The organism is Prauserella sp. PE36 (assembly GCF_003311655.1).
GTDB lineage: Bacteria > Actinomycetota > Actinomycetes > Mycobacteriales > Pseudonocardiaceae > Prauserella_A > Prauserella_A endophytica.
On the sequence record NZ_QEQT01000035.1, the window covers coordinates 1 to 55,650 of the forward strand.

Below are 55,650 nucleotides of genomic sequence, written 5' to 3' on the forward strand. Positions count from 1 at the left end.
ACGCGATCGGCAAGGCGGCCCCGGTGGGCCTGTTCGTGGAGACGTTCGGCACCGAGAAGGTGGCGCCGGAGAAGATCCAGGCGGCGATCGGCGAGGTGTTCGACCTGCGTCCCGCCGCGATCATCCGCGACCTCGACCTGCTGCGGCCGATCTACGCGCAGACGGCGTCCTACGGGCACTTCGGCCGCACGGACGTGGACCTGCCGTGGGAGCGCACGGATCGTGCGCCCGCGCTGAAGGACGCCGCCAAGGCGTAGTCCCGCTCGCCGGACCCGGCAGTCCTGTTCTACCTACCCGAGGAGTGTGCCCCGCTCATGCGCATCGCCGTGACCGGTTCCATCGCCACCGATCATCTGATGGTGTTCCCAGGCCGGTTCGCCGACCAGTTCGTGGCGGACCAGCTGGAGAAGGTGTCCCTGTCGTTCCTCGTTGACCAGCTCGACATCCGGCGTGGCGGTGTCGCGGCGAACATCTGCTTCGGGCTCGGCAGCCTGGGCATGTCGCCGGTGCTGGTCGGCGCGGTGGGCACCGACTTCGACGACTACCGGTCGTGGCTGGAGCGCCACGGCGTGGACACCAAGTCGGTGCACGTGTCGCAGACCCGGCACACGTCGCGCTTCCTGTGCACCACCGACGAGACGCAGGCGCAGATCGCCTCGTTCTACGCCGGGGCGATGGAGGAGGCCCGCGAGATCGAGCTGCAGGCGGTGGCCGACCGGCTCGGCGGGCTCGACCTCGTGGTGGTGGCGCCGAACGACCCGGTCGCGATGGTCCGCCACACCGAGGAGTGCCGGCAGCGCGGGTTCGCGTTCGCCGCCGACCCGTCGCAGCAGCTGGCGCGGATGGACGGGCCGGACGTGCGCTCGCTCGTGGAGGGCGCGTCGTACCTGTTCACCAACGAGTACGAGACGTCGCTGCTGCTGCGGGTGACGGGCTGGTCGGAGCAGGACGTGCGCGACCGCGTGGGGCTGTGGGTGCAGACCCACGGCCCGGACGGGGTGCGCATCGAGGGCAAGGGCGTCGAACCGGTGACCGTGGCCGCACACGAGGTGACCGACGAGGCCGACCCGACCGGCGTGGGCGACGCGTTCCGGTCGGGCTTCCTCTGGGGTCTGCACGCGAAGCTGAACGTCGAGCGGGCGGCTCAGGCCGGGTGCACCCTGGCGGCGATCGTGCTGGAGACCGTGGGCACCCAGGAGTACACATTGGACCGCGGGGACTTCTCCAAACGGATCGCCAAGACCTACGGCAGCGAGGCCGCGGCCGAGATCGAGTCGAAACTGCGGGTGTGAGCATGGAGAGTGCGTTTCTCGCCGCGCTGGAGCAGCGGGTGCTGGTCGCCGACGGCGGCATGGGCACCGCGTTGCAGGAGCACGACCTCACGCTGGACGACTTCGCCCAGCTGGAGGGCTGCAACGAGATCCTCAACGAGACCCGGCCCGACGTGGTGAGCTCGGTGTACCGGGGCTTCCTGGATGCGGGCTCCGACGCGATCGAGACGAACACGTTCGGCACCAACCTCGCCAACCTCGGCGAGTACGGGATCGCCGACCGCATCCGGGAGCTCGCCGAGAAGGGCACGACTCTGGCCCGGCGGGCCGCCGACGAGTATCACTCAGCGGACAAACCGCGCTTCGTGCTCGGCTCGGTGGGGCCGGGCACGAAGCTGCCCACCCTCGGACACGCGCCGTACGCGGCGCTGTGCGACGCCTATGTCGAGAACGTGCTGGGCCTGCTCGACGGCGGGGTCGACGCGGTGCTCGTGGAGACCTCGCAGGACCTGCTGCAGACCAAGGCGGCGATCATCGCGGCCAAGCGCGCGATGGCGCAGGCAGGCAGGCGTGTGCCGATCATCGCGCAGGTGACGGTGGAGACCACGGGCACGATGCTCGTGGGCTCGGAGATCGGCGCCGCGCTCACGGCGCTGGAGCCGCTCGGCATCGACCTGATCGGCATGAACTGCGCCACCGGCCCCGCCGAGATGAGCGAGCACCTGCGCGTGCTCGCCCAGCACGCGAGCGTGCCGATCTCGGTGATGCCCAACGCCGGGCTGCCGGAGCTCGGCCCGAACGGCGCGGTGTATCCGCTGCAGCCGGAGGAGCTGGCCGAGGCGCTTTCCGGGTTCGTCACCGAGTTCGGCGCCCGGCTCGTCGGCGGCTGCTGTGGCACGACCGGAGCGCACATCTCCGCGGTCGCCGAGGCGGTGGCGGACCTTACGCCGAGGCGGCGCACGCCCGAGGTGGTGCCCTCGGTGTCGTCGGTGTACCAGTCGGTGCCGTTCCAGCAGGACGCATCGATCCTCAACATCGGCGAGCGCACCAACGCGAACGGCTCCAAGGCCTTTCGCGAGGCGATGCTCGAGGAGCGCTACGACGACTGCGTGGAGATCGCCAAGGCGCAGACCCGCGAGGGCGCGCACCTGCTCGACCTGTGCGTCGACTACGTCGGCCGGGACGGCACCAGGGACATGCGCGAGCTGGCCTCGCGCCTGGCCACGGCGTCCACGCTGCCGATCATGGTCGACTCCACCGAGGCCGAGGTGGTGCAGGCCGGCCTCGAGCACCTCGGCGGCCGGTGCGCGATCAACTCCGTGAACTACGAGGACGGCGCAGGCGATGGCAGCCGGTTCCATCGGGTCATGGAGATGGCGGTGGAGCATGGGGCGACCGTGGTGGTCACGTGCATCGACGAGGAGGGCCAGGCCCGCACCGCGGACTGGAAGCTGCGGGTCGCCGAGCGCGCGATCGAGGACCTGACGGTGAACTGGGGTCTCGAGAAGTCCGCGATCATCATCGACTGCCTGGTCTTTCCCATCACCACCGGGCAGGAGGAGGTCCGCAAGGACGCCATCGAGACGATCAACGCGATCCGCGAGCTCAAGCGGCGCCATCCGGACGTGCAGACCACCCTCGGTCTGTCCAATGTGTCCTTCGGGTTGAACCCGGCGGCGCGGCAGGTGCTGAACTCGGTGTTCCTCAACGAGTGCCGGGACGCCGGGCTCGACTCGGCGATCGTGAACTCGTCGAAGATCCTGCCGATGACCAAGATCGAGGACGAGCCGAGGCGGGTCGCGCTCGACCTGGTCTACGACCGCCGGTCCGAGGGCTACGACCCGCTGCAGAAACTGATGGCGCTGTTCGAGGGCAAGACGGCGTCGTCGAGCAAGGCCTCACGCGCGCAGGAGCTGGCGAAGCTGCCGCTGTTCGAGCGGCTGGAGCGGCGCATCGTGGACGGCGACCGCAACGGGCTGGAGACCGACCTCGACGCGGCGATGGAGCAGAAGCCGCCGCTGGCGATCATCAACGAGAACCTGCTCGCCGGCATGAAGGTGGTCGGCGACCTGTTCGGCTCCGGGCAGATGCAGCTGCCGTTCGTGCTCCAGTCGGCCGAGGTGATGAAGGCCGCCGTCGCCTACCTCGAACCGCACATGGAGAAAGACGACTCCGGCGGCAAGGGCAGGCTGCTGCTCGCGACCGTCAAAGGGGACGTGCACGACATCGGCAAGAACCTGGTGGACATCATCGTGTCCAACAACGGCTACGACGTCGTGAACATCGGCATCAAGCAGCCGATCAACGCGATCCTGGCGGCCGCGGAGGAGCACAACGTCGACGCGATCGGCATGTCCGGCCTGCTGGTCAAGTCCACGGTGATCATGAAGGACAACCTGCGGGAGATGAACTCGAGGGGCGTCGCGCAGAAGTACCCCGTGCTGCTCGGCGGTGCCGCGCTGACGAGGACGTTCGTGGAGAACGACCTCGACGAGGTCTACGAGGGTGACGTCCGCTACGCCAAGGATGCCTTCGAGGGGCTGCACCTCATGGACCGCCTGATGTCGATCAAGCGAGGGGAGGCCCCCGAGGAGGACGCCGAGGCCGAGGCGAGAAAGGCCGAGCGCAAGGCCCGTCACGAGCGGTCCCTGCGCATCGCCGAGAAACGCAAGGCCGCCCAGGGCGGTGAGCCGTCGGCCGACGACACGACCCGGTCCGATGTGGACGCCGACGCGCCCGTGCCGGTACCCCCCTTCTGGGGCTCCAAGGTGGTCAAGGGCGTCGCCGTCAACGACTACCTCTCGCTGCTGGACGAGCGCGCCACGTTCTTCGGCCAGTGGGGCCTGCGCGGTGCGAAGAAGGGGGAGGGGCCCTCCTACGAGGAGCTGGTGGAGACCGAGGGCAGGCCACGGCTGCGGGCGTGGGTGGACGAGCTGTCCACCGCGGGCATCCTCCAGCACGCCGCGCTCGTCTACGGCTACTTCCCGTGCTACTCAGAGGGAAACGACCTCGTGGTGCTCGACAAGGACGAGCCGGACGCGCCGGAGCGGCTGCGGTTCACGTTCCCCCGGCAGCGCCGCGACAGGAGACTCTGCCTCGCCGACTTCTTCCGCTCCCGGAAGAAGGCCGAGGAGACCGGGCAGGTCGACGTGCTGCCGTTGCAGCTGGTGACGATGGGCCAGCCGATCGCGGACTACGCGGGCGACCTGTTCGCGAGGAACGCCTACCGGGACTACCTGGAGATCCACGGGCTGGGCGTGCAGCTGACGGAGGCGCTCGCCGAGTACTGGCACCGGAGGATCCGGCAGGAGCTGCTGTTCTCCTCGGGTTCGTCGGTCGCGGCGGAGGATCCGGCCGACGTGCGGGAGTTCTTCAAGCTGGGATACCGTGGCGCCCGGTTCTCGCTCGGCTACGGTGCCTGCCCGGACCTCGAGGACCGGGCCAAGATCGTGGAACTGCTCGAAGCGGAGCGGATCGGGGTCGAGCTGTCCGAGGAGTTCCAGCTGCATCCCGAGCAGTCCACCGACGCGATCGTTGCCCACCACGCGCAAGCGAAGTACTTCAACACCTAGGAAAGGATCTCATGAACGCGAAGTTGCAGAAGGTCAACGGCCTCGAGTTCGCCGTCGCCGACCTGACGCTGGCCGAGGCGGGCAGGCACCAGATCCGGCTGGCCGAGCACGAGATGCCGGGCCTGATGGCGACTCGCAGGGAGTACGCGGACTCGAAGCCGCTGAAGGGTGCGCGCGTCGCGGGCTCGCTGCACATGACGGTGCAGACGGCCGTGCTGATCGAGACCCTGAAGGAGCTCGGCGCCGACGTCCGCTGGGTGTCCTGCAACATCTTCTCCACTCAGGACGAGGCGGCCGCCGCGGTCGTGGTGGGCCCGAACGGCACGCCGGAGAAGCCCGAGGGCGTGCCGGTGTTCGCGTGGAAGGGCGAGACGCTGGAGGAGTACTGGTGGTGCACCGACCAGCTCTTCCAGTTCGGTGACCAGGGCCCGAACATGATCCTCGACGACGGCGGCGACGCCACGCTGCTCGTGCACAAGGGTGTCGAGTTCGAGGCGGCGGGCGCCGTGCCAGAGGCCGCCGAGGACGACCCGCACGAGTACCGGGTGATCCTGTCCACGCTGAAGGCGTCGCTGGCCGCCGACTCGAAGCGGTTCACCAGGATCGCCGAGGGCATCAAGGGCGTCACCGAGGAGACCACCACCGGCGTGCACCGGCTCTACGAGTTCGCCAAGACCGGGGAGCTGCTGTTCCCGGCGATCAACGTCAACGACTCGGTGACGAAGTCGAAGTTCGACAACAAGTACGGCTGCCGGCACTCCCTTGTGGACGGCATCAACCGCGCCACCGACACGCTCATCGGCGGCAAGGTCGCGGTGGTCTGCGGCTATGGCGACGTCGGAAAGGGCTCGGCCGAGTCGCTGCGCGGGCAGGGCGCGCGCGTGATCATCACCGAGATCGACCCGATCTGCGCGCTGCAGGCCGCGATGGACGGCTTCCAGGTGACCACGCTCGAGGACGTGGTGGAGACCGCCGACATCTTCGTGACCACCACCGGCAACTTCAACATCATCACCGCCGAGCACATGGCGAAGATGAAGCACCAGGCCATCGTCGGCAACATCGGCCACTTCGACAACGAGATCGACATGGCGGGCCTGGAGAAGACGCCGGGCGTCACCAAGGTCGAGATCAAGCCGCAGGTGCACGAGTACCGGTTCCCCGACGGGCATTCGATCATCGTGCTGTCGGAGGGCAGGCTGCTGAACCTCGGCAACGCGACCGGGCACCCGAGCTTCGTGATGTCCAACAGCTTCACCAACCAGGTGATGGCGCAGATCGAGCTCTTCACGAAGCCCGGCGAGTACGGCAAGCAGGTGTACGTGCTGCCGAAGCACCTCGACGAGAAGGTCGCCCGGCTGCACCTCGACGCCCTCGGCGTGAAGCTGACCAAGCTGACCAAGGAGCAGGCGGCCTACATCGGCGTCGACGTGGAGGGCCCCTACAAGCCGGACCACTACCGCTACTGAGCCCGCAGCCACCGGCCCCCAAGGCCACCTTTGTCGCGTTGAACGCAACAAAGGTGGCCTTGGGGGCAGAGCCAGACGACGGAGGTGCCTCGTGCGAAGGGTTGCCGACCGGCTGAAGAGTGCGCACTGCCCGACGTTCTCGGTGGAGTTCTTCCCGCCAAGGGACGAGCCCGACGAGGCGGTGCTGTGGCGGGCGATCCGGGAGCTTGAGCCGCTGGACCCCGCCTACATGTCGATCACCTACGGCGCCGGCGGGTCCAGCCGCGACGGCACCATCCGCAACATCGCCAGGGTCGCCACCGACACCACGCTGGTGCCGATGGCGCACCTGACCGCGGTGAACCACTCCGTCGCCGAGCTGCGCAACGTGATCGGGCACTTCGCGGCGGTGGGTGTGCACAACATCCTGGCGCTGCGCGGCGATCCGCCCGGCGACCCGATGGGGGAGTGGGTGCCGCACCCGCAGGGCCTGCACTACGCCGAGGAGCTGGTGCGGCTCGTCCGGGAGCTGGGCGACTTCTGCGTCGGCGTCTCGGCGTTCCCGTACGGGCACCCGCGCTCCGCCGACCTCGACACCGACACCCACTACCTCGTCCGGAAGCTGCGCGCGGGGGCCGATTTCGCCATCGCGCAGCTGTTCTTCGAGGCCGAGGACTTCCTGCGGCTGCGCGACCGCGTCGCCGCCGCGGGCTGCGAGGCGCTGATGCTGCCCGGCATCATGCCGCTGACCACGCCGCGCACCCTGCGCAAGACGATCGAGCTCTCCGGCGCCACCCCGCCTGCCTGGCTCGTCGACCGGCTCGCCCCGCTGGAGGACGACCCGAAGGCGTTCCGCGCCGAGGGCCTCGACGTGGTCACCGAGCTGTGCTCCCGGCTGCTCGCGGAGGGCGTTCCGGAGCTGCACTTCTACACGTTCAACCGCTCGAAAGCCACCCGTGAGCTGGTCGAGCGGCTCGGTCTGCGCTCACCCGCGCCGCCCCTCGCGGTCGCCGCGCGGCCCTGAGCGGTGGTGGCCGCTCAACGGCGTGCGGCCGCCACCTCCGTCCCTCGTGCCGTGACCGTCCGGTCTTGACCCCTCCTGCCAGCGCGCATAACGTCTGAAAGCGGTTTCGCGCTGAAACGTTTCAAGGAGGAGGCGTTCGTTGAGGCATCGATATCTCCGGCGCGGTACGGCGGTGCTCGCCGTGGTGGCGGGACTGGCTACGGCCGGACCCGCCGTCGTGGCGAGCACAGCCGCACCCCGTGGTCACGCTCCCGGCACCCCCGTCGACCTGACCGTGGGGGACCGCGACCGTCCCCTCAACGTGGAAGGCGCTCCGCTGTTCGGCTGGCGGCCCGTCGACCGCGACCCCGGTGAGATCCAGACCGCCTACCAGATCGTGGTCCGCAAGGACGGCGAGCGCGTGTGGGACAGCGGCCGCGTGGCCTCCGGCAGCCAGGAGTACGTGGCCTACGCCGGTCCCGAGCTCGCTCCGGCCACCGGCTACACCTGGACCGTCCGCACGTGGGACCGCACCGGCAAGCCCTCGCCGTGGGCTCGCCAGGCGGCGTTCGACACCGGCCTGCGAGACGGCGACTGGCAGGCGAGCTGGATTCGCCGCACTACGGCCGAGGCCGACGACTACACGCTCGCGCGCAAGGAGTTCACCCTTGGCCGTTCGCCGGTCGTGCGCGCCCGGGTCTACATCGCGGCCAGCCATCAGTACGCCCTGCACGTCAACGGCACGGTCGTCGACAGGGGCGGCGCGTTCGCCTACCCCGACGCCGGCTACTACCGCGCCGTCGACGTCACCAGGCAGCTCCGTGCGGGCGGCAAGGCGGTCGTCGGTGTGCAGTACCACTGGTACGGGCGGGGCCAGGGCCGTCCGGCGGGTGAGCCGGGCATGCTGCTGCGCCTGGAGGTCGACCACGCAGACGGCACGACGCGGACGGTGGTGTCCGACGGCAGCTGGCAGGTCACGCGCGGACCGTGGCTGCCCGCGCCGAAGCGCAACGGCGACGGCGGCGACTACGTCGAGGAGTTCGACGCCACCGCCGAGCCCCTCGGCTGGGACCGGCCCGGCTTCGACGCCTCTGCGTGGCAGTCGCCCCAGGTGCTCGGCACGCACCCCGCTGGCGTCTTCACGTCGCTGCAGGCGCAGGAGACCGATCTGGAGTTCGAGACCGTCGAGCCGGTGAGCGTCACCCGCCTGGAGTCGGGCACGCTCGTGGCCGATTTCGGCAAGGTCATCCCCGCCGCGCCCATCGTGCGCTTCCGCGACGGTGAGCAGGGCAGGCACGTCGCGATGCACGCCGGCTACGTGCTCAACCCCGACGGCACGGTCTCGCGCGACAGCGACGACAACCAGAACACCAACCTCGCCTACGGCCACACGCAGCGCGACGGCGACCAGACGTTCCGGTCGTTCACGTACATGGGCTTCCGCTATCTCGAGGTGGAGGACCCGTCCGCCGAGATCAGCGCTGTCGTGCAGCACACGGCCGTGGACGACGACCGGCGGGCCTGGCTGCGCAGCTCCGACCCCGGCGTGGACGCCGCGTTCGACCTGATGCGGCGCTCGGCGCTGTACGGTTCGCAGGAGCAGTTCCTCGACACGCCGACCAGGGAGAAGGGGCAGTTCCTCGGCGACACGGCCGACATCTCGCTGGCCACGATGTCCGGGTACGGCGAGCGCACGCTCACGCGGCAGGCGATCCGCCAGTTCATCGAGTCGCAGGCGCGGTACTGGCCCGACGGCCGGCTCAACGCCGTCTACCCGAACGGCGACGGCAAGCGCGACATCCCCGACTACACCGAGATGTTCCCCGGCTGGATCTGGGACTACTACGTGCGAACCGGAGACAAGCGGATCCTGGCCGAGGCGTACCCCGTGATGCGGGCCGTGGCCGACTACGTGCGCCGGTACATCGACCCGGCGACCGGCCTGGTCACGCAGCTCGAGGGCGGCTCGGGCGAGTACCGCTACGGCATCATCGACTGGCCCGCGACCATGCGCTACGGCCACGACATGAGCACCGCGGCGAGAACCGTGATCAACGTGCTCGGCGTCGACGTCCTCAACGCGACGGCTCGCGCGGCTGAGGAGCTCGGCGAGCCAGGTGAGACCCTGCGTGCCGATGCGGCGACCCTCACCGAGGCGATCAACGCCAAGCTCCGCCGCGCCGACGGCGTCTACCACGACGGCCTGCGCGGGGACGGCTCGGCGAGCACGCACGCCTCGCAGATCGCGAACGCCTACGCGTTGTCGTTCGGCGTCGTGCCGGAGGAAGACCGCGCCGCGGTGAGCGAGTACGTGGCGAACCTCGGGATGCGCATGGGGCCGATGACGGCGCACCGGCTGCTGCAGGCGCTCGCGGGCAGGCCGGACGACGTGGTCGAGCGCCTGACCGATGCCGACTCGCCCGGCTGGGCCAACATCCTGGCGCGCGGCGGCACGTTCACCTGGGAGTCGTGGGACGCGCCGGAGACGGGGCAGAGCCACTCCCACCCGTGGGGAGCGACGTCACTGGTGGAGATCCAGCGGACGATCCTCGGCGTGACGCCCACGGCCCCAGCCGGCTCGGAGGTCACCATCCGGCCGCCGAAGTCCGGTGTGGACAGTGCGGCCGGTGAGATGCCCGTGCAGCGGGGCATGGTCGGCGTCGACTGGCGGCGGATCGGCGACGGCGTGTCCCTGAAGGTGGACCTGCCGGTCAACGTGGTCGCGCGAGTGCACGTGCCCGCCGGCGAGGCCGGCGACGTGCGCGTCCACGGCCAGGCCCGCTTCGTCGAGCTGCGAGACGGCTACGCCGTATACGAGGTCGGCTCGGGCAAGGTCACCTTCTTCTCGGCGTGACGCTCTCCCAAGGGCACTTTGGTGGCGGTCAACGCGACTGAAGTGCCCTTGGGTGCGTTCTCAGTCGCTGAGACGGGGGCGGATGGAGTCGAGCGTGTCGGCGATGGGCTCGCCGCCGCCGTGCCGGTTGACTGGGCTCATGACAGCTGGACCGCTCTTCGCTCTGACGCTGCTCGCCGTGCTCGGCACCGGCCTCGTCGCGGGTGTCTTCTTCGCCTTCTCTTCGTTCGTGATGCGGGCACTCGCGCTGTTGCCACCCGCCCAGGGGGCCGCGGCGATGCAGTCGGTGAACCGGACCGTGCTCAACCCGGTGTTCCTGGGGGTGTTCGCCGGTACCGCGCTACTGTCGGTGGCCGTCGTGGTCCTTTCCATCGCGCGCGGATTCGCCGACGGCGGGCCCTGGCTGCTCGCGGGCGGCGTTTCTTATGTCGCCGGTACCTTCGTTCTCACGCGCGTGGTGCACATTCCCCGCAACGACGCCCTGATGCGGGTGGACGCGGACAGCGCCGAGGGGGCCGAGTTCTGGGCCCGCTACGTGCCCGCGTGGACCCGGTGGAACCACGTCCGAATGCTCGCCTCACTCGTGGCCTGTGCGTTCTTCGTCGTCGCACTGGTGAACGGCTGAGTTCGTGATCCCGTTTTCCGCTGACCCATTGAGGTGAACCCGCTTGCCGCGGCCGCCGACCGTTGCGACCGGTGACAACGCGGTGCGAGACTGCACGACAAGGCTCGGCGGGAACTGCTCCGATCCTGACTGGGTGGTAGTGGAAATCGCTGGGGGAGGCAGGGCCGGAAGGCCCTAGCGCGGCACGGGCAAACCCAAGACGGTGGAGTCGACCAGGGCCCCCAAGGGCCAGTGAGGAGTCGGCCATGTACCAGACCACGGTGGGTGCTGTGATGACCCGCGAGGTCATCGCGGTCGGTCCGGATGCCGACTTCACGACGCTCGTGGAGCTGCTGGTCAGCCATGACATCGGTGCCGTTCCCGTGGTGAGCGAGGAGGGGGTGCTCCTCGGCGTGGTCTCCGAGAGCGACCTGGTGCTGAAGCACGAGCAGCTCGGCGAGGGGGACGGCAAGCCGCCCTCGCTCGTGCTCAGGCGAGCCCGGCAGCGATGGCAGAAGTCGTGGGCGACGCGGGCGTTCGACCTGATGATCACGCCCGTGTACGCGCTGGACGTCCGGGACTCGCTCGGCGCGGCCGCGCGCGAGTTCGGCCGGTCGGGGGTGCGCAGGCTGTACGTGCTCGAGGGCCGCACGCTCGCGGGTGTCCTCACGCGCGGAGACCTGCTCAAGGCGTTCGTCAGGGACGACGAGGACATCCGGCGGGAGATCCGGCACGAGGTGCTCGGCCGTGCGCTGGCGGTGGCCGACGGCGCGGTGGACGTGAACGTCGACCGGGGCGTGGTGACCATGTTGGGCGAGGTGGAACGCAGGACTGACGGCGAGCTCGCCCAGCGGCTCGCCGAGCACGTGCTCGGCGTGGTCCACGTGCACAACCTGCTGGACTACCGCCTCGACGGGGCACCGGGGCTCGCCCGGCGCTGAGGCGGCGCGGGCGCCGCCGTCCCGTCGCGCTGCGCCGGAATGGGCGCCGTGTCCGTGAGCCGGTGCCCGGACAGGCGGGCCACGCGGACCAGGATTCCGTTGTCGAACGCGTAGCGCATGGCGAGCGCGTGGTGGAGGCGAGGGCGGTCGTGGTGACCCAGCGGGCGGGCGAGACCGACACCCGTGATCGCCCACGGGGCATGCTCGCCACCGAACGAGATCGTCACGGGTCTGCCCGTCGCGGAGCGCGTGAGCGACGGATCGGAGCCGGTGGGCACCAGCACGTCGCCGCTCTCCAGCACGAAGCAGGCCAGTGGCTGGGGCCGCCCACCGTCGATCGCGATCAAGGCGGTGTGGCTGCGGCCATGGGAACAAACGAGCGCGAGGCAGTCGGAGTGTGTCAGCTCGAGCGTGTCCACATCCGCTCCTTCGGCTTCGCGGGACTGCCGCAACGGCGGTCGCACCGGCGATCGCCCGGCTTGTCCGTGGTTCGCGCGGAAAACCCTCGACAGAGGCTTCACCGCGGCGCCCGCGGGCTTCACAATTCCTTAGTACGCCAGGCGAAAAATTTCGTCCAGGCTTCGAGTCCGATTCGGAACACGGTGTGCGACAACGGGTGACAGACGCGGAGGTGGCAAATGACGATCACGGAGAGCCGCAGTGGTGTGTTGCCGGTTCGCACCGAGTTCAAGTTCGCCTGGCGCGGCTACGAGCGTGGGCGCGTCGAAGGATATGTGCGGGCGGTGGAAGAGGAAATCCGGTTGCTGACCGCGGATCGCGACTCCGCGGCCGACACCGCCGAGAAGCTGGCCGTCGAGCTGGACGCGGTCCGCCGCGAGAACAACGAGCTGCGTGAGCGGCTCGAGCGCGCCAGCCGCAGCCCCATCGAGTCGGACGGGCTCTCGGAACGCCTGCTGCGCATGGTGGAGCTCGCGCACGAGGAGGCCGACGAGATCGTCGAGAACGCGCGGGGGCTCGCCGAGCAGAGCTGGGCCGCCGCGCACGAGGCCGCCGAGCGGCTGCGGTCGCGCTACGACCGGATGCTCGCCGAGCTGGACGAGCGCCGCCGGCAGATGGAGACCGAGCACCGCGAGCTGATGGCCAAGGCGCAGGCAGACGTCGAGGCGATGACGAAGCAGGCGGAGCGGCGGCGTCGTGAGCTCGACGAGCAGGCGGCTCGCAGGCGGCAGGAGGCGGAGCGTGAGTTCACCGTCGCGATGGCCGAACGGCGCGAGGAGACCATGCGGCTCATCGAGGAACGGGAGGTGGCGGCGCGGGCGAAGGCCGAGCGGCTGCTCGCCGACGCGACCGCGAGGACCCGCGAATGCGAGAAGTTGCGCAGCCGGATCGCGGCCGAGTTGCGGACCGCTCGTGAGGTGCTGACGGAGGCGACTCCGTTCACCGAGCCGCTGGACGAGGAGGACGAGGTGCTCCGGGCGGCCGCACCCATTCCGGTGTCGGCGCCGCGCCCCCCGTCGCCCACGCCGAGGCCACCCTCGGACCTGCCGGCGCAACGAGCCCAGGCGCCGCTGGTGAAGCCGGTCCAACTGCAGTGAAGGCCACCTTCACTGCGTTGAACGCAGGCATGGTGGCCTTCACTGCGGTCGGGGTCAGCGGGCGGCGGCCCCGTGTTCCGAACGTACAAGACCGGCGGTGGAGGGCGCGGTGATGCTCGGGGCATGCGTTTCGACACCAAGATCGCCGTGCTGCTGAGGGACGACCTGGCGCGCTGGCAGGGCCTCAACGTGTGCGCGTTCCTCACCAGCGCCATCGCCGCGGCCGACCCCGGGCTGATCAGTGAGCCCTACGCCGACGCCGACGGCACGCCGTACCTGCCGATGTTCCGCCAGCCGGTCCTCGTGTTCGCCGGTTCCAAGGAGGTCCTCACCAGCGCACACGCGCGTGCGCTCGTTCGCGGCATGGAACTGGCGATCTTCACCTCGGACATGTTCGCGTCGGGTGACGACCGCGACAACCGCGCCGCGGTGCGCGCGGTGCCGAGGGCGGACCTGGACCTGGTGGGACTGGCCGTGCACGGCCCCCGCAACGCCGTCGACAAGATCCTCAAGGGCGCCCGCATGCACCCGTGACCAACCGCACCCAAGGCCACCTTTGGTGCGTTGAGCGCAACAAAGGTGGCCTTGGGGAGCGCTCCTCCTTCCCGGTGGTCGCGGGGCCGTTCTCTTGCAAACGATGATCATCACCAGTAGCACTGATAGGTGCTGGTTACCCGACTGCCGACGAGCCTGGAGGCCGACACATGTCGCTGAACGTGCCCACCGAGCTGCTGGACCGCGCCGAACGAGGCGAAGTGAACGACGCCGAGTTCGTCGCCTGCGTGCGTGAGTCGCTGCCCTACGCGTGGCAGGTGGTCTCGGGCGTGGTCGCCGACCTCGAGACGGGCAGGGAGCCCTTCGCCGACAACACCACGCCGCCGCCGAGCGAGGCCGAGCGCGGGCAGCTGCTGCGCGCGCTGGCCTCCGACGCCATCCGCGGCGGGCTGGAGCGGCATTTCGGTGTCAAGCTCGCGTTCCAGAACTGCCACCGGGTCGCCGCGTTCCGCACCGCCGCCGTGGACAGCGACACCTACCGCGACTTCATCTCCGTGCGCGGCCAGCTGCTCAACCAGAGCCCCGAGCTGCGCGACTGCTAACCCGCCGGGTGGCTCCCGCGCAGCGCGGGCAGCACCTCCGCGCCGAGGCGCGCGATGGTGCGCAGCGTGCGCTCGCGGGAGCCGGAACCCTCGACCATCAGGATCACGTGCTCGATGCCGGTGCGTTCGGCGCTCGCGCGCAGCCGCGAGACGCAGTCGGCGGGGCTGCCCACCGGGTGCAGCGAGCACAGCAGGTCCGTGTAGGCGTCCGGGTCCCGCGGCGCACTGGGCCGGCCGTCCACCCGGACGTAACCGGCGAGGCCCTCGGCCAGCCAGCCCGGCATCGCCTCCTTGAGCTCCCGTTCCGCTCGCGCGCGGTCGTCCGCGATGTGACACAGCATCGCCGAGACGTGCCGGGCCCCGGCCGGGTCCCGTCCCGCTTCGGCCGCGGCCTTCTCGTACCAGGTCACGAGGTCGGCCTTCTCGTCGTCACCGATGTGCATGCCCAGCAGCATCGGCAGCCCGCGTGCCGCGGCCAACTCCACCGTCGGCCGGGAGGTGCAGGCCACCGTCACCGGCGGGCGGGCCGCCGGCCTCGGCACCATCGCCACCTCCCGGAACGCGAACCGCTCGCCGGCCGCGTTCACTCGCTCCTCGGTGAGCGCGCGCAGCAGCAGGTCCAGGCTTTCCTCGAAGCCGTGCTCGTAGCGGTCGAGCCCGGTGCCGAAGACCTCCAGGTCCACCCATGGCCCGCCGCGGCCGACGCCGAGGTGAAAACGGCCTCCCGTCAGCCGGTCCAGCAGCGTGACCTGCTCGGCCAGCGCCACCGGGTGTGCGGTGGAGAGCACGCTCACGGCGGTGCCGAGCGTGATGCGGCTGGTGCCGCCGAGCGCGTGGGCGGCGAACGTCACGGCGGAGGGGCACACGCCGTAGGACATGAAGTGGTGCTCGGCGATCCACGCGTCGTCGAAGCCCGCCGCCTCGGCCGCGCGCACCGCCTCTGCCGTGCGCAGCAGGGCCCCCGCGTCGTCCTGCCCGGGGAACCGGCCTGCCAGGAGGAAAATGCCGAACCTCACCGCGCAGACGTTACCCAGGGTCCGAATTGGACGGCGTCCGACGTGGCCGATCCGCCTGCGGTGGCGGCTGAGCAGTTGGTAACGTCGGTTTTGTGGGGAATCTCCGTACACGCATCGTGTCTTGGGTCACGCGTAGATACCTGGCCAGGGCACAGAAGAAGGGTCTCGACCTCTCGAAGCTCGCGATCCTGCCCGACGCTGCGCTGATGCCGCTCAAGCGCGACGGGCTCGACCCCGTGCCTGAGCTCGACCGCGCCAGGGAGCAGACCCCGGTGACCAAGCTGCCGGTGCCGTTCGGCCTGAACCTTTGGCTGGTCAGTGGCTACGAGGAGGCCAAGGCGGTGCTGGGCGACGCGAAGTCGTTCAGCAACGACTTCGAGCACCTCGTTGGCAAGGCGGAGGGCGCCGACGAGAACCCCGGCGGCCTCGGTTTCGCCGACCCGCCCGTGCACACCCGGCTGCGCCGCCTGCTGACGCCGGAGTTCACGATGCGGCGGCTGTCCCGGCTCAAGCCCGGCATCGAGGAGATCGTCAACGAGCGGCTCGACCTGATGGCGAAGGCCGACGGGCCGGTGGACCTGGTGGAGGAGTTCGCGCTGCCGATCCCGTCGCTGGTGATCTGCGAGCTGCTCGGCGTGCCCTACGAGGAACGCGACGCGTTCCAGCACCTCGCCGTGGCGCGGTTCGATCTCTTCGGCGGCGCCGGCGCCTCACTCGGCGCCATTTCGGAGTCGCTGGAGTACCTGCTCGGCGTGGTCCGTGAGCAGCGGAAGAACCCCGGCGACGGGCTGCTCGGGATGATCATCAAGGAGCACGGCGACGAGGTGGACGACCGGGAGCTCGCCGGGCTCGCCGACGGTGTGCTGACCGGCGGGTTCGAGACCACGGCCAGCATGCTCTCGCTGGGCGCGCTGGTGCTGCTGCAGGATCCCGGGTCGTTCGCCAGGGTCCGCGACGACGACGAGTCCGTGAGCCCGTTCGTCGAGGAGCTGCTGCGCTACCTGACCGTGGTGCAGGTGGCGTTCCCCCGGTTCGCGCGCGAGGACGTGGAGGTCGGCGGCCAGACGATCAAGCAGGGCGACATGGTGGTGGTGTCGCTGTCCGGAGCGAACCGCGACGACGTGCTCGGCCAGGCCATGGGCGGCTTCGACGGCACGCGGGTGCCCGCGAAGCACCTGGCGTTCGGCTACGGCGCCCACCGCTGCATCGGGGCGGAGCTCGCGCGCATGGAGCTGCGGTCGGCCTACCCCGCGCTGGTGCGGCGCTTCCCGCAGATGCGGCTGGCCGTGAACCCCGACGAGCTGACCTTCCGCAAGGTGTCGATCGTCTACGGCGTGGAGAACCTGCCGGTCACGCTGCGCTGAGGGGGCTCAGCCCCCGGCCATCGCGCCGACGACCAGCAGCGGCTCGCCGCCCTCGGTGACGGCGGGCGGCAGCGGGGTGTCCTGTGGCTCGTGGGAGAGGTCCTCCTCGCACGCGAAGAAGCGCACGAACGCGCGGCGCTGGTGGGTGACGTGGTCGCGGATCGTGCCGCGCAGCATGGGGTAGCGCTCTTCGAGCGCGTCGAGGACCGTGCCCACGGTCGCGGGCCCCGCGATCTCCAGCCGCACCTCGCCCTCGACGCGTGCGAGGTTGCGCAGGTGGGTGGGCAGCACGACACGGATCATGGCAGCGTCTGCACCTCCACCGAGAGCACGGCGGGCAGGTCGCGCACAATGGGCGCCCAGCTGTCGCCGCCGTCGGCCGATGCGTAGACCTGGCCGCCCGTGGTGCCGAAGTAGATCCCGCAGTCGTCGAGCCGGTCGACGGCCATCGCGTCGCGCAGGACGTTGACGTAGCAGTTCTCCTGTGGCAGCCCCTTGGTCAGCGGCTCCCACTCACCGCCGCCGGTGCGGCTGCGGTACACGCGGAGCCTGCCGTCGAGGGGGAAGTGTTCCGAGTCGCTCTTGATCGGCACCACGTACACGGTCTCGGGCTCGTGCGCGTGGACGTCGATGGGGAAGCCGAAGTCAGTGGGCAGGCCCTCGCCGATGTCGTACCAGTGCTCGCCGCCGTCGTCGCTGCGCATGACGTCCCAGTGCTTCTGCATGAACAGCACGTCGGGGCGGGACGGGTGGATCGCGAGGCGGTGCACGCAGTGGCCCACCTCGGCGTCGTCGTCGGGGATGCCCTCCGAGCGCAGGCCCTTGTTGATGGGCCGCCACGTCTTGCCCGCGTCGTCGGTGCGGAACGCGCCCGCGGCGGAGATGGCCACGTAGAGCCGGTCGGCGTCGCGGGGGTCCTGCACGATCGTGTGCAGGCACATGCCGCCCGCGCCCGGCTGCCAAGACGGCCCCGACTCGTGGGTGCGCAGTCCGGGCAGCTCCTGCCACGTCTGCCCGCCGTCGCCGGAGCGGAACAGCGCCGCGTCCTCGACCCCGGCGTAAACGGCGTCCGGGTCCGTCAGCGACGGCTCCAGGTGCCAGACGCGCGTGAACTCCCACGGGCGCTGCGTGCCGTCGTACCACTGGTGGGTGCCGGTCTCGCCCTCGTACGTGAACTGGTTGCCCACCGGGTTCCATGTGGTGCCGCCGTCGTCGGAACGCTGGATCACCTGGCCGAACCAGCCGCCCGACTGCGCCGCGTAGACGCGATCGGGGTCGGCGGGCGAGCCCTTGAGGTGGTAGATCTCCCAGCCTCCGAACAGCGGGCCGCGCACGTCCCAGTTCTTCCGCGTGCCGTCCGAGGTCAGCACGAACGCACCCTTGCGCGTGCCCACCAGAACCCGTACCGATGCCATCTCGCCCCTCCGGTTCCACTCGCGACGGGTCGCACGTTAGCGGCAGGGCTTGTGAAAAACAAGTACGGTTCGGAGAATGGTGGCACTGGTCCGGATGGAAGCGTTGTCCGGCCATGACGCGATCGCTACGTTGACGGGATCGCCCCTGTTCCCGCCAACCCCGGGAGCACGTGTGCCGAGCGGGAGCTTCTGACGAGGATGTCTGCCAGACCCGAGCAGTCGGACGCCCACCGGCCCAGGTCCGTGTCCGACACGCTGGCCGCATTGCGGCTCGACGACCTGCTCGCCGGCGTCCAGCACCGGCTCGCCGAGATGCGCGAGACCGGCGACCGGTTGCAGGCGTTGCTGGAGTCCGTGCTCGCCGTGGGCGCCGGGCTCGAACTGGACTCAACGCTGCGGCGGATCGTGCAGGTCGCGGTGGGGCTGGTCGGAGCCAGGTCCGGCGCGCTGGCCGTGCTCGGCGACCACCGGACGTTCGTGCACGAGGGCGTCGACGCCGCCACCAGGGCTCGGCTGGGTGAGTTGCCGGGCGGGCCGGGAGTGCTCGGCGTGCCGGTCCGCGTGCGCGACGAGGTCTTCGGCAACCTCTACCTCGCTGACAAGCAGGGCGGCGGAGAGTTCACCGCCGACGACGAGATCGTGCTCCGCTCGTTGGCCGCGGCGGCAGGTGTCGCCGTGGAGAACGCGCGGCTCTTCGAGTACTCGCGTATGCGCGAGCGGTGGTTCGAGGCGACCGGGACGATCAACGCGACCATTCTCGTCGATGCGACCACCGACGAGACGCTGCGGCTCATCGCCGAGCTCGCCGGCGAGGTCTCCGGCGCCGCGTTGACGCTGATCCTGCTGGGCCGGGAAGGCGGCCCGCTCTCGGTCGTGGCCGCCGCGGGGGAGCGGGCCGACGCGCTCGCCGGCGGCACCGTGTCCGGTGCCGACCCCGTGGTGGGCGACGTGCTGCGCACCGGTGAGCCGAAGCTCGTCGCCGACCTCGGCGCGGTGCCCCGGGCCGAACCCACGTTGCTCGGCACTACGTTCGGACCCGTCGTGGTCACGGCGCTGCGCAAGGCGGGCGGCTCCGGCGGCGTGCTGCTCGCGGCGCGGGCGAAGGGCGCCCCACGGTTCGGCTCCGACCTGGTGCCCGTGCTGTCGTCGTTCGCGGCGCAGGCCACCGTCGCGCTGGAGTTCGCGGACAAGCAGCAGGACGAGCGCAGGCTCGCCCTGCTCGCCGACCGGGACCGCATCGCCCGCGACCTGCACGACCACGTGATCCAGCGGCTGTTCGCCACCGGCATGACGCTGCAGGGCACGCTGCGCAGGGTCGCCGACGCGCATTCGCGGGAGCGGATCACCTCGGCCCTGGAGCAGCTCGACAGGACCGTGCGCGAGATCCGCACGTCGATCTTCGACCTGCACTCCTCCGGCGAGCGGGAGGATGCGGCGAGTCTCCGCCGCAGGCTGCTCGACATCGCGGCGGACCTCACCCAGGACACACGCGTCTCGCCCTCGATCCGGCTCGGCGGTGCGGTGGACACGCTCGTGCCGCCTGAGCTGAGCAGCCAGGTCGAGGCCGCGCTGCGCGTGGGGCTCGCCAACGCGCTGCGCGGCGGCTCGGCGAACTGGATCACCGTTGACGTGCGGGTCGGCGAGGACGTGGTGGTGGAGGTCGCCGACGACGGCGCCGGAAGCGCCGACGCCTCCGCCGACCTCGCCGACCTGCGCGCCCGCGCCCGCGCGCGGGGCGGCGACCTGGTGCTCGCCGCGCGGGACGGCGGCGGCACCCGCTTCACCTGGACCGCGCCGCTGCGCTGAGTTTCCGGTCTTCGCCGGGCCCTCCCGGCGGTGGTGGGTTCCCCGCGACCGGAGGGTCCGGGCGGACGGGAACAACGATCGATCGGTGCGCGTCCGGACGACCAGCGTCCAGCCTCCGTGAGCGCGGTGGACAGCGATCCCGGGGTCACCGACATCGCGTAGCGTTCACCGCGCTGGCTATCGGTGACACGTGAAGGGACATGCTCGATGCGGTTGAACGACGTCGCGTCCGCGCGCACTCTGCTGTTCGTGCCGGGGCACCGGCCGGACCGGTTCGCGAAGGCGGCGGCAGCAGGCGCCGACGGTGTGGTGCTCGACCTCGAGGACGCCGTGGGCGCGGACGACAAGGACACCGCGCGTGAGCACGTCCGTGCCTGGCTTGCCGAGGGCAACACGGCGGTCGTTCGCGTCAACGGCGCCGACACCGAGTTCCACGACGCCGACCTCGCCGCGCTCGCGGGGCTCGCGACCGTGGTGATGCTGCCGAAGGCCGAGCACGCGCGCGACGTCACCGCCGCCGCGGCGGTGCTCGGCTCGGGCACCGGTGTGGTGCCGCTCATCGAGACCGCCGACGGGGTGCTGCGGGCCCGCGAGATCTGCGCCGCGCCCGCCGCGGTGCGGCCCGCGTTCGGCAGCATCGATCTCGCCGCGCAGCTCGGCGTCGACCCCGACTCACACGTCGCGCTCGCCACCGCACGCTCCACGCTCGTGCTGGCGGCGGCGGGTGCGGGCTGCGCGCCGCCGCTGGACGGCGTCACGGCCAAGCTCGACGACGAGGCGAGGCTGGTCGCCGACACCGAGCACGCCGTCGAGCTGGGCTTCACCGGCAAGCTGTGCGTGCACCCTCGGCAGCTGGCGCCGGTGCACGCCGCGCTGGCACCCTCCGAGGAGGAGCTGCGCTGGGCCCGCGAGGTGCTGGCCGTCGCCGAGCAGGGCTCGGTCGGGGTGCACGAGGGCACGATGGTCGACCGGCCGGTGGTGCTGCGGGCGGAGCGGCTGCTGAGCAGGGCCGGGCTGTCCGGCGCCGGTGCCGCGTGAGCGGCCTGCCCGCTCAGCTCGCGACGCGGTAGTGGTAGGCGCAGGCTTCGGTGAAGCCGGCGCGCTCGTAGAGCCGCACGGCGGCGCCGTTGTCCCGCTCCACCTGGAGGTACAGGTCGCTCGCTCCCTGGCGGGCCGCCCAGCGGGCCAGGCCCGCGAGCACCGCGCGGGCCGCGCCCTTGCCCCGGGCCTCGGGCAGCGTGGCCATGCCGAACAGCCCGGCCCAGCCGGTGTCGGCGGTCGCGCGCCCGACGGCGATCACCTCGGCGCCGTCGGTCACGGCGGCGTAGGCGCTCGGCTGCCGCAGCCGGGCGAGCAGGTCCCACTCGGGGCGCGGGTCACCGCCGTCGCCGTGCACGGCGTGCCAGGCGGCGAACCAGGCGGGCGTCGGCGTGTTCTCGATGTGCACGCGGAGCGGGCCGTCGGCGCCGTCCAGCACACGCGCGATCGGCGCGGTCCGCAGCGACATCGGGCTCTCGCGGCGGTAACCGCGCTCGGCCAGCACCGCGTCGAGCCCGTCGGGGCATGCGCCGGGGCTGATCTGAAACCGCGTGGTGACACCGCGTTCGCCGTAGAACCGCTCGGCCCGGGCGATCCGGCGCGCGAGGTCGTCCGCCCCGGGATGGCCGTGAGGCAGCACCGAGCCCGCCCACCACGACGCCCCTGGGGTGTGGCGCAGCCACCACTCGCCTGCACGTTCTAACTGCTCGGCGGGCAGCGCGCGGGCCGCCCTTTCCTGCAGCTCTCGGACCGCGGTCACCGTGCGCTCCCGATCTTCCTGGCCTCCGCCGTGGTGACCGGTTCCGGTGGCTCGACGCCGTGCAGCACGTGGGCGAGCACCTCGGCGCCGCGCACCACGCGCGGGCCGGGGCGGTTGAAGTGGGCAGGCCCGTCGAGCACCCACACCGCGCCGGTTCGCACTGCGGGCAGGTCCGCCCAGCCCGGCTGCCCGGTGAGCAGGTCCAGCTCGGCGAGGGTGCGTTCGGGCGCGAACCCGCATGGCAGCAACAGCAGCACGTCCGGCCGCGCGTCGAGCACCGTCCGCCACGACATCGGCTTCGTGTGCTCGCCGGGCCGGGCCAGCAGCGCCGTGCCGCCCGCCGCCTCGATCTGCTCGGGCACCCAGTGGCCCGCGGGCCACAGCGGGTCCAGCCACTCGATCGCCACCACCCTCGGCCGGGGCCGCCCGGAGACGCGCGCCCGCACCGCGGCGAGCCGTTCCCTCAGCGCCGCGATCCGCCGCTCGGCGACGTCGGCACAGCCCAGCGCCTCGCCCACGACGCGCAGCGAGTCCAGCACCTCGGGCAGCGTGCGCGGCTCCAGGCTGAACACGCGCGGCCCGGACTCCAGCACCCGCACGGCGGCCGAGACCTGTGCGTAGGAGACGGCGCAGACGTCACACAGGTCCTGGGTCAGCACCACGTCCGGCGCGAGCCTGCCGAGCAGTTCGATGTCCACTGTGTACAGTGCGGAGCCCTGGTGGGCACCGCCGACCGCGGCGGAGATCTCCCTGCTGCCGAGGTCGGCGCCGATCTCGTCGCCGGTGACCACCGGCACCGACGCCACCTCGGCGGGCCAGTCGCATTCGTGCGTGCGCCCGACGAGGTCCTCCAGCCTGCCCAGCTCGGCGACGATGTCGGTGGCGGCGGGCAGCAGCGACACGATCCGCATGGCTCCAGGCTAGAGTCCGGGCCCGGACTCGTAGTAGGCCTTCTGCGCGGGGTGGTAGTCGTCGAAGTCCGGCAGCGCTGAGCCGTCGCGGGCGGCGACGAGCCGATCGAGGTAGAACTCCCAGCCGGGGCCGATGTCGCCGACGCCGTCGACGGAGTCGAGCTGCTGGGTGAACCGCAGCGTCGTGATGCCCTCGTGCTCGGTGAGCCGCAGCTCCAGCCGCCAGCCGCCGGACTCGTCGGTCAGCGTGACGGTCAGGTGGCGGGGCGGCTCGCAGGCGTCGATGCGCACGTCGCTCCACGGCGCGCCGTCCTCGGCGGACAGCTGCACCTGGATTGCGTTGCCCGGCGCCGCGTCGCCCCGCCACGGTCCGAACCACCGTGCCGTGCGGTCGGATTCGGTGACGCTGGCCCACACGTCGTCGATGGGCGCGCGGAACGTGCGCGTGAGGACCAGTTCGTAACCCTCGTCGGTGCGAAGGAGCCTGCCGGTGGGTGTCGGGCTCATGCGGTGTCCTCCTTGGACAGTTCGGCCGTGTACGGACGCTCCCGTCGTTGCCGCCGTTCTCGCCGGGTGCGGTGGACCTCGGTCTCGAGCGCGTCGAAGCGCCGTTGCCAGCGGCTGCCGTTGTCGAACTGGGTGAGCCACTCGGCGAGCTCGGTCAGCGGTGCCACGTCGAGCGTGTAGCGCCGCTGCCTGCCCGTGGTCTCGGCGTGCACCAGGCCGCTGTCCCTGAGCACGCGCAGGTGGCGGCTGATCGCCGGACGGCTGATGTCGAACCGCGCCACGATCTCGCCGACCGTCAGGTCGCCGTCGCGCAGCATCAGCAGGATCTCCCGGCGCACCGGGTCCGCGATCGCGCCTGCCACCTCCACGGGAAAAGCGTAACCGATGGGTTACGTGTTTGGCCACCCTCCGCCGTGGCGCTGCCGGGCCCACTCCCGCAGCGTGGCCGCCCTGATCTTGGTGCCGTTCGTGCCCGACGTCGTGGGCATGCGCTCGATCAGCTCGATCGCCGAGGGGACCTTGAACCTCGCCAGCGACCGCGCGCACCACGCACGCAGCTCCTCCTCGCTCACGGCACCCGGCGTGGTCGGCACCACGAACGCGACCGCGCGCTGCGCGCCGTCCGCGCCGCGGACACCGACGACCTTCGTCACGTCCACCGCGTCGTGCTCGGCGAGCCGCCGCTCGATCTCCGCCGGGTCGACGAGAAAACCGTGCAGCCGCAGCACATCGCCCATCCGGCAGACGTAGGTGAACGCCCCGTCGTCGGCGAGCTCGGCGAGGTCGCCGGTGCGGAACCAGCCGTCGGCGGTGAACGCGCGCGCGGCCGCGTCGTCGTCGCCGAGGTAGGCGTCGACGACGTTGGGCCCGCGCAGCTGCAGCTCACCCTGTCGCCCCGGGGGCAGCGGGCGTCCCGTGCCGGGGTCGGCGATCCTGGCCTCGATGCGCGGCGAGACGAGCCGTCCGCCGCCACGCCAGCGCCGGGGCGCGGGCTCGTCCCTCGGCCAGAACGCGGTGAGCGCGAACGCCTCGGACGAGCCGTAGACACCGGTGGTCACGGTGCCGAACTCGCGCAGCGCCCATTCGGCCAGCTCCCGCGACCGGCCGAGGAAGTCGGCGATCCCGAGCCACCGCCACGACGGCAGCCGGCGCGGTTCGGCCTGCCACGCCGCCGCGAGCCTGCCGACCAGGTCATCGCCGCCCACCAGGTGCGTCGACTGCCAGCGTGCCATGTCGCCCAGCACGGCGTGCTCGTCGAACACCGGCTCCAGCAGGCATGCGGCTCCGCCCGCGATCGCCGCCATGGCCGTGTTGAAACCGAACACGCCCGAAAGCGGCAGCACGCACACCACCACGTCTCCGTCGCGGATGCCGATGCCCTCGGCGTCGGCCAGCGCGTGGTCCACCACGGCGGACTCCTTGTGCGCGGCCAGCTTGGGCCTGCCCGTGGAGCCGGAGGTGGTGAACGCGACGGCCAGCTCGTCGGCGCCCACCGGCTCCGGCTGTTCGGCGGGCCCGCACGGGACCCACGCGCCCGCGCCGACGTCGTACGGCGTGAGGTCGGCCGGTGCCGTGCCGTGCGGCCCGGCGACGACGGCCACGGCGGGCGCCGGAGCGCCGGCCCCGCCCACCGCCTCGCGCAGCCGCCCTACGAGGTCGAGTCCGTGGAACCCGCAGGCCAGCGCCACCACCGACGGTCGCGCGCGCTCCAGCACGTGGCGTACCTCGTCGACGTTGTACCGGGTGTTCACGCCGATCACGTGCGCGCCGAGCGACGCGGCGGCGAACTGCCAGCACAGCGCGTCCGACCAGTTCGGCAGCCACACGGCCACACAGCCGCCCCGGCCGACGCCCGCCTCACGGAGGCCGGCGCTCAGCGTGAGCGTGCGCTGCCACAGCTCCCTGCGCGTCACCCGCACCGGCTGTTCAGGGTGGGCGTCGATCGCCACCACCGCGCCGGGGTCGCGCGCGACGAGATCCGACAGCAGCTCCAGCAATCTCATCGGGTGCCTCCCAGCCCGCTCAGCCAGCCGTGCAGCGTCGCGGCGAAGTCCTCGAGCTCCTCCATCGGGTAGTGGCCGATGCCGTCGAGGATCGTGCAGCGCGCGCCGGGAACGGCGGCCGCGGTCGCCCGCACGGCGGCGAGGTCGAGCCACAGGTCGTCGGCGCCCGCCACGACGTGCACGGGGCAGCGGACGCGGGCGAGCCCCGCGCGCACGTCGTGCGTGCCCCACCCGAGGAGGTCCGAGGTGGAGACGGCGGGGTCCTCCCTGCGGTGCATCGTCGCGATCAGCCCGGCCCGCTCGGCTGTGACCTTCCTTCCCACGACGGCGAGCGTGCCGAGGTGGGTGCGGTCGGCGCGGCTCGGCGCGGCGACGTCCTCCAGCTCCCTGCGCAGTCCGGCGAGGCCGATGTGTCCCGGCCCGGCCTCGGCGGCCATGGCGACCACGCCGGCGAGCCGCTCGCCCATGCGCACGGCGAGGTCCAGCGCGATCTTGCCGCCGATCGAGCATCCGACCACGAACGGCCGCCGTAGCCCGAGCGCGCCGATGAGCGTCTCGCACCACGCCGCGTAGTCGCCGAGGTCGGTCACCGGGCCGCCGGGCGCGGGCTCGGAACGGCCGTGCCCCGGCAGGTCGGGTACGACGACGCGGTAGCCGAGCGCGGCGAGCGCGGCCGTGGTGTGCCTCCACTGGACGCCGCTCTGGCCCGCGGTGTGCAGGCACAGCACGGGTCGTCCCGTACCCGACTGCTCTACATAGGACAGTGTGCCGCCGATGTCGGTGTACGCGGCCTCGATCATGCCGCACCACCTTCGGCCGCCAGTTCGCGCGCGTGCTCGACGAGCAGCGCGAGCACCTTCGTCAGCCGCAGGTACTCGTAGCCGCTGCCCCGCACGTCGAACAGCCCGGTCATGGCGTGGCGCACGAAGTCGCCGTCGGGCCCCGTGAGCAGCTCCGTCCAGGCCGGTTCACTCGCGCCGAGCGTGAACGTCGCGCCGTGCGGTGTCCTTCTGGCCGCCTGGATCACCGCGCCGCAGTACACGCGCAGGTGCACCTCGTCCTCACCGCAGCGAAGGCCGATCGTGCCGTCCCAGGTCTCGGTGGCGGCGGCGAACCGGTCGTCCCCGGCGAGCCGGGCGGCCAGCGCCTCGGCCCAGGCCGGGGTGCAGAAGGCGCGCCCGACCGGGTCGGGGCCCTCGCCCCGTGCGGGCACGAGCACGGTCGCGCTGCCCTCGCGCACCGTGCGCCCGTGCTCGTCCACGAGCACGCCGTGCCGGGTGACGACGCCGTTCTCGCCGCCCCGCGTGCGGCGGCAGCGTGTGACGGTCTGCTCGAAGTGCAGTGTGCTGCCGGCCCTGATGGGGGCACGGTAGTGCCAGCTCGCGTCGAGGAGCAGGCCGCCGGACTGCTCGAACAGCGCGGTGAGCGCGTCGGGTCCGAAGTGGCCGAGGTCGGAGGGGTCGTCGGCGGAGAGCTGCCGGGGCTCGCCCGAACATCGCTGCCCCACCTCGAAGTCCTCGAAGTACCGGTGGGTGGTCATGGCGCTCCAATGCGGCCAGTGCCTCAATGATACGAACGATCGTTCTTACGAAAACACTATGTTCTCGATTCGTCAACCCTGTGACCTGGTACTTGACCCACTACCGGCCGTGCCCATAGCCTGCGGACATGAACAGTCGTTCTCCAGGTCTCGTTCGCGACGGCAGCCGGGCCAACGAGGTCGCCATCCTGCGCGCCGCGCTGGAGGCGTTCGGCGCCAAGGGCTTCCACGGCGCCTCGATGCGGGACGTGGCCAGGGGCGCCGGCACGAGCCTGTCCAACCTCTACAACTACTTTCCGGCCAAGTCGCAGCTGCTGGCCGAGCTGTTGCGGCTGGCCAACGACGAACTACTGGCCCGGATCACCGAGGCCGTGAGCGGAGCCGGCGAGCGGGCGGCCGACCGGCTGCGCGCCGCGATCGCCGCACACGTCGCGTTCGTCGTGGACCACCAGGTCGAGTCGCTCGTCGCGCTGAGCGAGGTGCGCTACCTCGCCGGGGTGGCGCGCGAGGGCGTGGTCGCCGCGAGGGACAGCACGCAGAACATCTACGAGCGGATCGTGGCCGACGGCGTGCGCGACGGCGAGTTCCGCACGCCCTACCCCGACGACGCGGCCCGCAACATCGTGTCGCTGTGCTCGGCGATCGCCACGTGGTACCGGCCGGGCGGTCGGCTGTCCAAACAGGACCTCGGTGAGCAGCATGCCCGCTACGCGCTGGCGCTGCTCGAAGCCGAGCTTCCCCCGGCGCGGAGCGGGAAGGGGGCCGGGCGATGACCGACGCGGAGCTGCTGGCGAGGGTGCGCAGGCTCGAGGACGTCCACGAGATCGGCCAGCTGCGGGCCCGCTACTGCCAGTACCTTGACGACGGGCGCTGGGCGGAGCTGGCCGGGCTGTTCACCGAGGACGGTGCGTTCGTGGGTCTGTCCACCGCCCGTGGCCGGGCCGAGCTGCGCACGTTCTTCGCGGGACTGCAGGAGGGCGCCCTGACGGCATGGTGGCACTTCAGCGCCAACGAAACGGTGATTGTGGACGGTGACACGGCCAGTGGCGAGACCTGGCTGTACCAGCCGTGCGTGGTCGAGGGCAAACCGCATGTGGCCGCAGGCCGGTACACCGACCGAATGGTCCGTACCTCGGACGGCGGGTGGCTGTTCGCCCAGCGCAAGATCACGTTCTTCTTCTGGGTGCCGCTCGAGCACGGCTGGGCGCCGGGCCGGATGGGCTGGGCTCCCGCGGCCGCCGCGCTCGATCCGAACTACGCGGCCCGGTGAGGAACTCGCGGCGTTCCGGCACTCACCCCGGCGATCCGAGCCGGTGGTGGCCACCGGCTCGCAGCCGTGGCTACCCCAGCTCGGCCAGTTGCCCCACCACGGGCGCCACGCGGTCGATCCAGGCGGCGGGTGCGTCGCCGGGAGGCATGACGATCGCGGCGTGCACGCCCAGCTTCGCGAACGGGACCATGGCGCGCACGAACTCGTCACGGTCGTCCGGCTGTGGATCGTGGACGAGCACGGTCTTGCGGATCTCGTCGTAGTCGCGGCCGACGTCGTCGCAGTGCCGGCGCAGCACGTCGAGCTTGTGCTCCACCGCCTCGGGGGAGGACGCGAACAGGTTGCACGCGTCCCCGTACCGCGTGACCAGGCGCAGCGTCTTGCGTTCCCCGCCCCCGCCGATGAGCACGCGGGGCCGCCGCACCGGCTGCGGCGAGCAGATCGTCTCGGCCAGCCGGTAGTGCTTGCCCTCGAACGGTCCGTTGTTCCCGGGGTCCCACATCTGTCCGCAGATGCGCAGCGTCTCCTCCAGCCGTTCGAACCGCTCGGCGACCGGCGGGAACGGCACGCCGAGCCCCAGGTGCTCGCGCTCGAACCAGGCCGCGCCGATGCCCAGTACGGCCCGTCCCCCGGAGAGCACGTCGAGCGTGGTGACGATCTTGGCGAGCAGGCCAGGGTGCCGGTAGGTCACGCCGGTGACGAGCAGGCCAAGGTCGATGCGTGAGGTGTGCGCGGCCAGGTAGCCGAGCGTGGTGTACCCCTCCAGCATGTGCGCCTCGGCCGGGAGGCCGACCGGCTCGATCTGGAAGAAGTGGTCCATGAACGACAGCCAGGTGGCCCCCGAGTTGTCCGCCGCGGCGCCGACCCTCGCCAGCTCACCGGCGATGGCGGTGTTGCCGCCGTCGATCTCGAAGTTCGGCACGTGGAACCCGAGCTCCATGAGGAATCCCCTTACCCGTAGACAAATCCTCCCGTCACGCTAGGTCCTGGAGCGCGCTCCAGGTCAAATCCGCCGATCGGTGGGAAATGCGCCCGCGCCGCGCCCCAGCGCGATCCCGGTGCCGCGGCGGCCAGGCGGTCCCAGCGCGGCCCACGTCGCGTCGGGCTCGTCGCGCGGGACGAAGCCGAGCACGGCCGTTCAGAACCGGATCGCGCGGGGGACATCGTCGGCACCGAGGATCACCGTGCCGAGGGTGAGCGAGCCGTTCAGGTGCTCACGTGTCAGGCGTCAGCCCTGTGCCGCGGCCTCCAGTTCGGCCACGTCGAGCTTGCGCATGCCCATCATGGCGTCCATGGCCCGTTTGGCGCGCGCGGGATCGGGGTCGTTCAGCAGCTCGAGCATCCTCACGGGCACGATCTGCCAGGACAGCCCGTAGCGGTCCTTGAGCCAGCCGCACTGTCCCTCTTCCCCTTCCTCGGTGAGCGTGTTCCACAGCTCGTCGACTTCGGCCTGCGAGTCGCACGTGACGAAGATGGAGAAGGCCTCCGTGAACGCGAACTGCGGTCCGCCGTTGAGCGCGACGAACTGCTGGCCGTCGAGCTCGAAGTTCACGACCAGCACCTTGCCGTCGGGGCCTCTGGTCACCTTCCCGACCTTCGAGTTGGGCACGAGGGACACGTAGTACTCGGTGGCCTCTTCGGCCTGGTCGTTGAACCACAGGAAGCTCGAGATCCTGCTCATCGTCGTTCTCCTTCGCTGTCCGGCTGTCCGGGTCACGCTGAGGAGTCGGAGCCGCTCGGGCGGTTTCGACCCGAACCGGCCGCGTTCGCTGTGTGAGCTGAGGCACATTCCAGGTTGCCTTGACGCTGACGTCAATCCTTAGGCTCGCTCTCATGCGAATCGGCGAGCTCGCCCGGCGTGCCGGGACGACGACCAGGGCCCTGCGCTTCTACGAGTCGCAGGGACTGCTCACGGCACCCAGGGCCGCGAACGGCTACCGGGAGTACGGCGAGGAACACGTCCGGCTCGTCGGCGAGATCCTCACGTTGCAGGCCGTGGGGCTGAGCCTCGACGACACGAGACCGTTCGTCGACTGCCTGCGCGCCGGGCACGAGACGGGCGACTCGTGCGCCGACTCGATCGAGGTCTACGAACGCAAGATCGCCGAGGTGGACGCGCTGCTCGCCCAGTTAGGCGAGGTGCGCTCCGGCCTCGTCGCCAAGCTCGCGTCGGCGCTCGCGCGCCACCCGCTGCCGTGCGTCGTGCCCGGCAGCGCGCAACCACCCGACGAACTGGAGAGCCGATGACGACGGCTGACGTGACCGGCGAGGTCCTCGCCATCACCGACGAGACCTTCCGCGCCGAGGTGCTCGAGCGCCCCGGGCCCGTGCTGGTGGACTTCTGGGCCCAGTGGTGCCCGCCGTGCCACATGATCGCGCCGGTGCTCGCACAGCTCGCGGCAGAGCGTGCTGGGGAGCTGACCATCCGCAAGATCAACAATGACGAGAACCCGCTGACCGGGCGCGAGTACCAGGTCATGTCGCTGCCGACGCTGATCCTGTTCCGGGACGGGCGGCCGGCCCGGACGATCGTGGGCGCGCGGCCGAAGGCCCGGCTGGTCGCGGAGCTGGACGATGCGATGGGCTCGCGTCAGTAGAGGTGGCGCAGGCGCGGCCACAGTTGCGGCCACGGGGCACGCGGTCCGTCGCAGAGCCGGACCGGCGTGCCCTGCTCGTCGTTGGCGAGGCCGAGACCGTTGTCGTGCACAGCGGCCACGCGGCAGCCGGTGAGGACGTCGGCAGCCGGGCCGGGCGCGCCGACGAGCACCACCGGGCCGGTCTTCTCCTCCGGCGGCGGCCCCCAGTCCGCATAGGACATATGGCCCGAGTAGGCGCGCGGGAGGCCGTGCCGAGGGCCGTAGTGCTCGATCGCGCCGGCCTGCCCGTAGTTGCGGGTGAGGATCACGGCCCCGGCACGCTCCCCGGGCGGGATGCTGTGCCACACGCCCGCGACGGTGGCCGTGAACTCCGGCCAGCCCACCTGCTCGCCCTGCTCCGGGTTCATCGCGAGCACCGGACCGAGCGCGGCCGGGGGCAGTACCGGCAGGGCGACCACCACCGACATCGCCGCCCCCACCACGGCGAGCACCCCGGCTGCCGACCGCCGCGCCGCGTACCTGCCCGTGCCGAGCCAGCGGAGCGCGGCCGGGGCTCCGGCGGCGGTCAGCAGGAACAGTGCCGGCACGGCGTAGTACGGCTTCCCGCCGAGCACGAGCAGCGCCGCGCACAGCACCGGGTAGCCCACCGCGAGAGCGCGCGCCCAGCGCAGTTCCGGCTCCCGCCACAGCCGCACGAGCCCCGCGGCCCACACCGGCACGAGCACGGGCGACAGGTACACCACCTGCATCGGCACGAACAGCATCCGGTTGCCAGCGCCGTCGTCCTCACTGATGCCCGCCGCCACTCCGAGCAGCGGGAAGTCGTGCGCCGCCTGCCACGCGATCGCCGGCGCCGCGAGGATCGCGGCCACCGCCACGCCCACGGCGAGCCAGCCGCTCCGCAGCACCGACCGGGGCCCCGCGGCGAGCACGCCGGCCCCTAGCGCCACGAGCAGCAGCGGCGCCAGCCACTTGTTCTCCAGCGCGATGCCTGCCGCGGTGCCGATGGCCACCCACCAGCGCCCGTCCCCGGTGCGCAGCAGCCGCAGCGTCAGCAACCCGAGCACCGTCCACATGAGCACGTCGACGGTCGTGGTGGACAGCATGTGCGACACCACGAGCCCGAACGCCGACAGCGCCGTCGCCGAGGCCGCGAGCACCTGTGCACCCTTGCCGCCGCCCAGCTCCCTGGCCACCAGTGCCACCACCACGACCGTCGCGGCGCCGAGCACGCTCGCCACCACCCGCAGGCCCACCGGGGTGCTGCCGAACAGCTCCACGGAGAGCCGCGCGAGCAGTGGCGTGAGCGGCGGCTGGTCGGCGTAGCCCCACGCGGGCCGCGCGCCGGCCGCGAGGAAGTACAGCTCGTCGCGGTGGAACCCGTAGCGGCCCGACAGCGCGGTGAGAACCGCGAACTGCACCGCGACGACCACGCCCACGGGGCCCCCGGCGAACCGGGGCGGCGACGCCGCCCGCCGGGACACGCTCAGTGCGTCCATGGCCCGATCGTCGCGCGGCCCCGCACACCGCGACGACGACCGCAGGACGGAACCGGCTGTCCACCGGACGACGGACGCTCAGTCCCGCGCGGGCAACGCGCCTCGATCCCGTCGAGCGGCCCGGCGAGCGCGAAGCCGGCTCCTGCTCCAGGCAGGGGACGGTTTCGTCGTCGAGGTCAGTCCCCATCGGACACACCTGTCGCCGGGGCGGCGCGCCGCGAGTCGGCGGCCGTCCGCGCCGTCGGTGACGGCACACGTGATCGTCATCGAGCACCATCAGGCCGTGCTGGCGCACAGCCGAACACACACGCTGTCTTGACAAATTTGTTTGTCGGAGCGACGCTTGGTGGCACCAAGAGCACAGCAGGCGTCGATGAGGTTCCGCAGCACGGTCCTGCTCAGTGGCAAGGCGGCGACCGGTCTCGAGTTGCCCGCCGACGTCGTCGCGGCACTGGGGTCGGGCAAGAAGCCCAGGGTGCGCGTGACGGTCGGCGGGCACACCTACCGCAGCACGGTCGCCGTCATGGACGGCAGGTTCATGCTTCCGCTGAGCGCGGAGAACCGTGGCAAGGCGGGGGTCGCCGCGGGGGAGGAGGTGGATGTCGACGTGGAGCCGGACACCGCGCCGCGCGAGGTGGAGCTTCCCGCCGACTTCGCCGAGGCGCTCGAGAACGAGCCCGCGGCGAAGCGGTTCTTCGAGGGGATCTCCTACAGCGACAAGCGGTTCCACGTGCTCGGCATCGAGGGCGCCAAGAAGCCGGAGACGCGGCGGCGCCGAATCGACAAGGCGATCGCGCGGCTCAAGGAGGGGCGAGCCCGCTGACCGCTGCGGGTAGGGTCGGGATCATGTCGGTTTCCGAGATCGAACTGCGCACCCTCTCCGGCGACCCCGCGACGCTGGGCGGACTGGGCGCCAAGGCCCTGCTCGTGGTCAACGTGGCATCCCGGTGCGGCCTGACGCCGCAGTACGAGGGGCTGGAGCGGCTCCAGCGGCGCTACGCCGACCGCGGTTTCTCGGTGGCGGGCTTCCCGTGCAACCAGTTCATGGGGCAGGAGCCGGGCACGTCCGAGGAGATCGCCCAGTTCTGCTCGGCCACCTACGGCGTGAGCTTCCCGATGTTCGAGAAGATCGAGGTCAACGGTGACGGCAGGCATCCGCTCTACGCGGAACTCGTGCGCGTGCCCGACGCCGAGGGCGCCGCGGGCGACGTGCAGTGGAACTTCGAGAAGTTCCTCGTGGCGGGCGACGGCGAGGTGCTCGCGCGCTTCCGGCCCCGCACCGAGCCCGAGTCGGCCGAGATCGTCGACGCCATCGAGGCCGCGCTCAGCCGGTAGCACCGGCGGGCACCCGGCCCCCAAGGCCACCTTTGTTGCGTTCAACGCAACAAAGGTGGCCTTGGGGGCCTTTTCGTCAGCGGGTCAGCAGGCGCTGTCGGTGGGCTTCGGGGTCGCCAGGCCGAACAGGGGACGCAGCTTGAGGCCGAGCCAGGTGCCGCCGAGCGCGAAGAGGCCCCACAGCCAGCCGTGCAGGCTCCCGGTGGAGATGCCGCCGAGGTAGGCGCCGATGTTGCAGCCGCCCGCCATGCGTGCGCCGATGCCCATCAGGATGCCGCCCAGCACGGCGGCGAGCGCGGTGCGCCACGGGATCTCGGCGCGGATCTTCCAGGTGCCGGCCAGCGACGCGGCGACGGCCGCGCCGAGGATGATGCCGATGTTGGGAGGCTGGTCTTCTCCGTCCAGATCGGACCCTCGAGCATCGTGGCGTACCTGCTCTGCTGCCAGAACTCCCACGTCTCCGGGTGCAGGCCGAACAGCTGCAGCAGCTTGGCGCCCCACAGGGCGAACGCCGTCGTGACGCCCCAGATGCCGCCGGAGACGAGCACCACCGCGGCGGCCAGCACACCGAGCACCACCGCGCCGGCGAGCATCGGCCACGAGCCGCGGAACACCCGCGCGAAACCACGGGCCGTCGGCACGGCGCCCACCGGCGGCGGTGTGCGCCTGGCCTGGACCACCCTGGTCACGACCACGATCGCGAGCAGCGCAACGATGGTGATGGCCCATGAGCCGAACCAGCCGACGTGGTCGGAGAGCAGGACCCCCTCGACCTCGGGCCAGCCGTCGAACGCGGGAAACGCCCACGTGTAGAACACCGAGCCCACGATGAACCCGCCGAGGGTCAGCACGATGGTCGACTGGCCCGCTCCGACGGCGAACAGCGTTCCCGACGCGCAGGCGCCGCCGAGCTGCATGCCGATCGCGAACACCGCCGCGCCGAGGAAGAGCGGCAGCCCGATCGAGCCGGCCGACAGCTCCGGGCCGGCGCCGAAGAGTCCCGCGCCGGAGGCGGCGATGAGCGCGATGAGCGTGGTCGCCGTCCCGATCAGGAGCGTGTGCGCACGCAGGCCGTCCCCGTTGCCGACGGAGATCAGCTGCCGCCATGCCGACGTGAACCCGAAGCGCGAGTGGAACAGCGCGACGCCGAGGAACAGCCCGATGATGAGCAGCGCGCCGAAGCGCTGGCCGTGCACCGCCCACACGTACCAGCTGAGCCCCACGGCGACTGCGCCGGCGATCACGAGCGGTGCCGCCCGGACCGGTTCCTCTGGAGCCGGTTGTGGCGCCGCGCACGAGGTCGGTGATCTCAGGAGAAAATCACGTGCTGAAAGTTTGTCCGTCGTTGCCGACACGAGCACTCCAAAACCGGCGTCACTGTAGGAAAATCACCTGCCAGGCTAAGTCACCGTGAATGGGTGGGGGAATCGGTCTCACGGTGTGGGCATCCCGGTCACCACGCTTCTCGGAAAGGGAGGAGAAGTGCGTGGGAACCGTTCATTGTGGCGCCCGCCACGGAAAACGGGGCAGTGGTTGGTCTCCGTCGCCAGCCCGGCACGGGTTGGAGCGGGTCCTCCGTGACTACGCGCCGTGCTGGCCGTCGAGGGGATGCGCCGGACGCCCCGTGACCGTCATCGACCACGGCCTGCCGCCCGGTGCCCATCTACCCGGCGGGCGAAGGCGGCGGCGGGGAACGGCCGTCGCGGGGCCGGTGCCCCGTCCCGCTGCTCGGGCGAACGCCGAGCCGGCCGCCTGCGGGCGCTGACCACGCCGCTGAGCGCGAGCGCGCCGGCCGTCCGCCTCGGCACGTCCGCCGGCGCCGCGAGCAAGCGGGTCGCCGCGCTGGGGGAGTCGGGACTGGCCGACAGCACGAGACACGGCGGCGCCGTCGTCCACCACGTCACCGCTCCCGGCGAGGCTCTGCTGTCCGGCGAGGCCGGCTAGCGGCGTGACGGGCGTCCCACCTCGGCCCGGCAGGTCCTCAGACCTCTGCTGACCCTTGTTAGGGTCGGCCCCGGCGAGCATTTGGGGGAGGTGGCGCGTGGCCAAGGCGCCGGTGCTGCGGCACGGGCCGGTGGTGCCACAGGTCGAGAACCTGTTGCGCCATCGGCTGCGGAGCGGGGAGTGGCGGCCGGGCGAACGGCTGCCGAACGAGGTCCGGCTCGCCGCCGCGCTGGGCGTCGGCCGGTCGTCGGTGCGGGAGGCGGTGCGGCTGCTCGCGCGGGACGGGCTGCTGGTCGTGCGCCACGGAGCGGGCACGTTCGTCGCCGACCCGCCGGACGAGGGGGCCGGCGTGGTCGACGTCGGACGGCTCGTCCGGCGCGCGCGGCTGCTCGAGGTGTACGAGGTCCGCAGGGCGCTCGAGGTGGAGGCCGCGCGGCTCGCGGCGCACCGGGTGCGCCCGGAGGACGTCGAGCGCCTGCGCGCGGGCCTGCACCGGCGGGGTGAGCTGGCAGGCGGCGACGCCGCCGCGTTCGTGGCCGCCGACCTGGAGTTCCACCGCTCAGTGGTGGAGCTGTCCGGCAACGCCCTGCTGCTCAGCCTCTTCACCGCCGTGCGGCCGGTCCTGTTCGAGGCGCTGACGGACATGGTGCGGCACGAGGAGAACCTGCCCGACGTCGCGCACGCGCACACCGCTCTGCTGGCCGCGCTGGAACGCGGCGACGCGGCCGCTGCGGTCGCGGCGACCGTGGACAACCTGGAGAGCGTGCTGTCGGCGATCAGGGCGGCGGTGGGAGAGCGGTGAGCGTGCACCCGGAGGGCACCGGGCCGGTGCTGGACGTTCGCGACGTCGACCTCGTGCGCCAGGGCAACTACCTGCTGCGATCGGTGTCGTTCACCGTCGAGCCCGGCGAGCACTGGGCCCTGCTCGGCGGCAACGGCGCGGGCAAGAGCACGCTGCTCGGCCTGCTCGGCGCGCGCACCCACCCCACGCGCGGGACCGTGGAGGTGCTCGGCCACCGGCTCGGCAAGGTCGACCTGCGGACGCTGCGGACCTTCGTGGGTCACGTCGACCCGCGCCACCCCCTGACCTCGCCACTGCGCCTGCGGGACGTGGTGCTGACCGGGCTGACCAACACGACGGAACCGGTGCCGCGCTGGCAGCCCACGCCGGAACAGGTCGCGAGGGCCGACGAGCTGATCGGCATGCTCGGCCTCGCCACGCGGAGGGACGCGCGCTGGCCCGTGCTGTCGCAGGGGGAGCGCGGCCGGGCGCTGATCGCCAGGGCGCTGCTGCCCCGCCCGAGGTTGCTGCTGCTCGACGAGCCCGCCACCGGACTCGACCTCGCCGCCCGCGAACAGTTGCTCACGAGCCTCGACGCGCTGCGCCGGGAGCACCCACGGCTCGCGACCGTGCTCGTGACCCACCACCTGGAGGAGCTGCCCGCGAGCACGTCGCACGCGTTGCTGCTGCGCGAGGGCCGAGTGCTCGCCATCGGTGCCGCCGGCGAGGTGCTCACGAGCGACAACGTCACCAAGACGTTCGACCACCCCGTGCGCATCAGCCGGGAGGACGGCCGCTGGGCCGCCCGAGCCTGAGCGTTTGCTGTTCTGGCAATTTCCTTTGTCGTTCTCGCCGGACTGGGCGCATAGTGCCGGAAGAGGACGAGTGGAGGGATTCGCAGGTGAACGAGAAGTACGACGTGGTGGTGGTCGGGGGCGGCGCCGCGGGGCTCGGCGGCGCCGTGACGCTGGCGCGGTCGCGCCGTTCGGTGCTGGTGGTCGACGCGGGTGACCCACGCAACGCAACCGCCGAGGGCGTGCACAACTACCTCGGCCGCGAGGGCACGCCGCCCGGCGAGCTGCTCGCGCTGGGCCGTGCCGAGCTCAAGGCGTACGGCGGCGAGCTCGTGAGCGGCACGGTGTCCTCGGCGCAAGCCCTGGGAGATGGCGGCTTCCGCGTACGGCTCGCCGACGGCGGGCAGGTGCTCGCGCGGCGGCTGCTGGTGACCACCGGGCTCACCGACGAGCTGCCCGACGTCGAAGGGCTCGCGGGACGCTGGGGTCGGGACGTCCTGCACTGCCCGTACTGCCACGGGTGGGAGGTGCGCGACCGCGCGATCGGCGTGCTCGCCACCGGACCGATGGCGATGCACCAGACGCTGCTGTTCCGGCAGCTGAGCGACGACGTCACCCTCTTCACGCACACGGCTCCCTCGCTCTCCGCCGACGAGCGTGAGGAGCTCGACGCGGTCGGCGTGACCGTCGTGGAGGGAGAGGTCACGGCATTGGAGGTGACCGGCGACCGGCTCACCGGGGTACGCCTGCGCTCGGGCGAGGTCGTGGCCAGGGAGGCGCTCGCCGTAGCCCCGCGCGCCACCGCCCGCGCCGGCGTGCTCGCGGGCCTGGGCCTGGAGACGGCGGAGCTGGAGGTCGGCGGCCACGTGATCGCCACCTACGTCCCCGCCGACGCGCAGGGCGCCACGTCGGTGCCCGGCGTGTGGGTGGCGGGCAACGTCGCCGACCCGCGTGCGCAGGTGATCGCCTCGGCGGCGGCCGGGGTCGGCGCCGCGGCGGCGATCAACGCCGATCTCGTGCACGAGGACGCCCGCGCGGCCGTGGCGGCGCGTCGCGCGAGCCGCTGACCCTCGACGCCGGGGCGGCTCGGCGGTGAGACGCGGCTGGCGGCGTCGACGATCGGCGAGACCGCGCTGTCGACGTTGGCGAGCACCACGGTCACCCGGTCCAGGTCCGGGTAGACCTCGACGAAGGTGGCTTGGCCGCGCGGTCGGACGCGCCGCCTGGGCGCAGTTGCCCGGGCACGCGGGGAAGGTCCGCGGCCCGCGCGGGCGCCGCCGTGACGGCGCTCGCGGCCAGCGGTGCCGCGGCGAGCAGGCCGAGCACGGAACGTCTGGACGCTGCTGTGGTCACCGATTGCTCTCCTCGTCGTCGTGGTCGCTGCCGCGAGCGTGCCGCGGCGCTGTCAGGAAGTCGTCAGACAGCGGTCAGAACGGGGTTCTCCCGGGGAACCCACAGCAACCGCGGCGTCTTGCACGTCCAGGTGCCGGAGACGACCATGAGCCCTCATGACGACGAGTGGCGCGAGCGCGCCCGCACTGCGCTACGGGCAGGCCGCGGGCCGGTGGGTACTGCTGGCGACCGTGCTGGGTTCCGGGCTCACGTTCATCGACGCCACGGTGGTGAACATCGCGCTGCCGGACATCGGCGAGAGCCTCGGCGCGGGCACCGCCGCTCTACAGTGGACGGTCAACGGCTACACGCTCAGCCTCGCCGCGCTGATCCTGCTGGGCGGCTCGCTCGGCGATCGGTTCGGCCGCAAGCGGATCTTCCTGCTCGGCGTCGCCTGGTTCGCCGTGGCGTCCCTGCTGTGCGCCGTGGCGCCGACGGTCGGGATGCTCGTGGCCGCCCGCCTGCTGCAGGGCGTCGGCGGCGCCCTCCTCACGCCCGGAGCGCTGGCGATACTGGAGGCGTCGTTCCATCCCGACGACCGGGCGAAGGCCATCGGGGCGTGGTCGGGGCTCGCCGGTGTCGCGGGTGCGCTGGGCCCCTTTCTGGGCGGCTGGCTCGTCGAGATCGCGAGCTGGCGGCTGATCTTCCTCATCAACGTGCCGGTGGCGTTGCTCGTGTGCGCCGTCGCGGTGCGGCACATCCCGGAGACGAGGGATCCCGGTGCGGTCGGCGGGCTGGACGCGACCGGGGCCGTGCTCGGCGCGCTCGGGCTCGCCGGGCTCACCTACGGCTTCACCGCGTGGCCGGAGCTGGGCCCCGCCTCCGCGGTGGTCCTGGGCAGCCTCGGCCTCGGCGTCGCGGGCATGGCGGGCTTCGTCGTGGTGGAGTGGCGTTCGGCGCACCCGATGCTGCCACTGGGGATTTTCCGCTCCCGCGCCTTCTCGGCCACCAACGTGGTCACCTTCGTGGTCTACGCGGCGCTCGGCGGGGTGTTCTTCCTGGTGGTGCTCAACCTCCAGGTGGTGTCGGGGTTCCCGCCGCTCGATGCCGGGCTCGCGCTGCTGCCGGTGACCGTGCTGATGCTGCTGCTGTCGGCGCGCGCCGGTGCGCTCGCCCAGCGCATCGGGCCCCGGATCCCGATGACCGCGGGCCCGGTGGTGTGCGCGGGTGCGCTCGTGCTGCTCGCGCGGATCGGCGCCGGCCCGTCGTACCTGCGTGACGTACTGCCACCGGTGGTCCTGCTCGGCCTGGGCCTCTCGCTCACCGTTGCGCCGTTGACGGCGACGGCCCTCGGCTCGGTCGACGACCGGCATGCCGGGATCGCCAGCGGCGTCAACAACGCGGTGGCCCGCGCGGCCGGGCTGCTCGCCGTCGCGGTGCTGCCGCTCGCGGCGGGCCTGGGCACCGGCAGCCTCACCGACCCCGTCGCGCTCGCGCCCGCCTACCGCACGGCGATGCTGATCTGCGCGGGCCTGCTGCTCGCGGGCGCGGTCATCGCCGTCATCGGAGTCCCGGCCGCGCTGCGCGGGCGCGAGCCGGAGCCGGAGACGAGCCCGGTGCGCGTGCACTGTGCCGTCGCGGGCACGCCGCTGCACCCGCACAGCGACGCGGAGCGGGATTGACGGAGGGTGCTGTTAGCGTCCCGGCATGGCACTGCTGGGGGTTCACGAGGATGCGGAGTACCTGCCCGAGTACGGCACCGTCGTGGTCAGGGACGAATGGCCCGCGGGCGGGGAGTCGTCGCCAGAGCACGAGAACGCGTTGCTCGGCGAGCTGGCCACCGAGGCGCTCGCGGGAACGATCGCGACGGCCGGCGACGGCTGGTTGCACGGCCACGCGGGGGATCCGTACCAGTCCGTGCGGCTGGAGGCACACGACGCCGAGCCGCCCGCGGCCGGGGACGAGTGGGACGACGTGGTCGAGACCCCGTTTCGAAGCCGCGCCGGGGCCGTCGCGCTGGGCCTGCTGACGGGCGGCACCTACGACGGCGCGCTGGAGCTCGGCGCGCGGGGGCCGTTCCGGGCGCGCGTCTCGCGCCGTCCCGCCGAGGAGGACGAGGAAGGGGACGTCTGGCTCGTCCAGTTCTGGCCGGCGCCGACGACACAGGAGCCGCCGCGCTGGCTCCGCCGTGGCAGGCCGGCGCTGTCCGGCAACGGGCGCGAACGCTACCTCCGGGCGGCGTCGGACCTCGTGTCCGTCGCGGTCTGGAGTGACCCGGCGCGCACCGAAGGTCTCGCCGAGCGGCTGCTGCTGCCCGAGGAGGAACTGCCCGCGCTGCTGGAGCACGCCGTGGCAGGCCGGCTGGTCGCGGTCGACGGCGGCACCGTCACCGCCGTGCCGAGGCGGCCACCGGAACGGGCGCGCTCGGTGGCCTGGACGCCCCCACGGCACGAGACCGAGCCGGTCAGCACGCCCGGCTGGCCACCGGCTGCGGGCATGGTCGCCGCCGACGGCACGGTCGTGGTGTGGCGCGGCGGCGATCCGCTCCCGCTGGGCAAGGCCGAGGGGCGCCACCTCTACACCGCGTGGGAGACGCCGCGGGGCATCGCGGTCTTCACCACGGCGGGAGCCGGCACGCTGGTCCGCTGGGACGGCGAGGCCGAGCGGCTGCCCGCCGACGTCGGCAGCCATCCGGCCCGCAGTGCCGACGGCAGGCTCGTGGCCGGCACGGAGACGCACGTCGGCCGCCGCTCGTAGGACCAGGTGCACGTCGTGAATCTCGCCGACGGGAGCGTGGCGAGCCTGCCCCGGCAGGACGAGCTCGGCACCCGCGTCCACGGGGTCCACGGCGGCGCGGTGTTCTACACGCGACTGGGCGAGTCGTTCCGCTGGGTGCCCGGTGAGCGACCGGAGCCGCTGCCGGTGCAGTACGTCCAGCTCGACGCGCTGAGCGGCGCTGCCGTGATCGTCGACGGGGACGAGCTGGCCGTGCTCACGCCCGGCGGCACGCGGCTGCGGCTGCCGCCGAGGGAACCCGTCCAGCTGGTGCCCGGGGGCGAGCTGGTCCACACCTGCCGGTACGCACCGCCGACGCTGGAGACCATCGAACCCGGCAGTGGTTCCCGTACGGCGATCGCGCTGCCGGAGGGCACCCGGACCGGCACGAGCGTGCCGACCGGGCCGGTGTGGGAGGACCGGCACACGGCGCTGTTCACGGCCGAGGGCCTGCGAGCCGTCCGCGGATTCTCGGGCCTGGTCCGCTGCCACCTGCCGACGGGCGCGCTCGAACACGTCCCGCTGCCGTCGAGCCTCGGCTACCGCCCGTTCCTCGTCCGCCCCATCCTCGATCGCGCCTGCTGACGGTCGTGCCCCGCCAGTACACGCAGTCGCTGGAGCAGCCCTGGCGAGGCGAACGTCGTGTGCACGGCGACGCAGGCGGGGCAGGCTCCGAGCTCCGGGCAGACCAGCGCGATCAGCACGCGCAGCGTCGCGCCGAGGTCGGGCCGGTGGATGCCGCCGAGGATGCAGTGCGCGCCCAGTGCCGTGTCGTCGCCGAGGGTGTCGGCGAGAAAGGGCGGAAAACCGAGCCCGCGCAAGGCATCGCGCACCGGCGTCTGCGCGAGCATGGCGTAGGCGGCGGGATCGAGCTTCGCGGACTGGCCGTCGAGCAGGGTGCACAGGCGGTGGCCGCGCAGCACGCGCCGGTGCCACGGCAGGTCGCCGAGGAGGCGGTCGGCCAGCCGCGCGTAGAAGCCCTCGCCGAAGACGTAGGCGGGCAGGTCGGCGGGCACGCCGGGCGAGCGGGTGAGGAAGGTCCCGGCCGCGTCGCGGCCGCGCCGGGGAGCCGGTCCGGTCCTCCGATGCAGCGCGCCCACACGAATCAACCTAGGAACAACAGGCGTCCGACGGCAGTCACCTGATCGGTGAGAGCGAGGTCCGGACCAGGTTCTATGCTTGCGCTGTTCGGGCAGAATCCGCGCGAGCCGGAACCAGACGGGGGACGCCACCGTCACTATGGGGAATCAGCACGCGCACGACGGAAGGATGCACATGCCGGACGGCATCGAGGCCAGCGAGCGCATGGTCGACGACTGGAACCGGCGCATCCAGGAGCAGGCACAGCGCTACCAGGCGATGGCCTCGCGGGTCCAGGAGCTCTCGGTCACCGAGCGCTCCCCGGACAACACCATCGAGGTGACCATCAACGCGAAGGGCTTGCTCACCAACCTTTCGATCGCGGAGAGCGCGCAGGGCAAGCGCATGGCCGAGGTGGCCATGCAGATCATGCGCACCGTGCAGACCGCGCAGTCGCGGATTCCCGAGCTGCTCCAGCAGACGATGGCCGAGACCATCGGCACGGAGGACCAGGCCGCCAACAAGGTCTTCGAGGACGCGAAGAAGACCTTCCCCGAGCCGCCGGAGGACGAGCCGCCCGCGCAGCAGCCGCCGCAGCGCGAGATGCGGTTCGGACCCGAGGACGAGGAGCCACCGGCCCAGCCGCCGCGTCCGCAAGCGCCGCCGCCCAGCCAGGGCCCGCCGCCCGCGATGCCGCCGAAGCCGCAGGCGAGGCCACGCAGGCGGCCGGCCGACGACGATGACGACGATTTCGGCGGGCGTTCGATTCTGTCCTGACCGATCGGCTTGACTAGGGGGAACCATGCCAGACGGCGGTGGCTTCGAGCTCGGCTCGGACCTGACGGCACACGCCGCGCAGCTCGACGGCTGCACGGACCAGCTGAACCAGGCGGTCGACGCCGCGAACACGGTCAGCATGCCGACCGACGCCTACGGGATCCTCTGCCAGCCGTTCCGGATGTTGCTGGACCCGGTGGAGCAGTACGGGATCGACGCGCTCAAGGAGGCCGTGAGCGCGATGCAGGCCACCGCCGACAAGGTGCGCAAGGCGGCGGAGACCTACCAGGGGACCGAGGACAGCGTCACGGACGCGTTCAAGGGCGGTGAGGTCTGATGCCCGAGGGGAACTCGCTTGTCGCGGACGCGCCGCAGGACGGTGACGGCCCGGGTCCGCTGACGTCGGGCAACGGCGACTACGGCTACGCGGGCGGCATCGGGATCGCCGAGTCGGCGATCGACACGTTCAACGGCATCAAGGACGGCAACTGGGTCGAGGGTGGTCTCGGCGTGCTGGGCCTGGCCGCGGAGGGCGCCGCGGCCGCCATCGACCCGTTCGGCTGGCTGATGTCGTCGGTCGCGTCGTTCCTGATGGAGCACATCCAGCCGCTCAAGGACATGCTGGACTCGGTGTGCGGTGACCCGCCGGTGATCCAGTCCTATTCGGAGACGTGGAGCAACGTCGCCACGCATCTCGACGAGACCAAGGTTTCGTTCGCGAACGCCGTCGCGAACGGCACCACCGGCTGGACCGGCGCCGCCGCCGACTCCTACCGGGAATCCTGCAAGGAGCAGGAGGAGACCATCGCGGGCGCGGCCTCGGTCGCCGGGTCGATCAGCACCGTCGTGATGATCTTCGGCGAGGTCGTGAGCTTCGTCAGGGAGACGGTGCGCGACCTGATCGCCGACCTCGTCGGCAAGCTGATCGCCTGGGTGCTGGAGACGGTGTTCTCGCTGGGTTTCGGGACGCCCGTGGTGGTCGCGCAGGCGGTCACGGCGATCTCGAAGTGGGGCGCGAAGATCGCCGAGCTGCTCAAGAAGCTGCTGGAGACCATTCGCAAGGTCTCGCCGCTGCTGGGCAAGCTGGGCGACATCCTCGCCAAGATCCTCAAGGTCAGCGGCAAGATCGCGGGTAAGGTCACCGGCCTCGACGTGATCAACACGAGGAACATCACTCCTGGTGGTTTCCTGCAGCGCGGCGGCCCGGATGTCGACACGCCGGGCGGTGGTGGTTCCGGAGGCGGTTCCGGTTCCGGGTCCGGCGGCGGTTCCGACGGCGGGGACTCTGGCAACTCCGGCGACGGTTCGGGCGGGGACTCCGGGGACGGCGGGTCCTCTTCGGACAGTGGATCGTCCTCTTCGGATGGCGAAGGATCCGGTTCGGACACAGGAGCGACCACCACCGGCACCCCGTCCACGAGCACGCGCAGCGGTTCGGGTAGCGACTCGTCGTCCTCGGGCAACACCACCGACAGCCCCGGCGACAGCAGTCCGGACGCGGGCGGCGACGGTGGCTCCCCGTCGAGCCGGTCCAGCGACTCGCCGTCCGGCAGCGGAACGACCACGAACTCGCCGTCGTCGAACGGTGGGTCGAGCACCGACTCTCCCTCCAGCTACCAGAGCCGGGCGGACTCCCCGTCGTCGAGCGGTTCGAGCGACTCCCCGTCGACCACGACGAGCACGCCGCCCGCGGGCCACAGCACTCCGAACACCCCGGGCACGCCGAGCACGCCGGATGGCTCGGGCGCGCCGAGCGCTCCGCACAGTCCGGGTACGCCGAGCACCCCGAGCACGCCGGATGCCTCGGGCACGCCGAACACCCCGAACACACCGGGCACCCCGAACACGCCGAACACTCCGAACCCCGACGGCGGCGGCGCGCCGCCCTCCTCCCCGTCGCCCTCGCACAGCTCGCCGTCTCCGACCCCGAACGGCGGCGGGGACAGCCCGTCGGGCTCGCCGTCGTCGCCGGGCACCCACACCGGCGGGGGCGGTAGCGGCCCCGCGCCGCACAGCGGCTCGGGCGGCCCGTCGCCGAGCGCCCACCACGACTCCGGCACGTCCACGAGCGCGTCGGCGCAGCCGAGCGGCACGTTGCCGCGCACCCCGGACGCGGGCCCGTCGGCGGTGCCCTCGCAGCGCGGTCCCGACGGCGGCGGCTCCTCTCCCTCAGGACAGCAGGGCACCCCGGTTGCGGGCGGTCCCGCGGGCGGCCCCGGCGCGCCTGGCGGCGGTGGCCCCGGCGTCGGTTCGCCGGGAGGCCGCCCCGGCGCCTCGGGCGGCTGGACCGGCACGCCCGGCAGCCCCGGCGCGCCCTCCCCTCGCACCCCGGACGCTCCCGCCGCCAGGCCGGACGGTCCGGGGGGCCGCCCGAGCCCGCCGAGCCCGAACACCCCGCCGCAGGCGGCACCCCGCGGGTTCGGCCCCGGCGGCCCGAACAGCCCGGCCCACCCGGCGCCGTCGCACCACGGCACCCCTCCGCCCGGCACCCAGCCACCCGACGGAGGGCCGTCGCACCCGAACGGCCAGCCGGGGCAGCACACCCCGGACAACAACGGGAACGGTGGCCCGGACGACGCGGCCTACCCGAACACGCCGCCCCACCACGACCCGGAGAAGCTCGGTCCGGACGAGGTGAACCAGCGGCACGCGGAGTCCACTCCGGCGGGCACGTCGTTCCACCGGAACGACCCGGAGATGGGCGATCTGCCGCACCGCGTGCAGCCCGATCCGGACGGCCGCTACACGGCGGACGTGCACGTCACTCCCGACGGGCACGCCCGCATCGGCAACCAGCTCTACACGCCCGAGGAGTTCGCGGACATCCTGCGCCGCAACGGCGACTACGACGGCAGGCCGATCCGGCTGATCGGCTGCGACGCGGGCTCCAACGACTTCGCCCAGCGCCTGTCCCGCGAGCTGGACACCGAGGTGCTGGCACCGAACAAGCCCGCGTGGACCGACTCGGACGGCCGGGTGTTCTCGTCCGACTACGAGGTCGGCCCGGACGGACAGGTGCGGCCAAGGATCCCGCCGAACGGCGAATGGTCGGTGCACAGCCCGGACGGTTCGACCTCCAGGGGAAGCGACGACGCCTTCACCCCGCACACCGCCGATGCCGACAAGCAGGACATCGACGTCGACAGCGCGCAGGCTCGCGGTGAGGATCATGCGAACCTGGACGAGGAGTGGGGCGACTACCAGGTCCATTCCGACGACCCGGACTTCTACCGCCCCGGTCACGCCGACCACGCGCCGATCGTCGACTACGACCGCCCCGGCCGCGACAATCCCGCTGCCGGACCGCCGGACAACCCGTACAACGATCCGCCGCGGTCGCCGAGCAGCACGATCCAGACCGACATGCCGAGCAGGAACCAGTTCCCGCCGAAGAACGCGGAGCCGTCCGAGAGGTACCAGATCCCGCGGGCTCTGCGGGACCACCCGGAGCTGTTCGATGAGACCGGCAAGCTGAAGCCGAACATGGAGATCCCGGTCGAGTACAAGGGAAAGAACGGGGAAGTCGCCGCGAGCACCAGGTTCTACACCGATGAGAACGGCGACATCAAGTGGGTCGAACTGACGCCCGGAAGGCAGTACGACACGGACGCCGACTGGAAGGACATCGAAGGGATGTCCGACGCCGAGAAGGCGGACATCAAGGCGGGAACGAACCCGGATTTCAATCACATGCTGCCGGAGTGCAAGTACGAGGTCGACAACTGGCGGGATCCCGACAAGAAGATCCACTTCGAGACGAACGAGCGCGCGCAGACGGAGAAGATGAGCGGCCAGCCGGACTACGGGCCGTCCAACGACAACTACCGTGACCAGGCCGCCCAGAACCGCGCCGGCAACGAGGGGCGCGACGCGTACAAGAACGCCGAAGAACCCGCGTACCGGAAGATCCGTTGGGCGGGCGGCCACCTCATGCCGACGGAAGGCGGCGGTCCCGGCGGTTACGGCAACATGCACGGTCAGATGGCCGCGTCCAACAGCGGCAACGCCAGGGACGGCTGGGACCAGGTGGATCGCTCGGAGTCGTGGCGGCACCAGGAAGAGCAGATCGCGAGGTATGCTCAGGCGTCCGGCGCCGACGTCGAGCTGCTCGAGGTCTCGGTGCCACGGCGGACCGAGGACGGGATGGCCGTCGAGGAGACCATGCGCTGGCGGGTCAAGGACACCGACCCGGAGACCGGCGAGCCGAGGGTGCGCGTGTTCGAGCGAAAGTTCATCAACGTGCCGGAGAACATGCCGGTCGACGACTGGTCGAAGGTGAAGCACTATGGCGACGACTGACGACGCGATCCAGGCGATCTTCGCGCGGCTCACGCAAGAAGCGCCCGAAGGCTGGCGGCGCATCGTCTTCTCCGTCTGGGCTCTGGCGGCCGTCGTGCAGACCGAGTTCGCCGTGACGATGGCGGACGGGTCGACCCCGGACATCTCGCCCCGTTCCATGGAGGACGAGATTTCCGCGCTGCGCAAGGAAATGTACGAGCAGGACAGGGGTACGTGGTTCTCCGCGAGGTTCGTGCTCACCTCCGGCGGGCAGCCCGAGGTCTCCTTCAACCTGGACGAGGACCCGGCGTGGGTTCCCGATGTCCCACCGTGGGTTTTCGCCCATGACCTGGCGGCTTTTCCGAGGTCGGAGGAGCACGTTCCGGGCTGGCTGCGGCAGCGGATCGACGAGGCGGGCCAGGACAACGCGTCCAACGCGGTGTCCTAAGGTACGCGGGACACTGGACGAGGCGAGAGGACGAAACCAGGATGACGACGCCGATGCCGCCGGACGAGCAGTACCGCCTGCTCGGTGAGGCGACCAAGGTCGTGCTCGAGCAAGCCCCCTCCGGTTGGCAGCGGATCATCATGGACTACCTGACGCTGGGCGGAAAGGTCAACGTCGGGGCGAGCGCCATGCTGGCCGACGGCCGTGTGGTCAGGCTTTCGCCGCCGCGCACGCTCGCACCGCTGTTCTCCGATCTGCGGAGCGGCATGTACACCCAGGACGTGGGCACCTGGTACTCGTTCCGCCTGATCATCGATCCGCCCGACACGTTCTCCGTGAAGTACAACTACAACGACCTGCCGTCGTTTCCGTCGGCGCCGGAACGGGAGCACTTCCAGCGCGAGCAGGAACGTTTCCCGCGCTCGCCGGAGAACATGCCCGACTGGTTCCAGCGCGGGTTGCAGGGTTAGGAGTACCCGATGAGCCAGCCACCGGGCCCGCTGAACCCGCAGCAGCGGCAACAGCTGATCGGGCAGATCGGCCAGGCGGTCACCGCCGGTCTGCCGCCCGGCTGGCGGCAGGTGCGCGTCGAGTACCGCGCCGCGGGCAGGCACATCGAGGCAGACGTCGTGGTCACCAGGCCCGACGGCACGCCGGTGCCCCTGCAGCCGCCGCCCCCGGCGGTGCAGCTGCTCGGCACCCTGCGCACGGGCATGTACCAGCCTGGTCGCGGCACGTGGCTGGCGGCCGCGCTCGTCTTCGTGCCGGGCGGTCCTCCTCGCACGGAGTTCGTGATCGACGAGGAGCCGGGCTGGCGGCGCGTGCCGCCGCCGATCGGTTTCGCCGACGAGCTGCGGTTCTTCCCGAGGGCCGACCAGTTCGTCCCGGAGTGGCTGACGAAGCGGGCCAGGGGGGATTCGGGCGACCGGCCAGCCGACGAGTACGGGCTGCGCCAGCCCCGCGTCTACGACGGGCTCGACCCCGACGGCAGGCCCGTCGTCAACCGGCCACCGCTGCCGCCCGCCGAGCGGGACCGCGCGCTCGACTACCTCACGAAGGCGCCCGTCGTGATGGCCGCCCGCAGCTACGACACCGACGCGTTCGCGCCGGACCGCGAGCCGGCGGTGCCGCTGAACTTCCGCACCGACGGCGTGTGGGTGTGGCCGGGGTCGGTGGGCTACTACCTGCGTGAGCACGCGATCGCGCCGGACCCCGATCTCATGGCGTATTTGCGGGCGCGCAACTTCGTTCTGCCCGAGGTCGGTGAACCGGCGAGGAAGAAGGCCGTCGCGGCCATCACCGGGCAGTCGTCCACAGAGGACTGACCCGCTCGCATCGCGTTCCGGATCAGCTCGTCGAGCCGCGAGGACACCTGGTGGGAGCGGCCGCGTGCTCTGCTGGCCACGGCACCTGGCCACGATGCCCTCGCCCGCGGCGACCATGAGGGTGGTGGGCACCCGATCGTGAACCGCCGAGGATGACCCAGGGTCCCCCGCGACCGTGGTCGCAGGTTCGGCAGCCGGGCGCACCCGCCAGGCTGGGCGGCACCCCCGGCACGTACACCGTCGACGGTGATGATCACGGTGACCTGGGTGCCGACCGCAGGACTCGGCTACGTCGGCCGCTTCGTGCTGATGAGCCTGGGTGCGGCCGACGGGATCCCGGCGTTCGACAGCGAGGAGGACGTCGCCGCCTACGCCAAACCGGGCTCGACCCGGTCTGCCGCCGTGACTGCTGGCGCGGCACAGGTGTAGGACGCCTCGCATTGGGCATTCGCTCGAGACCAGAATGTGGAGGGAACGGACATGACCGGTCGACAAGAGCAGCTCGGGGGCAACCTGGGTGTGATGTTGCGGAGGACGGCGGCGATCGTGGCCGCGGTCTTCCTACTGGTGGGCATCCTGGGGTTCATTCCAGGTGTGACCACGAATTATGACGCTATGACTTTCGCTGGCCACGAATCCGAGGCCATGCTCCTCGGTGTCTTCAAGGTCTCGATCTTGCACAACATCGTGCATCTTCTCTTCGGCGTCGTGGGTCTCGCCCTGGCGCGCAGCGCATCCGGCTCGCGAGCGTTCCTCATCGGCGGGGGCGTGATCTATTTGGTCCTCTGGATCTACGGGCTCGTGATCGACCACGACTCTTCGGCCAACTTCGTGCCCCTGAACAACGCTGACAACTGGCTGCACCTTGGTCTGGCCATCGGAATGATCGGCCTGGGACTCTTGTTGGGCGTTCGGATGAACCGAGCCGCCGAAGTACGCCGACCGAGCGGGGAAAGGTAAGGCACCCTGTGCGGGGCTGTCCCCGCGGAACCCGGATGGCCAGTCCCTGTCCTCGACCGCTTACGGCTGCTGTTCGACACTTGGAACGACACCGGCACCTCACTGGCGGCCGCGTTGGAGATCCATAGTGGCGCGGGTGCAGGAAGAAGACACGCAAGGCGCCGCCCCTACGACCTCCGGCACGCGTGTGTGTCGACCTGGCTTGCTGCTTGCTTGCCGTCGGCCCAGGTGGGCCGAATGGGCGGGCACTCAGTGACACCGGATGGCGAGGGGGCACAGCGAGACACAGTGAGGCAGCACAAGATCGGTCTCTCACGGGGTTTGCCCTGGTAAGAAGGCCGAGCTCGGGTGTCCTTGGAGGGTGCCCCCGGTGAGACTCGAACTCACACTTGCACGATTTTGAGTCGTGTGCCTCTGCCAATTGGGCTACGGGGGCCTGGGCCCCGAACTTTACTCGCCGTCGCACGGGCCCCGGCATTCGGGCTACCACGGGAATGTTTCGTCCGATGTGCCAACGCGGCGATCACCGCACGTGGCGAACGCCATCTCTCTGGATACGCCGTTCACCGGTAACCTGGAACCGCGGCACGCCGCACGTATTCACATCCCGTCGATCGCCCAGGAGGACCCCGGTGACCGAAGCGGCTACCGAGGCCGAGGCCAACGGTGTTGTCACCGCACCGCAGCGTCGTGTGCTCGTCGCGGAGGACGAGGCACTGATCCGGCTTGACCTCGTCGAAATGTTGCGCGAGGAAGGCTACGAGGTGGTCGGCGAGGCCGGCGACGGGGAAGAAGCTATCAAACTCGCCGCCGATCTCAAGCCCGATCTCGTGATCCTCGACGTCAAGATGCCCAAGCTCGACGGCATCGAGGCAGCCGCCAAGATCACCGGTGACCGGGTCGCGCCCGTCGTCATCCTCACCGCCTTCAGCCAGCGTGACCTGGTGGAACGCGCCCGCGAGGCCGGGACCATGGCCTACCTGGTGAAGCCCTTCGCGAAGCGTGACCTGGTGCCCGCCATCGAGCTCGCCGTCAGCCGGTTCGCCGAGTTGCAGGCGCTCGAGTCCGAGGTCGCCGGGCTCAACGAGCGGCTCGAGACGCGCAAGCTGATCGACCGCGCGAAGGGCCTGCTCATGAGCCAGCAGGGACTCAGCGAGCCCGATGCCTTCCGCTGGATCCAGCGCACCGCGATGGACCGCAGGACCACGATGAAGGCCGTCGCGCAGGCCGTCGTCGACAACATCGCCAAGTAACCGGCCCGCCCGGACACAAAAGCACCCCAGGCTTGTGATGTAGAACACAAGCCTGGGGTGCTTTGTGCGATGGTGCTGGTCCGGCTGGCGGCTCGGCCGCCGAGTGCGACTTTCGGCTGGTTCGCGTGCTGTACGGTTCCTCTCACTCGAAAGGGGACACGGGGTGGCAGGGGCTGGGGAGATCGCATCGCAAGTGCGCTCGTTGACTACCGCTGGTACAGACCTGATTGTCGCGTTGCTTCGATCGGGCCTGAGCTGTCGGCTAACCGTCCCTGAAACCGTCACGATGTGGATACAACGGCTGACGGTTGCTGTGCAATCACCTGACGCGCGGCTAACTTCATCGCCCAGTCAGGTCTCGACCTTTCGGGGTGGGGTCGCGTTCCTGCGTCTTTGAAGGACATCGGGAGGAAATGTGTCAAGAGCACGCTTTGGGCGGGTTGTGGTGCTGGCGGCGACGGCGTCGCTGGTTCTCGGCGCGTGCGCCGCGCGCACCGAGGACGGGGGTGGCGACGACACGGGTTCGCAGCCGCAGGCCAGCGCACCAGCTCAGGCAGCCAACGCCGCTGACCCCGCCGGCGACGGCAACGCCACCTGCGACGCCGGCACCAAGCTGGCCTACGCGGGCACCATCAACGGCGCGAACGCCGCACTGGGGCAGAACATCCTCAACGGCGTGAAGGTCGCCATCGAGCGGCACAACTCGAACAACCCGAACTGCCAGGTCGAGCTGCAGGAGTTCGAAACCGAGGGCACCCCCGACCGCGCTCCCGGCATCGTCACGCAGATCGTCAACACGCAGGACATCATCGGCGTCGTCGGCCTGCCGTTCTCCGGCGAGTCGAAGGCCGCGGGCAACATCTTCGACGACGCCGGCCTGGTGCAGGTCACACCGTCGGCCACCAACCCCGCGCTGAGCGAGAACGGCTGGAAGACCTTCTTCCGCGGTCTCGGCAACGACAACACACAGGGTCCCGCCGCCGCGCAGTTCATCACCGAGGAGCTGGGCGCGCAGACCGTCTGCGTCGTCCGCGACGACTCCGAGTACGGCATCGGCCTCGCGAACTCGATCACCGATCGCCTCGGTGACAAGGCGAGCTGCCAGGAACAGATCAAGACCAAGCAGACGGACTTCTCCGCCGTGGTCAACAGCATCAAGGGCGAGAACCCGGACGCGATCTTCTTCTCCGGTTACTACCAGGAGGCCGCGCCGTTCGCGCAGCAGCTGTTCGACGCCGGTGTCGAGGCCCAGTTCGTCGGCCCCGACGGCGTGAAGGACGACGAGTTCGTCAAGGGCGCCGGTGACGCGGCCGAGGGCGTGTACTTCACGTGCCCGTGCGTTCCCGCCGACCAGTTCACCGAGTTCAACGAGGGCTACAAGCAGGTGTCCGGGGGCAGGGCGCCCGGCACGTACTCCCCCGAGGGCTACGACCTCGCGACGATCCTGCTGAAGGGCATCGACTCGGGCGTCAAGGACCGCGCGGGCATGCTCGAGTTCGTCAAGGGCTACGAGGGACAGGGCCTGACCAAGAGCTTCAAGTGGAACGAGAAGGGCGAGCTGGCAGAGAGCACCGTCTGGACCTACAAGGTCGAGAACGGTCAGATCGTCCGCAACACCGAGATCAAGCCCAAGGGCTGATCTCCGGGTCACGCACTTCCTTGTCGGGGCGCGCGCCCGGCGGCCGATCCCGCCGGCGCGCGCCCCGGCCCCCACGTGGAGAACGACTTGTCCATTCATCACCACCTGTCCTCGCTGTACCTTGCGCAGAGTGACAGCCTGATCAGCTTCGACGTCGAGGGCCTGATCGACCAGTTCTGGAGCAACACGGTCGACGGGCTCGCGCAGGGCAGCATCTACGCGCTCGTCGCGCTCGGCTACACGCTCGTCTACGGCGTGCTCAAGCTCATCAACTTCGCCCACTCCGAGGTGTTCATCTACGGCGCCTACGCGACGTGGTTCACCTTCTACGCCCTCGGTTTCCGGCCCGGCCCCACCGCCGAGCTCGCGATCTTCGAACTGGTCGGCTTCCTGCTGCTGGCGCTGCTCGCCGCGGTGCTGGCGTCCGGCGCGACTGCCGTCGTGCTCGAACGCGTGGCCTACCGCCCGTTGCGCAACCGCGGCGCCCCCAGGCTGGTCTTCCTGATCACCGCGATCGGCGCCTCGTTCGTGCTGCAGCAGCTGATCTTCATCTGGCGCGGCGGCAACCCGGAGCAGGCGATCCGGTTGCTGCGCCCCGAACCGGTCTTCGAGATCTTCGGCGCCAGCGTCACCAACATCACGATCATCATCGTGCTGGCGTCGATCCTGCTCTGGCTGGTCGCCGACACGTTCGTCAACAGAACGCGGTTCGGCCGTGGCATCCGCGCCGTCGCGCAGGATCCCGACACGGCGACCCTCATGGGCGTCAACAAGGAACGCGTCATCATGACGACGTTCCTCATCGGTGGTCTGCTCGCCGGCGCCGCGGCGCTGTTCTACATGATGAAGATCCCGCAGGGCGCCGCGTACCAGGGTGGTTTCCTGCTCGGGATCAAGGCGTTCACCGCCGCCGTGCTCGGCGGCATCGGCAACCTGCGCGGCGCGCTGCTCGGCGGGCTGCTGCTCGGGCTGATGGAGAACTACGGGCAGTCGCTGTTCGGCGGTGAATGGCGTGACGTCGTCGCCTTCGCGCTGCTCGTGCTGATCCTGATGTTCCGCCCGACCGGCATCCTCGGCGAGTCCCTCGGAAAGGCGCGGGTATGACCACCACGACGACCAGGACGCCGACGACCACCGGCCGCCGTTCGCTCGGCGAGTGGTGGAACAACCTCAACCGGTTCCAGCAGTGGGCGATCATGATCCCGCTGGTGGTGTTCATCTACGCGCTGCCGGTGCTGAACCCGCCCATCATCACCACCGAACCCGGCTACGACTTCCCGATCGCGATGTTCGAGGTGGCGCGATACGCGCTGATCGCCATCGGACTGAACGTCGTGGTGGGGCAGGCGGGCCTGCTCGACCTCGGGTACGTGGGCTTCTTCGCGGTCGGCGCGTACGTCGCCGCGTTGTTCACCAGCCCGGACTCCGCCCTCACCAAGCTGCCGTTCCTCGCTGTGCTGCCGATCGCGATGGCGATCACCATGGTGTTCGGTGTCATCCTGGGCTCGCCGACACTGCGGCTGCGCGGTGACTACCTCGCCATCGTCACCCTCGGCTTCGGTGAGATCGTGCGACTGCTGGCGGACAACCTGGAGCCGTTGCGCGGCAACCAGGGCTTCCAGCAGGTCGGGCACCCGCCGGGCACGCACGCCGACGGCACGGCCATCTTCAACAACACCGACGGCACGCCGTGGTACTGGCTCACGGTCACGATCATCATCGTGATCCTGGTGCTCGTCGGAAACCTCGAACGCAGCCGCGTCGGCCGCTCGTGGGTGGCGATCCGCGACGACGAGGACGCCGCCGCGATCATGGGCGTCAACACGTTCAAGTTCAAGATCTGGGCGTTCGTCATCGGCGCCGCGATCGGTGGCCTCTCCGGCGCGCTGTACGCGGGCCAGCTGGCGTTCGTGAACAACCAGAAGTTCGACGTGGTGACGTCGATGCTGTTCCTGGCGGCCGTGATCCTCGGTGGGTCGGGCAACAAGGTCGGCGTGATACTCGGCGCGATCATCGTCGCCTACATCCCGGCCAGGTTCCTCGGCATCGCCGAGTACCGGTACCTGATCTTCGGCTTCGCGCTGATCGTGCTGATGATCTTCCGTCCGCAGGGCCTGCTCGGCGCGCGGCAGCGGTTGCTCACCTACGGGAGACAGGCGTACCAACGCCTGCTGGGCCGGGGCGAGCAGATCAGTCACGACACGTCGGTGTCGACGGACCGGAACGGGGGCGTGTGATGACCCAGCCGGAGAACGGCAACGGCCCTGAGGTGAAGGCCGAGGGCGGTCTCGTCGCCGAGCTGCAGCAGATGACCGAGGCGGAGCTCGCCGAGCACGAGGCCGAGGTCGCGGAGGTCGTCGCTTCCGACCGTGAGATGGCCGTCGACGTCGGGCAGACGCTGCTCGAGATCGAGGACCTGACCGTGCGCTTCGGCGGCCTGACGGCGCTGGACTCGGTGTCGTTCGGCATCCGCCGCGGCGAGATCCTCGGCCTCATCGGCCCGAACGGCGCCGGCAAGACCACGTGCTTCAACGCCATGACCGGCGTCTACCGGCCGACATCCGGCCGGGTGTTGCTGGAGGGCAAGCCGCTCGGCAAGCTCGCCAAGCACAACATCACCCGGCGCGGCATCGCCAGGACGTTCCAGAACATCCGCCTCTTCGGCGAGATGACGGCGCTGGAGAACGTGGTCGTCGGCACCGACGCGCGGCACAAGACGAGTGTCATCGGCGCGCTCGTGCGCTCGCCGAGGCACTTCCGGGAGGAGAAGTCGGCGATCGAGCGGGCCATGGCGCTGCTCGACTTCGTCGGCATCGTCGACCGGGCCGCCGACAAGGCGAAGAACCTGCCGTACGGC

Annotated in this window: 56 protein-coding genes, 1 tRNA gene and 1 pseudogene (1 of these 58 only partly in view); 40 read left to right on the forward strand and 18 right to left on the reverse strand. The window is 71.2% G+C overall.

Annotated elements, in window-relative coordinates:
• The 8 genes from DI005_RS04330 to DI005_RS04365 form a co-directional block, all read left to right on the forward strand.
• The coding region (locus DI005_RS04330) for a methionine adenosyltransferase domain-containing protein (protein WP_158559775.1) at positions 1-257 on the forward strand (257 nt) is incomplete at its 5' end.
• Positions 258-314: 57 nt separating this feature from the next.
• Positions 315-1,292, forward strand: coding sequence for a carbohydrate kinase family protein (locus tag DI005_RS04335; protein WP_112272320.1), 978 nt, complete (start codon positions 315-317; stop codon positions 1,290-1,292).
• A gap of 2 nt (positions 1,293-1,294) precedes the next feature.
• Positions 1,295-4,843, forward strand: a complete 3,549-nt coding sequence (gene metH / locus DI005_RS04340) for a methionine synthase (protein WP_113641331.1) — start codon at positions 1,295-1,297, stop codon at positions 4,841-4,843.
• 11 nt (positions 4,844-4,854) lie between these two features.
• Positions 4,855-6,312 carry an adenosylhomocysteinase gene (gene ahcY / locus DI005_RS04345; RefSeq protein WP_113641332.1) on the forward strand — a complete coding sequence of 486 codons (1,458 nt, stop codon included), beginning with the start codon at positions 4,855-4,857 and terminating at the stop codon, positions 6,310-6,312.
• Positions 6,313-6,403: 91 nt separating this feature from the next.
• Positions 6,404-7,315, forward strand: a complete 912-nt coding sequence (locus DI005_RS04350; protein ID WP_199542503.1) for a methylenetetrahydrofolate reductase — start codon at positions 6,404-6,406, stop codon at positions 7,313-7,315.
• A 139-nt stretch (positions 7,316-7,454) separates the two neighbouring features.
• A complete protein-coding gene (locus tag DI005_RS04355; protein ID WP_113641333.1) occupies positions 7,455-10,148 on the forward strand; it encodes a family 78 glycoside hydrolase catalytic domain in 2,694 nt (897 codons plus the stop codon).
• A gap of 139 nt (positions 10,149-10,287) precedes the next feature.
• Complete coding sequence (locus DI005_RS04360) at positions 10,288-10,773, forward strand: DUF1772 domain-containing protein (protein ID WP_112273178.1); 486 nt, start codon at positions 10,288-10,290, stop codon at positions 10,771-10,773.
• Between the two features lie 245 nt (positions 10,774-11,018).
• On the forward strand, positions 11,019-11,693 hold the full coding sequence (locus DI005_RS04365; protein ID WP_113641334.1) for a CBS domain-containing protein: 675 nt from the start codon (positions 11,019-11,021) through the stop codon (positions 11,691-11,693).
• Here DI005_RS04365 and DI005_RS04370 read toward each other — a convergent pair.
• Complete coding sequence (locus DI005_RS04370) at positions 11,654-12,112, reverse strand: hypothetical protein (protein WP_113641335.1); 459 nt, start codon at positions 12,110-12,112, stop codon at positions 11,654-11,656. The two genes, DI005_RS04365 and DI005_RS04370, sit on opposite strands and share 40 nt — an antisense overlap.
• A 219-nt stretch (positions 12,113-12,331) precedes the next feature.
• On the opposite strand from DI005_RS04370, the gene DI005_RS04375 reads away from it, so the two are divergent.
• The 3 genes from DI005_RS04375 (at position 12,332) to DI005_RS04385 (ending at position 14,346) form a co-directional block, all read left to right on the forward strand.
• Positions 12,332-13,249: a metallopeptidase gene (locus DI005_RS04375; protein WP_112272308.1), complete on the forward strand. Its 918-nt coding sequence runs from the start codon at positions 12,332-12,334 to the stop codon at positions 13,247-13,249.
• A gap of 123 nt (positions 13,250-13,372) precedes the next feature.
• The gene (locus tag DI005_RS04380; protein WP_112272306.1) at positions 13,373-13,783 is read left to right on the forward strand and encodes a DUF2000 domain-containing protein; all 411 of its coding nucleotides are present in this window, start codon (positions 13,373-13,375) and stop codon (positions 13,781-13,783) included.
• A 170-nt stretch (positions 13,784-13,953) separates the two neighbouring features.
• Positions 13,954-14,346: an SCO5389 family protein gene (locus DI005_RS04385; protein WP_112272304.1), complete on the forward strand. Its 393-nt coding sequence runs from the start codon at positions 13,954-13,956 to the stop codon at positions 14,344-14,346.
• On the opposite strand, the gene DI005_RS04390 is transcribed toward DI005_RS04385, so the two are convergent.
• Entirely contained in the window at positions 14,343-15,362 is a 1,020-nt protein-coding gene (locus tag DI005_RS04390) for an LLM class flavin-dependent oxidoreductase (RefSeq protein WP_113641336.1), read from the reverse strand. The genes DI005_RS04385 and DI005_RS04390 overlap by 4 nt on opposite strands.
• A 92-nt stretch (positions 15,363-15,454) precedes the next feature.
• Between DI005_RS04390 and DI005_RS04395 the strand changes: the two genes are divergently transcribed.
• Positions 15,455-16,726, forward strand: a complete 1,272-nt coding sequence (locus DI005_RS04395) for a cytochrome P450 (protein WP_199542505.1) — start codon at positions 15,455-15,457, stop codon at positions 16,724-16,726.
• 6 nt (positions 16,727-16,732) lie between these two features.
• Here the strand turns inward: DI005_RS04395 and DI005_RS04400 are convergent, their stop codons facing one another.
• Positions 16,733-17,029 (reverse strand): MoaD/ThiS family protein, encoded by a 297-nt coding sequence (locus DI005_RS04400; protein ID WP_112272298.1) that lies wholly within the window; start codon positions 17,027-17,029, stop codon positions 16,733-16,735.
• On the reverse strand, positions 17,026-18,141 hold the full coding sequence (locus DI005_RS04405; protein ID WP_112272297.1) for a sialidase family protein: 1,116 nt from the start codon (positions 18,139-18,141) through the stop codon (positions 17,026-17,028). The genes DI005_RS04400 and DI005_RS04405 overlap by 4 nt, the downstream gene beginning before the upstream one ends.
• Before the next feature lie 198 nt (positions 18,142-18,339).
• Here DI005_RS04405 and DI005_RS04410 point away from each other — a divergent pair, with 198 nt between their 5' ends.
• Both DI005_RS04410 and DI005_RS04415 read left to right on the forward strand, forming a co-directional pair.
• A complete protein-coding gene (locus tag DI005_RS04410; protein ID WP_113641337.1) occupies positions 18,340-19,947 on the forward strand; it encodes a GAF domain-containing sensor histidine kinase in 1,608 nt (535 codons plus the stop codon).
• A gap of 207 nt (positions 19,948-20,154) precedes the next feature.
• Positions 20,155-20,985 carry a CoA ester lyase gene (locus DI005_RS04415; RefSeq protein ID WP_112272293.1) on the forward strand — a complete coding sequence of 277 codons (831 nt, stop codon included), beginning with the start codon at positions 20,155-20,157 and terminating at the stop codon, positions 20,983-20,985.
• Positions 20,986-20,998: 13 nt separating this feature from the next.
• Here DI005_RS04415 and DI005_RS04420 read toward each other — a convergent pair whose 3' ends face one another.
• Genes DI005_RS04420 through DI005_RS38135 form a run of 7 tightly spaced genes read right to left on the reverse strand, consistent with a single transcriptional unit; the run spans position 20,999 to position 26,706 of the window.
• Positions 20,999-21,745: a GNAT family N-acetyltransferase gene (locus tag DI005_RS04420; RefSeq protein WP_113641338.1), complete on the reverse strand. Its 747-nt coding sequence runs from the start codon at positions 21,743-21,745 to the stop codon at positions 20,999-21,001.
• Positions 21,742-22,656, reverse strand: coding sequence for a cobalamin-binding protein (locus tag DI005_RS04425; RefSeq protein WP_113641339.1), 915 nt, complete (start codon positions 22,654-22,656; stop codon positions 21,742-21,744). The genes DI005_RS04420 and DI005_RS04425 overlap by 4 nt, the downstream gene beginning before the upstream one ends.
• A 9-nt stretch (positions 22,657-22,665) precedes the next feature.
• Complete coding sequence (locus DI005_RS04430) at positions 22,666-23,163, reverse strand: SRPBCC family protein (protein WP_112272287.1); 498 nt, start codon at positions 23,161-23,163, stop codon at positions 22,666-22,668.
• Positions 23,160-23,531: a helix-turn-helix transcriptional regulator gene (locus tag DI005_RS04435; protein ID WP_228714155.1), complete on the reverse strand. Its 372-nt coding sequence runs from the start codon at positions 23,529-23,531 to the stop codon at positions 23,160-23,162. The genes DI005_RS04430 and DI005_RS04435 overlap by 4 nt, the downstream gene beginning before the upstream one ends.
• 21 nt (positions 23,532-23,552) lie before the next feature.
• On the reverse strand, positions 23,553-25,166 hold the full coding sequence (locus tag DI005_RS04440; RefSeq protein WP_113641340.1) for an AMP-binding protein: 1,614 nt from the start codon (positions 25,164-25,166) through the stop codon (positions 23,553-23,555).
• On the reverse strand, positions 25,163-25,966 hold the full coding sequence (locus tag DI005_RS04445; RefSeq protein WP_112272281.1) for an alpha/beta fold hydrolase: 804 nt from the start codon (positions 25,964-25,966) through the stop codon (positions 25,163-25,165). Before DI005_RS04445 ends, DI005_RS04440 begins: the two co-directional genes overlap by 4 nt.
• Positions 25,963-26,706, reverse strand: a complete 744-nt coding sequence (locus tag DI005_RS38135; RefSeq protein WP_158303187.1) for a MaoC family dehydratase N-terminal domain-containing protein — start codon at positions 26,704-26,706, stop codon at positions 25,963-25,965. Before DI005_RS38135 ends, DI005_RS04445 begins: the two co-directional genes overlap by 4 nt.
• A gap of 128 nt (positions 26,707-26,834) precedes the next feature.
• Between DI005_RS38135 and DI005_RS04455 the strand changes: the two genes are divergently transcribed.
• Together DI005_RS04455 and DI005_RS04460 are read left to right on the forward strand one after the other, a co-directional pair.
• Complete coding sequence (locus tag DI005_RS04455; RefSeq protein ID WP_113641341.1) at positions 26,835-27,479, forward strand: TetR/AcrR family transcriptional regulator; 645 nt, start codon at positions 26,835-26,837, stop codon at positions 27,477-27,479.
• Positions 27,476-27,976 (forward strand): nuclear transport factor 2 family protein, encoded by a 501-nt coding sequence (locus tag DI005_RS04460; protein ID WP_112272277.1) that lies wholly within the window; start codon positions 27,476-27,478, stop codon positions 27,974-27,976. The genes DI005_RS04455 and DI005_RS04460 overlap by 4 nt, the downstream gene beginning before the upstream one ends.
• A gap of 70 nt (positions 27,977-28,046) precedes the next feature.
• On the opposite strand, the gene DI005_RS04465 is transcribed toward DI005_RS04460, so the two are convergent.
• Both DI005_RS04465 and DI005_RS04470 read right to left on the reverse strand, forming a co-directional pair.
• Positions 28,047-28,916, reverse strand: coding sequence for an LLM class F420-dependent oxidoreductase (locus tag DI005_RS04465; protein WP_113641342.1), 870 nt, complete (start codon positions 28,914-28,916; stop codon positions 28,047-28,049).
• A gap of 288 nt (positions 28,917-29,204) precedes the next feature.
• On the reverse strand, positions 29,205-29,657 hold the full coding sequence (locus DI005_RS04470; protein WP_112272273.1) for a VOC family protein: 453 nt from the start codon (positions 29,655-29,657) through the stop codon (positions 29,205-29,207).
• 152 nt (positions 29,658-29,809) lie between these two features.
• Here DI005_RS04470 and DI005_RS04475 point away from each other — a divergent pair, with 152 nt between their 5' ends.
• Both DI005_RS04475 and trxA read left to right on the forward strand, forming a co-directional pair.
• On the forward strand, positions 29,810-30,223 hold the full coding sequence (locus DI005_RS04475) for a MerR family transcriptional regulator (RefSeq protein ID WP_112272271.1): 414 nt from the start codon (positions 29,810-29,812) through the stop codon (positions 30,221-30,223).
• Positions 30,220-30,573, forward strand: coding sequence for a thioredoxin (trxA, locus tag DI005_RS04480; RefSeq protein ID WP_113641343.1), 354 nt, complete (start codon positions 30,220-30,222; stop codon positions 30,571-30,573). The genes DI005_RS04475 and trxA overlap by 4 nt, the downstream gene beginning before the upstream one ends.
• Here the strand turns inward: trxA and DI005_RS04485 are convergent.
• Positions 30,567-32,072 (reverse strand): glycosyltransferase family 39 protein, encoded by a 1,506-nt coding sequence (locus DI005_RS04485; RefSeq protein ID WP_113641344.1) that lies wholly within the window; start codon positions 32,070-32,072, stop codon positions 30,567-30,569. The genes trxA and DI005_RS04485 overlap by 7 nt on opposite strands.
• Before the next feature lie 373 nt (positions 32,073-32,445).
• Here DI005_RS04485 and DI005_RS04490 point away from each other — a divergent pair, with 373 nt between their 5' ends.
• Positions 32,446-32,895, forward strand: coding sequence for a YdeI/OmpD-associated family protein (locus DI005_RS04490; RefSeq protein WP_113641345.1), 450 nt, complete (start codon positions 32,446-32,448; stop codon positions 32,893-32,895).
• A 23-nt stretch (positions 32,896-32,918) separates the two neighbouring features.
• Positions 32,919-33,407 carry a glutathione peroxidase gene (locus DI005_RS04495; RefSeq protein ID WP_112272264.1) on the forward strand — a complete coding sequence of 163 codons (489 nt, stop codon included), beginning with the start codon at positions 32,919-32,921 and terminating at the stop codon, positions 33,405-33,407.
• An 84-nt stretch (positions 33,408-33,491) separates the two neighbouring features.
• Here DI005_RS04495 and DI005_RS04500 read toward each other — a convergent pair.
• Positions 33,492-34,762 (reverse strand): annotated as a pseudogene (locus DI005_RS04500) (YeeE/YedE family protein).
• Between the two features lie 235 nt (positions 34,763-34,997).
• On the opposite strand from DI005_RS04500, the gene DI005_RS37870 reads away from it, so the two are divergent.
• From DI005_RS37870 to DI005_RS04515, 4 genes are all read left to right on the forward strand, one after another.
• Positions 34,998-35,351, forward strand: a complete 354-nt coding sequence (locus DI005_RS37870; protein ID WP_137096461.1) for a hypothetical protein — start codon at positions 34,998-35,000, stop codon at positions 35,349-35,351.
• 97 nt (positions 35,352-35,448) lie between these two features.
• Positions 35,449-36,153, forward strand: a complete 705-nt coding sequence (locus tag DI005_RS04505) for a FadR/GntR family transcriptional regulator (protein ID WP_113641346.1) — start codon at positions 35,449-35,451, stop codon at positions 36,151-36,153.
• Complete coding sequence (locus DI005_RS04510) at positions 36,150-36,947, forward strand: ABC transporter ATP-binding protein (protein WP_113641347.1); 798 nt, start codon at positions 36,150-36,152, stop codon at positions 36,945-36,947. The genes DI005_RS04505 and DI005_RS04510 overlap by 4 nt, the downstream gene beginning before the upstream one ends.
• 86 nt (positions 36,948-37,033) lie before the next feature.
• The gene (locus DI005_RS04515; protein WP_113641348.1) at positions 37,034-37,993 is read left to right on the forward strand and encodes an NAD(P)/FAD-dependent oxidoreductase; all 960 of its coding nucleotides are present in this window, start codon (positions 37,034-37,036) and stop codon (positions 37,991-37,993) included.
• A 91-nt stretch (positions 37,994-38,084) separates the two neighbouring features.
• On the opposite strand, the gene DI005_RS37875 is transcribed toward DI005_RS04515, so the two are convergent.
• Positions 38,085-38,279 carry a hypothetical protein gene (locus DI005_RS37875; RefSeq protein WP_147263820.1) on the reverse strand — a complete coding sequence of 65 codons (195 nt, stop codon included), beginning with the start codon at positions 38,277-38,279 and terminating at the stop codon, positions 38,085-38,087.
• A 155-nt stretch (positions 38,280-38,434) separates the two neighbouring features.
• On the opposite strand from DI005_RS37875, the gene DI005_RS04520 reads away from it, so the two are divergent.
• The 3 genes from DI005_RS04520 to DI005_RS04530 are packed head-to-tail and all read left to right on the forward strand — an operon-like array spanning position 38,435 to position 41,618.
• Positions 38,435-39,940 carry an MFS transporter gene (locus DI005_RS04520; protein ID WP_113641349.1) on the forward strand — a complete coding sequence of 502 codons (1,506 nt, stop codon included), beginning with the start codon at positions 38,435-38,437 and terminating at the stop codon, positions 39,938-39,940.
• Positions 39,941-39,965: 25 nt separating this feature from the next.
• A complete protein-coding gene (locus DI005_RS04525; RefSeq protein ID WP_113641350.1) occupies positions 39,966-41,015 on the forward strand; it encodes a hypothetical protein in 1,050 nt (349 codons plus the stop codon).
• 15 nt (positions 41,016-41,030) lie between these two features.
• Entirely contained in the window at positions 41,031-41,618 is a 588-nt protein-coding gene (locus tag DI005_RS04530) for a hypothetical protein (protein WP_137096455.1), read from the forward strand.
• Here DI005_RS04530 and DI005_RS04535 read toward each other — a convergent pair.
• On the reverse strand, positions 41,573-42,133 hold the full coding sequence (locus tag DI005_RS04535) for a hypothetical protein (protein ID WP_228714154.1): 561 nt from the start codon (positions 42,131-42,133) through the stop codon (positions 41,573-41,575). The two genes, DI005_RS04530 and DI005_RS04535, sit on opposite strands and share 46 nt — an antisense overlap.
• A 175-nt stretch (positions 42,134-42,308) precedes the next feature.
• Between DI005_RS04535 and DI005_RS04540 the strand changes: the two genes are divergently transcribed.
• The 8 genes from DI005_RS04540 to DI005_RS04575 all read left to right on the forward strand — a co-directional run bounded on the left by DI005_RS04540 (position 42,309) and on the right by DI005_RS04575 (position 49,901).
• Positions 42,309-42,890, forward strand: coding sequence for a YbaB/EbfC family nucleoid-associated protein (locus DI005_RS04540; RefSeq protein WP_112272248.1), 582 nt, complete (start codon positions 42,309-42,311; stop codon positions 42,888-42,890).
• Between the two features lie 25 nt (positions 42,891-42,915).
• Positions 42,916-43,227: a type VII secretion target gene (locus DI005_RS04545; RefSeq protein WP_112272246.1), complete on the forward strand. Its 312-nt coding sequence runs from the start codon at positions 42,916-42,918 to the stop codon at positions 43,225-43,227.
• Positions 43,227-47,189 (forward strand): hypothetical protein, encoded by a 3,963-nt coding sequence (locus tag DI005_RS04550; RefSeq protein ID WP_113641352.1) that lies wholly within the window; start codon positions 43,227-43,229, stop codon positions 47,187-47,189. The genes DI005_RS04545 and DI005_RS04550 overlap by 1 nt, the downstream gene beginning before the upstream one ends.
• Positions 47,176-47,616: a hypothetical protein gene (locus tag DI005_RS04555; protein WP_113641353.1), complete on the forward strand. Its 441-nt coding sequence runs from the start codon at positions 47,176-47,178 to the stop codon at positions 47,614-47,616. Before DI005_RS04550 ends, DI005_RS04555 begins: the two co-directional genes overlap by 14 nt.
• 41 nt (positions 47,617-47,657) lie before the next feature.
• Positions 47,658-48,086 (forward strand): hypothetical protein, encoded by a 429-nt coding sequence (locus DI005_RS04560; protein ID WP_112272240.1) that lies wholly within the window; start codon positions 47,658-47,660, stop codon positions 48,084-48,086.
• Positions 48,087-48,095: 9 nt separating this feature from the next.
• Positions 48,096-48,941 carry a ferredoxin gene (locus DI005_RS04565; protein ID WP_113641354.1) on the forward strand — a complete coding sequence of 282 codons (846 nt, stop codon included), beginning with the start codon at positions 48,096-48,098 and terminating at the stop codon, positions 48,939-48,941.
• Positions 48,942-49,190: 249 nt separating this feature from the next.
• The gene (locus DI005_RS04570; protein WP_113641355.1) at positions 49,191-49,370 is read left to right on the forward strand and encodes a hypothetical protein; all 180 of its coding nucleotides are present in this window, start codon (positions 49,191-49,193) and stop codon (positions 49,368-49,370) included.
• A gap of 93 nt (positions 49,371-49,463) precedes the next feature.
• Positions 49,464-49,901 carry a DUF4383 domain-containing protein gene (locus DI005_RS04575; RefSeq protein ID WP_113641375.1) on the forward strand — a complete coding sequence of 146 codons (438 nt, stop codon included), beginning with the start codon at positions 49,464-49,466 and terminating at the stop codon, positions 49,899-49,901.
• 362 nt (positions 49,902-50,263) lie between these two features.
• On the opposite strand, the gene DI005_RS04585 is transcribed toward DI005_RS04575, so the two are convergent.
• Positions 50,264-50,337, reverse strand: a tRNA-Leu gene (locus DI005_RS04585).
• A 196-nt stretch (positions 50,338-50,533) separates the two neighbouring features.
• On the opposite strand from DI005_RS04585, the gene DI005_RS04590 reads away from it, so the two are divergent.
• From DI005_RS04590 to DI005_RS04610, 5 genes are all read left to right on the forward strand, one after another.
• On the forward strand, positions 50,534-51,154 hold the full coding sequence (locus DI005_RS04590; protein ID WP_112272234.1) for an ANTAR domain-containing response regulator: 621 nt from the start codon (positions 50,534-50,536) through the stop codon (positions 51,152-51,154).
• Positions 51,155-51,599: 445 nt separating this feature from the next.
• The gene (locus DI005_RS04595; protein WP_113641376.1) at positions 51,600-52,793 is read left to right on the forward strand and encodes a branched-chain amino acid ABC transporter substrate-binding protein; all 1,194 of its coding nucleotides are present in this window, start codon (positions 51,600-51,602) and stop codon (positions 52,791-52,793) included.
• A 93-nt stretch (positions 52,794-52,886) separates the two neighbouring features.
• Entirely contained in the window at positions 52,887-53,897 is a 1,011-nt protein-coding gene (locus tag DI005_RS04600) for a branched-chain amino acid ABC transporter permease (RefSeq protein WP_112273168.1), read from the forward strand.
• On the forward strand, positions 53,894-55,030 hold the full coding sequence (locus DI005_RS04605) for a branched-chain amino acid ABC transporter permease (protein WP_112272232.1): 1,137 nt from the start codon (positions 53,894-53,896) through the stop codon (positions 55,028-55,030). The genes DI005_RS04600 and DI005_RS04605 overlap by 4 nt, the downstream gene beginning before the upstream one ends.
• Positions 55,030-55,650, forward strand: the 5' portion of a protein-coding gene (locus tag DI005_RS04610) for an ABC transporter ATP-binding protein (protein WP_112272230.1). Its footprint extends 309 nt past the window's final position; the window shows 621 of its 930 coding nt (coding positions 1-621); it begins with the start codon at positions 55,030-55,032; its stop codon lies beyond the right edge, outside the window. The genes DI005_RS04605 and DI005_RS04610 overlap by 1 nt, the downstream gene beginning before the upstream one ends.

What these genes read in the sequence shown, in the direction of transcription:
- trxA (WP_113641343.1), top strand. Translation starts at nt 30,220, where the DNA reads ATGACGACGGCTGACGTGACCGGCGAGGTCCTCGCCATCACCGACGAG.
- DI005_RS04425 (WP_113641339.1), bottom strand. Translation starts at nt 22,656, where the DNA reads ATGCGGATCGTGTCGCTGCTGCCCGCCGCCACCGACATCGTCGCCGAG.
- metH (WP_113641331.1), top strand. Translation starts at nt 1,295, where the DNA reads ATGGAGAGTGCGTTTCTCGCCGCGCTGGAGCAGCGGGTGCTGGTCGCC.
- DI005_RS04445 (WP_112272281.1), bottom strand. Translation starts at nt 25,966, where the DNA reads ATGATCGAGGCCGCGTACACCGACATCGGCGGCACACTGTCCTATGTA.
- DI005_RS04400 (WP_112272298.1), bottom strand. Translation starts at nt 17,029, where the DNA reads ATGATCCGTGTCGTGCTGCCCACCCACCTGCGCAACCTCGCACGCGTC.
- DI005_RS04440 (WP_113641340.1), bottom strand. Translation starts at nt 25,166, where the DNA reads ATGAGATTGCTGGAGCTGCTGTCGGATCTCGTCGCGCGCGACCCCGGC.
- DI005_RS04560 (WP_112272240.1), top strand. Translation starts at nt 47,658, where the DNA reads ATGACGACGCCGATGCCGCCGGACGAGCAGTACCGCCTGCTCGGTGAG.
- DI005_RS04335 (WP_112272320.1), top strand. Translation starts at nt 315, where the DNA reads ATGCGCATCGCCGTGACCGGTTCCATCGCCACCGATCATCTGATGGTG.
- DI005_RS38135 (WP_158303187.1), bottom strand. Translation starts at nt 26,706, where the DNA reads ATGACCACCCACCGGTACTTCGAGGACTTCGAGGTGGGGCAGCGATGT.
- DI005_RS04405 (WP_112272297.1), bottom strand. Translation starts at nt 18,141, where the DNA reads ATGGCATCGGTACGGGTTCTGGTGGGCACGCGCAAGGGTGCGTTCGTG.
- DI005_RS04570 (WP_113641355.1), top strand. Translation starts at nt 49,191, where the DNA reads ATGATCACGGTGACCTGGGTGCCGACCGCAGGACTCGGCTACGTCGGC.
- DI005_RS04465 (WP_113641342.1), bottom strand. Translation starts at nt 28,916, where the DNA reads ATGGAGCTCGGGTTCCACGTGCCGAACTTCGAGATCGACGGCGGCAAC.
- DI005_RS04455 (WP_113641341.1), top strand. Translation starts at nt 26,835, where the DNA reads ATGAACAGTCGTTCTCCAGGTCTCGTTCGCGACGGCAGCCGGGCCAAC.
- DI005_RS04525 (WP_113641350.1), top strand. Translation starts at nt 39,966, where the DNA reads ATGGCACTGCTGGGGGTTCACGAGGATGCGGAGTACCTGCCCGAGTAC.
- DI005_RS04565 (WP_113641354.1), top strand. Translation starts at nt 48,096, where the DNA reads ATGAGCCAGCCACCGGGCCCGCTGAACCCGCAGCAGCGGCAACAGCTG.
- DI005_RS04430 (WP_112272287.1), bottom strand. Translation starts at nt 23,163, where the DNA reads ATGAGCCCGACACCCACCGGCAGGCTCCTTCGCACCGACGAGGGTTAC.
- DI005_RS04475 (WP_112272271.1), top strand. Translation starts at nt 29,810, where the DNA reads ATGCGAATCGGCGAGCTCGCCCGGCGTGCCGGGACGACGACCAGGGCC.
- DI005_RS04555 (WP_113641353.1), top strand. Translation starts at nt 47,176, where the DNA reads ATGGCGACGACTGACGACGCGATCCAGGCGATCTTCGCGCGGCTCACG.
- DI005_RS04415 (WP_112272293.1), top strand. Translation starts at nt 20,155, where the DNA reads ATGCGGTTGAACGACGTCGCGTCCGCGCGCACTCTGCTGTTCGTGCCG.
- DI005_RS04575 (WP_113641375.1), top strand. Translation starts at nt 49,464, where the DNA reads ATGTTGCGGAGGACGGCGGCGATCGTGGCCGCGGTCTTCCTACTGGTG.
- DI005_RS04490 (WP_113641345.1), top strand. Translation starts at nt 32,446, where the DNA reads ATGAGGTTCCGCAGCACGGTCCTGCTCAGTGGCAAGGCGGCGACCGGT.
- DI005_RS04375 (WP_112272308.1), top strand. Translation starts at nt 12,332, where the DNA reads ATGACGATCACGGAGAGCCGCAGTGGTGTGTTGCCGGTTCGCACCGAG.
- DI005_RS04495 (WP_112272264.1), top strand. Translation starts at nt 32,919, where the DNA reads ATGTCGGTTTCCGAGATCGAACTGCGCACCCTCTCCGGCGACCCCGCG.
- DI005_RS04605 (WP_112272232.1), top strand. Translation starts at nt 53,894, where the DNA reads ATGACCACCACGACGACCAGGACGCCGACGACCACCGGCCGCCGTTCG.
- DI005_RS04545 (WP_112272246.1), top strand. Translation starts at nt 42,916, where the DNA reads ATGCCAGACGGCGGTGGCTTCGAGCTCGGCTCGGACCTGACGGCACAC.
- DI005_RS04360 (WP_112273178.1), top strand. Translation starts at nt 10,288, where the DNA reads ATGACAGCTGGACCGCTCTTCGCTCTGACGCTGCTCGCCGTGCTCGGC.
- DI005_RS04410 (WP_113641337.1), top strand. Translation starts at nt 18,340, where the DNA reads ATGTCTGCCAGACCCGAGCAGTCGGACGCCCACCGGCCCAGGTCCGTG.
- DI005_RS04540 (WP_112272248.1), top strand. Translation starts at nt 42,309, where the DNA reads ATGCCGGACGGCATCGAGGCCAGCGAGCGCATGGTCGACGACTGGAAC.
- DI005_RS04460 (WP_112272277.1), top strand. Translation starts at nt 27,476, where the DNA reads ATGACCGACGCGGAGCTGCTGGCGAGGGTGCGCAGGCTCGAGGACGTC.
- DI005_RS04385 (WP_112272304.1), top strand. Translation starts at nt 13,954, where the DNA reads ATGTCGCTGAACGTGCCCACCGAGCTGCTGGACCGCGCCGAACGAGGC.
- DI005_RS04365 (WP_113641334.1), top strand. Translation starts at nt 11,019, where the DNA reads ATGTACCAGACCACGGTGGGTGCTGTGATGACCCGCGAGGTCATCGCG.
- DI005_RS04485 (WP_113641344.1), bottom strand. Translation starts at nt 32,072, where the DNA reads ATGGACGCACTGAGCGTGTCCCGGCGGGCGGCGTCGCCGCCCCGGTTC.
- ahcY (WP_113641332.1), top strand. Translation starts at nt 4,855, where the DNA reads ATGAACGCGAAGTTGCAGAAGGTCAACGGCCTCGAGTTCGCCGTCGCC.
- DI005_RS04520 (WP_113641349.1), top strand. Translation starts at nt 38,435, where the DNA reads ATGACGACGAGTGGCGCGAGCGCGCCCGCACTGCGCTACGGGCAGGCC.
- DI005_RS04550 (WP_113641352.1), top strand. Translation starts at nt 43,227, where the DNA reads ATGCCCGAGGGGAACTCGCTTGTCGCGGACGCGCCGCAGGACGGTGAC.
- DI005_RS04380 (WP_112272306.1), top strand. Translation starts at nt 13,373, where the DNA reads ATGCGTTTCGACACCAAGATCGCCGTGCTGCTGAGGGACGACCTGGCG.
- DI005_RS04470 (WP_112272273.1), bottom strand. Translation starts at nt 29,657, where the DNA reads ATGAGCAGGATCTCGAGCTTCCTGTGGTTCAACGACCAGGCCGAAGAG.